Origin of the sequence: Pseudomonas sp. NPDC088414, from assembly GCF_044753325.1 — a bacterium.
In the GTDB taxonomy this organism is placed as follows: Bacteria; Pseudomonadota; Gammaproteobacteria; order Pseudomonadales; family Pseudomonadaceae; genus Aquipseudomonas.
In genome coordinates this window covers 1-50,072 of record NZ_JBIVMY010000039.1, presented here as the reverse complement: position 1 = coordinate 50,072, position 50,072 = coordinate 1, and the positions used below count along the sequence as shown (strand labels likewise).

The 50,072-nt window shown below is 61.4% G+C and carries 43 protein-coding genes, 6 tRNA genes and 2 pseudogenes; 16 read left to right on the top strand and 35 right to left on the bottom strand.

What is annotated here, in order from left to right:
* A partial coding sequence (locus ACIP8I_RS24150) for a ribonuclease E/G (protein ID WP_400764419.1) occupies nt 1-2,526 on the top strand: 2,526 nt, incomplete at its 5' end.
* Between the two features lie 189 nt (nt 2,527-2,715).
* Here ACIP8I_RS24150 and ACIP8I_RS24145 read toward each other — a convergent pair.
* The 10 genes from ACIP8I_RS24145 to ACIP8I_RS24100 form a co-directional block, all read right to left on the bottom strand.
* Nucleotides 2,716-3,312, bottom strand: a complete 597-nt coding sequence (locus ACIP8I_RS24145) for a nucleotidyltransferase family protein (RefSeq protein ID WP_400764418.1) — start codon at nt 3,310-3,312, stop codon at nt 2,716-2,718.
* The gene (locus tag ACIP8I_RS24140) at nt 3,309-4,289 is read right to left on the bottom strand and encodes an XdhC family protein (protein ID WP_400764417.1); all 981 of its coding nucleotides are present in this window, start codon (nt 4,287-4,289) and stop codon (nt 3,309-3,311) included. Before ACIP8I_RS24140 ends, ACIP8I_RS24145 begins: the two co-directional genes overlap by 4 nt.
* 172 nt (nt 4,290-4,461) lie before the next feature.
* Nucleotides 4,462-5,478, bottom strand: a complete 1,017-nt coding sequence (murB, locus tag ACIP8I_RS24135; protein WP_400764415.1) for a UDP-N-acetylmuramate dehydrogenase — start codon at nt 5,476-5,478, stop codon at nt 4,462-4,464.
* Nucleotides 5,475-5,939: a low molecular weight protein-tyrosine-phosphatase gene (locus ACIP8I_RS24130; protein WP_400764413.1), complete on the bottom strand. Its 465-nt coding sequence runs from the start codon at nt 5,937-5,939 to the stop codon at nt 5,475-5,477. The genes murB and ACIP8I_RS24130 overlap by 4 nt, the downstream gene beginning before the upstream one ends.
* Nucleotides 5,939-6,703, bottom strand: coding sequence for a 3-deoxy-manno-octulosonate cytidylyltransferase (gene kdsB, locus ACIP8I_RS24125; RefSeq protein ID WP_400764411.1), 765 nt, complete (start codon nt 6,701-6,703; stop codon nt 5,939-5,941). The genes ACIP8I_RS24130 and kdsB overlap by 1 nt, the downstream gene beginning before the upstream one ends.
* On the bottom strand, nt 6,700-6,885 hold the full coding sequence (locus ACIP8I_RS24120; RefSeq protein WP_003174668.1) for a Trm112 family protein: 186 nt from the start codon (nt 6,883-6,885) through the stop codon (nt 6,700-6,702). The genes kdsB and ACIP8I_RS24120 overlap by 4 nt, the downstream gene beginning before the upstream one ends.
* 21 nt (nt 6,886-6,906) lie before the next feature.
* Entirely contained in the window at nt 6,907-7,917 is a 1,011-nt protein-coding gene (gene lpxK / locus ACIP8I_RS24115) for a tetraacyldisaccharide 4'-kinase (protein WP_400764409.1), read from the bottom strand.
* The gene (locus ACIP8I_RS24110; protein ID WP_027612340.1) at nt 7,917-8,345 is read right to left on the bottom strand and encodes a biopolymer transporter ExbD; all 429 of its coding nucleotides are present in this window, start codon (nt 8,343-8,345) and stop codon (nt 7,917-7,919) included. The genes lpxK and ACIP8I_RS24110 overlap by 1 nt, the downstream gene beginning before the upstream one ends.
* Entirely contained in the window at nt 8,342-8,977 is a 636-nt protein-coding gene (locus ACIP8I_RS24105) for a MotA/TolQ/ExbB proton channel family protein (protein WP_003227083.1), read from the bottom strand. The genes ACIP8I_RS24110 and ACIP8I_RS24105 overlap by 4 nt, the downstream gene beginning before the upstream one ends.
* A 111-nt stretch (nt 8,978-9,088) precedes the next feature.
* Nucleotides 9,089-11,302 carry a DNA internalization-related competence protein ComEC/Rec2 gene (locus ACIP8I_RS24100; protein WP_400764407.1) on the bottom strand — a complete coding sequence of 738 codons (2,214 nt, stop codon included), beginning with the start codon at nt 11,300-11,302 and terminating at the stop codon, nt 9,089-9,091.
* 136 nt (nt 11,303-11,438) lie between these two features.
* On the opposite strand from ACIP8I_RS24100, the gene ACIP8I_RS24095 reads away from it, so the two are divergent.
* Complete coding sequence (locus ACIP8I_RS24095) at nt 11,439-11,957, top strand: DUF2062 domain-containing protein (RefSeq protein WP_400764406.1); 519 nt, start codon at nt 11,439-11,441, stop codon at nt 11,955-11,957.
* Between the two features lie 142 nt (nt 11,958-12,099).
* Here ACIP8I_RS24095 and ACIP8I_RS24090 read toward each other — a convergent pair whose 3' ends face one another.
* The 4 genes from ACIP8I_RS24090 to ACIP8I_RS24075 all read right to left on the bottom strand — a co-directional run bounded on the left by ACIP8I_RS24090 (nt 12,100) and on the right by ACIP8I_RS24075 (nt 15,268).
* Entirely contained in the window at nt 12,100-12,879 is a 780-nt protein-coding gene (locus tag ACIP8I_RS24090; protein ID WP_027612336.1) for an ABC transporter permease, read from the bottom strand.
* Nucleotides 12,876-13,808, bottom strand: coding sequence for an ABC transporter ATP-binding protein (locus tag ACIP8I_RS24085; RefSeq protein ID WP_027612335.1), 933 nt, complete (start codon nt 13,806-13,808; stop codon nt 12,876-12,878). The genes ACIP8I_RS24090 and ACIP8I_RS24085 overlap by 4 nt, the downstream gene beginning before the upstream one ends.
* A 133-nt stretch (nt 13,809-13,941) precedes the next feature.
* Nucleotides 13,942-14,565, bottom strand: a complete 624-nt coding sequence (locus ACIP8I_RS24080; RefSeq protein WP_123588805.1) for a glutathione S-transferase family protein — start codon at nt 14,563-14,565, stop codon at nt 13,942-13,944.
* Between the two features lie 43 nt (nt 14,566-14,608).
* Entirely contained in the window at nt 14,609-15,268 is a 660-nt protein-coding gene (locus ACIP8I_RS24075; RefSeq protein ID WP_400764404.1) for a transglutaminase family protein, read from the bottom strand.
* A 248-nt stretch (nt 15,269-15,516) separates the two neighbouring features.
* Here ACIP8I_RS24075 and ACIP8I_RS24070 point away from each other — a divergent pair, with 248 nt between their 5' ends.
* Complete coding sequence (locus ACIP8I_RS24070) at nt 15,517-17,964, top strand: acyl-CoA dehydrogenase (protein ID WP_400764403.1); 2,448 nt, start codon at nt 15,517-15,519, stop codon at nt 17,962-17,964.
* A gap of 89 nt (nt 17,965-18,053) precedes the next feature.
* On the top strand, nt 18,054-18,461 hold the full coding sequence (locus tag ACIP8I_RS24065) for a PA2817 family protein (protein ID WP_007967565.1): 408 nt from the start codon (nt 18,054-18,056) through the stop codon (nt 18,459-18,461).
* Between the two features lie 114 nt (nt 18,462-18,575).
* Here the strand turns inward: ACIP8I_RS24065 and ACIP8I_RS24060 are convergent, their stop codons facing one another.
* On the bottom strand, nt 18,576-19,574 hold the full coding sequence (locus tag ACIP8I_RS24060) for a LysR substrate-binding domain-containing protein (RefSeq protein WP_400764401.1): 999 nt from the start codon (nt 19,572-19,574) through the stop codon (nt 18,576-18,578).
* A 90-nt stretch (nt 19,575-19,664) separates the two neighbouring features.
* Here ACIP8I_RS24060 and ACIP8I_RS24055 point away from each other — a divergent pair, with 90 nt between their 5' ends.
* From ACIP8I_RS24055 to ACIP8I_RS24040, 4 genes are all read left to right on the top strand, one after another.
* Nucleotides 19,665-20,291: a hypothetical protein gene (locus tag ACIP8I_RS24055; RefSeq protein ID WP_007967562.1), complete on the top strand. Its 627-nt coding sequence runs from the start codon at nt 19,665-19,667 to the stop codon at nt 20,289-20,291.
* An 89-nt stretch (nt 20,292-20,380) separates the two neighbouring features.
* Nucleotides 20,381-21,151: a 2OG-Fe(II) oxygenase gene (locus ACIP8I_RS24050; RefSeq protein WP_007967561.1), complete on the top strand. Its 771-nt coding sequence runs from the start codon at nt 20,381-20,383 to the stop codon at nt 21,149-21,151.
* Nucleotide 21,152: 1 nt separating this feature from the next.
* On the top strand, nt 21,153-21,791 hold the full coding sequence (locus ACIP8I_RS24045) for a LysE family translocator (RefSeq protein WP_096797798.1): 639 nt from the start codon (nt 21,153-21,155) through the stop codon (nt 21,789-21,791).
* 200 nt (nt 21,792-21,991) lie between these two features.
* Nucleotides 21,992-23,731, top strand: a complete 1,740-nt coding sequence (locus tag ACIP8I_RS24040; protein WP_400764398.1) for a dipeptidase — start codon at nt 21,992-21,994, stop codon at nt 23,729-23,731.
* Between the two features lie 131 nt (nt 23,732-23,862).
* Here ACIP8I_RS24040 and ACIP8I_RS24035 read toward each other — a convergent pair.
* The 6 genes from ACIP8I_RS24035 to ACIP8I_RS24010 all read right to left on the bottom strand — a co-directional run bounded on the left by ACIP8I_RS24035 (nt 23,863) and on the right by ACIP8I_RS24010 (nt 24,484).
* A tRNA-Gly gene (locus ACIP8I_RS24035) sits at nt 23,863-23,938 on the bottom strand.
* A gap of 2 nt (nt 23,939-23,940) precedes the next feature.
* A tRNA-Glu gene (locus ACIP8I_RS24030) sits at nt 23,941-24,016 on the bottom strand.
* A gap of 55 nt (nt 24,017-24,071) precedes the next feature.
* A tRNA-Gly gene (locus tag ACIP8I_RS24025) sits at nt 24,072-24,147 on the bottom strand.
* A 3-nt stretch (nt 24,148-24,150) separates the two neighbouring features.
* Nucleotides 24,151-24,226 (bottom strand) — tRNA-Glu (locus ACIP8I_RS24020).
* 104 nt (nt 24,227-24,330) lie between these two features.
* Nucleotides 24,331-24,406: transfer RNA gene (locus ACIP8I_RS24015), tRNA-Gly, on the bottom strand.
* Between the two features lie 2 nt (nt 24,407-24,408).
* Nucleotides 24,409-24,484 (bottom strand) — tRNA-Glu (locus ACIP8I_RS24010).
* Between the two features lie 384 nt (nt 24,485-24,868).
* On the opposite strand from ACIP8I_RS24010, the gene ACIP8I_RS24005 reads away from it, so the two are divergent.
* Nucleotides 24,869-25,627, top strand: a complete 759-nt coding sequence (locus tag ACIP8I_RS24005) for a hypothetical protein (protein WP_045122196.1) — start codon at nt 24,869-24,871, stop codon at nt 25,625-25,627.
* 626 nt (nt 25,628-26,253) lie between these two features.
* Here the strand turns inward: ACIP8I_RS24005 and ACIP8I_RS24000 are convergent.
* From ACIP8I_RS24000 to ACIP8I_RS23985, 4 genes and pseudogenes are all read right to left on the bottom strand, one after another.
* Nucleotides 26,254-26,847, bottom strand: a pseudogene (locus tag ACIP8I_RS24000) (methyl-accepting chemotaxis protein); the annotation flags it as partial.
* A gap of 315 nt (nt 26,848-27,162) precedes the next feature.
* Nucleotides 27,163-28,065 (bottom strand): annotated as a pseudogene (locus ACIP8I_RS23995) (HAMP domain-containing protein); the annotation flags it as partial.
* A gap of 264 nt (nt 28,066-28,329) precedes the next feature.
* Entirely contained in the window at nt 28,330-29,682 is a 1,353-nt protein-coding gene (locus ACIP8I_RS23990) for a PLP-dependent aminotransferase family protein (protein ID WP_400764396.1), read from the bottom strand.
* A 193-nt stretch (nt 29,683-29,875) separates the two neighbouring features.
* Nucleotides 29,876-30,637, bottom strand: a complete 762-nt coding sequence (locus ACIP8I_RS23985) for an SDR family oxidoreductase (protein ID WP_400764395.1) — start codon at nt 30,635-30,637, stop codon at nt 29,876-29,878.
* 239 nt (nt 30,638-30,876) lie between these two features.
* Between ACIP8I_RS23985 and ACIP8I_RS23980 the strand changes: the two genes are divergently transcribed.
* Entirely contained in the window at nt 30,877-31,881 is a 1,005-nt protein-coding gene (locus tag ACIP8I_RS23980) for an NADP-dependent oxidoreductase (protein WP_400764394.1), read from the top strand.
* Between the two features lie 124 nt (nt 31,882-32,005).
* Here the strand turns inward: ACIP8I_RS23980 and pyrF are convergent, their stop codons facing one another.
* Nucleotides 32,006-32,704, bottom strand: coding sequence for an orotidine-5'-phosphate decarboxylase (gene pyrF / locus ACIP8I_RS23975; RefSeq protein WP_262141620.1), 699 nt, complete (start codon nt 32,702-32,704; stop codon nt 32,006-32,008).
* Nucleotides 32,705-32,987: 283 nt separating this feature from the next.
* On the opposite strand from pyrF, the gene ACIP8I_RS23970 reads away from it, so the two are divergent.
* The 3 genes from ACIP8I_RS23970 to xopAW all read left to right on the top strand — a co-directional run bounded on the left by ACIP8I_RS23970 (nt 32,988) and on the right by xopAW (nt 35,886).
* Nucleotides 32,988-33,749 carry a response regulator gene (locus ACIP8I_RS23970; protein WP_371260451.1) on the top strand — a complete coding sequence of 254 codons (762 nt, stop codon included), beginning with the start codon at nt 32,988-32,990 and terminating at the stop codon, nt 33,747-33,749.
* Nucleotides 33,749-34,798: an ATP-binding protein gene (locus ACIP8I_RS23965; RefSeq protein ID WP_367085386.1), complete on the top strand. Its 1,050-nt coding sequence runs from the start codon at nt 33,749-33,751 to the stop codon at nt 34,796-34,798. Before ACIP8I_RS23970 ends, ACIP8I_RS23965 begins: the two co-directional genes overlap by 1 nt.
* A 233-nt stretch (nt 34,799-35,031) precedes the next feature.
* Nucleotides 35,032-35,886: a XopAW family type III secretion system calcium-binding effector gene (gene xopAW, locus ACIP8I_RS23960; protein WP_400764393.1), complete on the top strand. Its 855-nt coding sequence runs from the start codon at nt 35,032-35,034 to the stop codon at nt 35,884-35,886.
* A gap of 711 nt (nt 35,887-36,597) precedes the next feature.
* On the opposite strand, the gene ACIP8I_RS23955 is transcribed toward xopAW, so the two are convergent.
* The 9 genes from ACIP8I_RS23955 to ACIP8I_RS23915 all read right to left on the bottom strand — a co-directional run bounded on the left by ACIP8I_RS23955 (nt 36,598) and on the right by ACIP8I_RS23915 (nt 44,657).
* Nucleotides 36,598-37,638: an AI-2E family transporter gene (locus ACIP8I_RS23955; protein WP_400764392.1), complete on the bottom strand. Its 1,041-nt coding sequence runs from the start codon at nt 37,636-37,638 to the stop codon at nt 36,598-36,600.
* A gap of 69 nt (nt 37,639-37,707) precedes the next feature.
* On the bottom strand, nt 37,708-38,514 hold the full coding sequence (locus ACIP8I_RS23950; RefSeq protein ID WP_400764391.1) for a DUF4892 domain-containing protein: 807 nt from the start codon (nt 38,512-38,514) through the stop codon (nt 37,708-37,710).
* A gap of 115 nt (nt 38,515-38,629) precedes the next feature.
* On the bottom strand, nt 38,630-39,484 hold the full coding sequence (locus ACIP8I_RS23945) for an alpha/beta hydrolase (protein WP_400764390.1): 855 nt from the start codon (nt 39,482-39,484) through the stop codon (nt 38,630-38,632).
* Nucleotides 39,481-40,287 carry an alpha/beta fold hydrolase gene (locus ACIP8I_RS23940; RefSeq protein ID WP_400764389.1) on the bottom strand — a complete coding sequence of 269 codons (807 nt, stop codon included), beginning with the start codon at nt 40,285-40,287 and terminating at the stop codon, nt 39,481-39,483. The genes ACIP8I_RS23945 and ACIP8I_RS23940 overlap by 4 nt, the downstream gene beginning before the upstream one ends.
* 197 nt (nt 40,288-40,484) lie before the next feature.
* Entirely contained in the window at nt 40,485-40,928 is a 444-nt protein-coding gene (locus tag ACIP8I_RS23935; protein WP_400764388.1) for a hotdog fold thioesterase, read from the bottom strand.
* A gap of 31 nt (nt 40,929-40,959) precedes the next feature.
* Nucleotides 40,960-42,615 carry an AMP-binding protein gene (locus tag ACIP8I_RS23930; RefSeq protein WP_400764387.1) on the bottom strand — a complete coding sequence of 552 codons (1,656 nt, stop codon included), beginning with the start codon at nt 42,613-42,615 and terminating at the stop codon, nt 40,960-40,962.
* A gap of 201 nt (nt 42,616-42,816) precedes the next feature.
* Complete coding sequence (gene sixA / locus ACIP8I_RS23925) at nt 42,817-43,269, bottom strand: phosphohistidine phosphatase SixA (protein ID WP_400764385.1); 453 nt, start codon at nt 43,267-43,269, stop codon at nt 42,817-42,819.
* Nucleotides 43,266-43,613, bottom strand: a complete 348-nt coding sequence (locus ACIP8I_RS23920) for a DUF4389 domain-containing protein (RefSeq protein ID WP_007968953.1) — start codon at nt 43,611-43,613, stop codon at nt 43,266-43,268. The genes sixA and ACIP8I_RS23920 overlap by 4 nt, the downstream gene beginning before the upstream one ends.
* Nucleotides 43,614-43,631: 18 nt before the next feature.
* Nucleotides 43,632-44,657: an NAD(P)H-dependent glycerol-3-phosphate dehydrogenase gene (locus tag ACIP8I_RS23915; protein ID WP_007968955.1), complete on the bottom strand. Its 1,026-nt coding sequence runs from the start codon at nt 44,655-44,657 to the stop codon at nt 43,632-43,634.
* A 196-nt stretch (nt 44,658-44,853) separates the two neighbouring features.
* Here ACIP8I_RS23915 and ACIP8I_RS23910 point away from each other — a divergent pair, with 196 nt between their 5' ends.
* Genes ACIP8I_RS23910 through ACIP8I_RS23900 form a run of 3 tightly spaced genes read left to right on the top strand, consistent with a single transcriptional unit; the run spans nt 44,854 to nt 49,812 of the window.
* Nucleotides 44,854-46,977, top strand: coding sequence for a TonB-dependent receptor plug domain-containing protein (locus ACIP8I_RS23910; RefSeq protein ID WP_400764384.1), 2,124 nt, complete (start codon nt 44,854-44,856; stop codon nt 46,975-46,977).
* Between the two features lies 1 nt (nt 46,978).
* Nucleotides 46,979-47,911, top strand: a complete 933-nt coding sequence (locus tag ACIP8I_RS23905) for an ABC transporter substrate-binding protein (RefSeq protein ID WP_400764382.1) — start codon at nt 46,979-46,981, stop codon at nt 47,909-47,911.
* Nucleotides 47,908-49,812 (top strand): ATP-binding protein, encoded by a 1,905-nt coding sequence (locus ACIP8I_RS23900; protein ID WP_400764381.1) that lies wholly within the window; start codon nt 47,908-47,910, stop codon nt 49,810-49,812. Before ACIP8I_RS23905 ends, ACIP8I_RS23900 begins: the two co-directional genes overlap by 4 nt.
* The last annotated feature ends 260 nt before the right edge of the window (nt 49,813-50,072 follow it).

The window sequence follows — 50,072 nt, the reverse complement described above, 5'->3', positions numbered from 1 at the left end:
ACCTTCATCCGCCAGGTGATGCCGCAGTACGCCAGCAAGATCAAGCTGTACGAAGACAGCGTGCCGCTGTTCAACCGTTTCCAGATCGAAAGCCAGATCGAGACCGCTTTCCAGCGCGTCGTCGAACTGCCTTCCGGTGGTTCCATCGTCATCGATCCGACCGAAGCCCTGGTGTCCATCGACATCAACTCGGCGCGCGCCACCAAAGGCAGCGACATCGAAGAAACCGCCCTGCAGACCAACCTCGAAGCCGCCGAAGAAATCGCCCGTCAGTTGCGCCTGCGCGACATCGGCGGCCTGATCGTCATCGACTTCATCGACATGACCCCGGCCAAGAACCAACGCGCCGTGGAAGAGAAAGTCCGCGAATGCCTGGAAGCCGACCGCGCTCGCGTGCAGATCGGCCGCATTTCGCGCTTCGGCCTGCTGGAAATGTCCCGTCAACGCCTGCGTCCATCGCTGGGCGAAAGCAGCGGCATCGTCTGCCCACGCTGCAACGGCACCGGCATCATCCGTGACGTCGAATCGCTGTCGTTGGCAATCCTGCGCCTGATCGAAGAAGAAGCCCTGAAAGACCGCACTGCCGAAGTGCGCGCTCAGGTGCCGATCCCGGTCGCCGCGTTCCTGCTCAACGAAAAACGCAACTCGATCACCAAGATCGAACTGCGCACCCGTGCCCGTATCGTCATTCTGCCGAACGATCACCTCGAAACCCCGCACTTCGAAGTTCAGCGTCTGCGTGACGACAGCCCGGAAGCTGCGACCAACCAGTCCAGCTACGAAATCGCTGCGGCCGCTGCCGAAGTCGAAGAAGTCCAGCCAGCCGCTGCGACCCGCACCCTGGTTCGCCAGGAAGCTGCGGTCAAGACTGCGCCGGCCCGTGCCAATGCGCCGGTGCCGACCGAAGTCGCCGCGCCTGCCGCCGCTGCACCGGCTCCGGTTGCCGCGCCAGAGCCAAGCCTGTTCAAGGGCCTGGTGAAATCGCTGGTCAGCCTGTTCGCGACCAAAGAAGAGCCAGCCGCTCCGGTCGTCGTTGAAAAACCGGCCACCGAGCGTCCGGCCCGCAACGAAGAGCGTCGCAACGGTCGTCAGCAGAGCCGCAACCGTAACGGTCGCCGCGATGAAGAGCGCAAGCCGCGCGAAGAACGTGCACCGCGTGAAGAACGCGCGCCACGCGAGCCGCGTGAAGAGCGTCAGCCACGCGAAGCCCGTGAAGTCCGCGAGCCGCGTGAAGCCCGTACCGAGGCGCCAGTCGCCCGCGAAGAACGCGCACCCCGCGCTCCGCGTGAGGAACGTGCACCACGTGCTCCACGTGAAGACCGCAAGCCACGTGGCGAGCGTGAAGAACGTGTGCGTGAACTGCGCGAGCCACTGGACGCCGCTCCGGCTGCACCAGTCGCTGCTGCCGCTGCCGCTGTGGTCGCAGAAGAGCGTCCAGCCCGTCAGCCACGCGAAGAGCGCGCACCGCGCCCACCGCGTGAAGAGCGTCAACCGCGTGCCGAGCAGGCCGCTGCTGCCGTCGCCGAAGAAGAAGTCAACAGCAACGAAGAGCAACTGCCGGAAGACGGTCAGGACAACGCCGAAGGCGATCGTCCACGTCGTCGCTCCCGTGGTCAGCGTCGTCGCAGTAACCGTCGCGAGCGTCAGCGTGATGCCAACGGCAACGTGATCGAAGGTTCGGAAGAGTCCGAGTCCGGCGAAAACGCTGAAACAGCACCAAGCGCTGCCGATCTGGCTGCCGGCCTGGCCGTGACCGCCGCTGTTGCCAGCAGCGTGATCAGCGCTCCAGCCGAAGCACAGGCTCACGAGCAAGCCGAACGCGCCACCGCCGCAGTTCAGGAAACCGCTCCAGTGGAAGCGCCGGTTGTTGAGGCCACTACCCCAGTGGAAGTGGTTGCTGCTCCGGAAGTGGAGGTGGCACCGGTTCAAGAAACGCTGCCTCAGGTTGAAGCTGCTGCAGAACCTGCCATTGAAGCGCCCGTCGTGGCCGCAGAGCCGGTGGCTGAAACCGTCGCTGAAACCGTGACCGAAACCGTGCGTGAAGTTCGCGAAGAACAGACCGCGTTCAACTGGGTTGCCGAGCCTGCCGTCGCTGAAACGCCAGCGCCAGTCGTTGAAGCCCCAGCGGTTGAAGAAGCCAAGGCTGCCACACCAGTGGTCGAAGCCGCCGAACCTGCTCCAGCGCCAGTGGTTGAAACACCGGTGGTCGAAGCGCCAGTGGTTGCCGAAGCCCCTGCTCCAGTGGTTGAAGCCACTCCGGTCAGCGCCCTGACGCCAAACGGCCGTGCGCCAAACGACCCACGTGAAGTGCGTCGCCGCAAGCGTGAAGCCGAGCGCCTGCAGAAGGAAGCCGAACTGGCTGCCGCTGCTGCTCCGGCTGCTGAAGTGGTCGAGGTTGCTGCTTCCGTGACTGAAGAAGCGGTGGTTGAGTCGGTCATCGCCGAAGCACCACGCTCCGTTCAGGACGCGGTCGAGCATCACCAAGCGGCCGAGGAAAAAGAGCACGAGCCTAAACCGCTCGTCTGATTCCGCAAGCCAATAAAAAGCCCCGCCTGAGCAATCAGGCGGGGCTTTTTTATCTCTCCAATTCAAGCATCACCCCGATCCCTTGTAGGAGTGAGCCTGCTCGCGATAGCGGGGTATCAGCCACCACAAATGAAGCTGACCCACCGCTATCGCGAGCAGGCTCACTCCTACAGAGGATTTATGCAGGGCTCAGGATTGGGGGAATACAAGAGAATCGGGCACATCGATATCCCACAACACCCCAGGATCATCCACTGACACTTCAACCACCCGCCCCTGCTTGAACAACGACCTGGCGCCGCGATCACCACTCAACGCCTGCAACCCCGCCCCGAACGAACGCCCGAACCCCACCGGATGGCCGAACTCGCCCTCCTGCACCGGCACACTCACCGCATCCTCGGCAATCGCCGCCGCCACCCGCTCAATACTCGACGGCAGGATAAAAGGCATATCGCCCAATACGATCAGCCAGCCATCCGCCTCGGGGCAGGCGGCAACGCCCGCCGCAATACTGTCACCCATTCCGGTCGATTCAATCGAGACCACATCGCAGCCATAAGCCTGCGCCATGCGCATGGCCTGCGGTCGCGCTTCTGTGGTCACCAGCACCCGTTTGTCGAGACCGGCCGGCAGATTCAGCAACACCTGCTCGATCACCGAACGCACCGCACCGTCGCGCCCGGTGCAATCGGCCAGCAGCTTGTCCTTGTCGGCACCGGCAACCTCACGAAAGCGACTGCCCTCGCCCGCTGCCAATACGATCACTGCAATGGATCGACTCATGAACCCTCCACGACTTTCTTCTGTTTCAACTCGACGCCGTTCTTGATCGCCACAATCTCCGCCAACAACGACAGGGCAATCTCCGCCGGTGAATGGCTGCCGATGTGCAGACCGATCGGCCCGTGCAATCGCGCAATGGCTGATTCTGACAAGCCTAGCTGAGCCAGATTGTCCCGGCGCTTCTGGCTGTTGACCCGCGAACCCAGTGCGCCGACATAGAACGCCGGCGAATCGAGCGCGGTGAGCAACGCCATATCATCCAGACGGGGATCGTGGGTCAGCGCGACGATGGCCGTGCGTTCGTCCGTCTGAATGCTCAGCACCGCATCGTCCGGCATGCCCGAAACGAAACGCCCATGGTGTTCCTCCCAGCCGTAGGCGAACTCGGTGCGCGGATCGCAGATCAGCACTTCGAAATCCAGCAGCCGGGCCATATCAGCCACATACCGTGACAGCTGTCCGGCGCCGATCAACAGCAGACGCCAGCGCGGGCCATAAATGGCGCGCAGGATCTTGCCATCGAATGCCAGCGCATCGGACTTGCTCGCCGCCGACAACACCACCTCACCGGTTTCGATGTTCAGCTCGCGAGCGACAATCTCATGGGCTTCACAGCGGGCGAGCAATTCGGCGACCCACGCCGGATCAGCGACCCGCTCTTCGGTCAGGCGCAGCGTGCCGCCACAGGGCAAGCCGAACCGCGCCGCCTCCTCGCGGGTGACGCCATAGGTAATCAGCTGCACCGGCGGGCTGTCGCTGGTGATGCGCCCGTCGTGCAGGCGGGCGATCAAGTCATCCTCGACACAACCGCCCGACACCGAGCCGATCACCACGCCATCCTCGCGCAACGCGAGCATCGCTCCCGGCGCCCGGGGCGCGGTGCCCCAGGTCTGCACCACACTGAACAGCACCACCCGCTGCCCGGCGCGGCGCCATTCGAGCACGCTGCGCAGGACGTTGAGATCGGCGCTGTCCATCAGGCGAATATCCGCTGTTGAGAGTGCCAGACCTGAAATTTCAGGGTAATCATGGGTTCATCCGCAGAGGGTTTCGGCTATGGCCGGCAGTTTACGTCAACCCTGCGACCAACAAAAAAGCCCTGCACTTTCCATTCGTGCAGGGCTCTGGGTGCTGCTTGAAAGCGTAGCCTCAATAGCGATTGGGCTCCATTTCCAGTTCGACATTGAAACGTTCGGCAATGTCTTTCTGGATGCGTTGCGCCAGATCCAGCAATTGCAGGCCGGTGGCCGCGCCGTAGTTGACCAGCACCAGCGCCTGCAACTTGTGCACGCCCGCATCGGCCTCGCGAAAACCTTTCCAGCCAGCGCGCTCGATCAGCCAGCCGGCAGCCAGTTTCATCTGCCCGTCCGGCTGCGCATAGGCCACCAGATCCGGGTGTTGCGCCTTGATCTGCTCGACCAACGCCGCTGATACCAGAGGATTCTTGAAGAAACTGCCGGCATTGCCGAGCACTGCCGGATCAGGCAGTTTTTCGCTGCGGATACTGCAGATCGCGCGGCTGACGTCGCTGGGCGTCGGTTGCTCGATGCCCTGCTCGGTCAGGCGTTGACGCACCGGACCGTATTCCAGATGCAGATGCGCGACACGATCAAGCTCGAAGCGCACCCGCAGGATCAGCCAACGCCCCGGCTGCTGCTTGAACAGGCTGTCGCGGTAGGCGAAGTTGCATTCTTCCAGGCTGAAGTCGCGCAGCTCGCCGGTCTGGCGATCCAGCGCGGTCAGCCCGGCGAACACATCCTTGATCTCGACGCCGTAGGCGCCGATGTTCTGCATCGGCGCCGCGCCAACAGTACCGGGGATCAGGCTGAGGTTTTCCAGACCGGAAAAACCCTGCGCCAGCGTGTGCTGCACGAACGGATGCCACGGCTCGCCGGCTTCGGCTTCGATCACCACGCGGTCGCCGTCGTCGATCAGCCGAATGCCTCGGCTGGCCATGCGCAGCACCAGCGCTGGAATGTCAGCAGTCAGCAGCAAGTTGCTGCCGCCGCCGATCACCAGTAACGGCAGATCATGGGCAGTCGCATAGGCCAGGGCTTCGCGCACGTCGGCGTCGCTGTGGGCCTCGGCGAACAACTGCGCGCGCACATCCACGCCAAAACTGTTGAACGGTTTCAGCGAAACCTGTGATTGAAGCTGCAAACTCATAACCGGCCCTTCACTTCGATCAACAGTTGGTCACACGCTGCCTCGATCAGGTCCAGTACCTGCTCGAAACCCTGATCGCCGTCGTAGTACGGATCCGGCACTTCATCGACCACACCGGCATAACGGCGCAGGAACAGGTCCAGCTCGGCCTTGCCAGTGGACGGCTGCAGAGCCTTGAGGTTACGCAGGTTGCTGTTGTCCATGGCCAGAATCAGGTCGTAACTGGCGAAATCGGCACGGCTGACCTGCTGCGCGCGTTGCGCCGACAGGTCATAACCACGCAGTTTGGCTGCGGCCTGGCTGCGCTTGTCCGGCGGGTTGCCGACGTGCCAGTCACCGGTGCCGGCGGAGGCCACTTCGACCTGATCCGCCAGCCCGGCTGCACGCAGTTTGTGACGCAACACGCCTTCAGCGGTGGGCGAACGGCAGATGTTGCCCAGGCACACGAACAGAACGCGCATCAGGCCTCCAGCAGGCGACGAACGCGCTCGAGGTCTTCAACGGTGTCGACGCCGGTTGGCGGCGCGATCAACGCATCGGCGACATGAATCCGCACGCCGTGCCACAGGGCACGCAGTTGTTCGAGGGATTCCGTGTTTTCCAGCCAGCACGGGCCCCAGCTCACGAAGTCCTGGAGGAACCCGGCACGGTAGGCATAAATGCCGATGTGGCGACGATACGGCACGCCTTCCGGCAACTGCTCGCGGCTCTTGGCGAAGGCATCGCGGGCCCACGGCAAGGTCGCGCGACTGAAGGTCAGCGCCAGACCATTGAGGTCGCTGACGACCTTGACCACGTTCGGGTTGAACAGGGTCTCCACGTCTTCGATCGGCTCAGCCAGGGTGGCCATGCGCGCTTCGGTATGGGCCGCGAGATTGGCCGCGACCTGATCGATCACGCTTGGCGGAATCAGCGGCTCGTCACCCTGCACGTTGACTACAATCGCGTCCGGTGCGAGGCCCAGTTTGGCGGCGACTTCCGCCAGACGGTCGGTGCCGGAATTGTGGTCTTCACGGGTCAGCACCACTTCCGCGCCGAACGCCTTGCACGCCTCTACGATGCGCACATCGTCGGTCGCCACCACCACACGGCTGGCGCTGCTTTTGCTCGCCTGTTCCCAGACGTGCTGGATCATCGATTTGCCAGCGATGTCCAGCAGCGGTTTGCCCGGCAGGCGGGTCGAGGCGTAACGCGATGGGATGACAACGGTGAAGGCAGTGGTCATTTATCCAGACGCTCGTCGGTGGTCAGGGTACGTGCTTCGCTTTCGAGCATCACCGGGATGCCGTCGCGGATCGGATAGGCCAGGCCGGCGCCCTTGCTGATCAGTTCGGTCTTGTCGGCGCTGAGCTTAAGCGGGCCTTTGCAGATCGGGCACGCGAGGATATCGAGCAATTTGGTGTCCATGAACATTCCCTGGATAAAGAGTTAAGGCAAAAGACGATCGGGCAACAGGCGCATCAACTGGGTGTCGAACCAGGCCACGAAGGCCGGTGACGGCACGGCATCGACCGCCAGATACCACCAGTCGTCTGCGGCGAAGGCACGGCACTTCACCGCGTCCTTTTCGGTCATCACCAACGGCAATGACGGTGTGAAATTCAAGGCCTGCACGCTGTATTCGGCGTGGTCGGCAAACGCATGGGGGATTGCCCGCCAGTCTAGCGCTTCGAGGGTATTGAAGAAACGTTGCGGATTGCCGATCCCGGCCACCGCGTGCACCGCTTGACCGGGCGCAAAATGCGCCAGCGGCTGGCGCTCGCCGCTGCGCAGATTGACCAGCGCCGTCGGTTGCAGGCGAAAGGCGAAACCGTCTTCGCGATCCGCCGTGGCACCGTTGAACAGCACGCCATCGACGCTTTGCAAGCGCTCGATCGGCTCGCGCAACGGACCGGCCGGCAGGCAACGCTTGTTGCCCAGGCCTCGGGCGGCGTCGATCAGCACCAGCTCCAGATCCCGGGCCAAGCGATAATGCTGCATGCCGTCGTCGGAGAGGATCAGGTCCAGAGGTTCACTGGCGAGCAGCGCTTTGACCGCCGCGCTGCGATCAGGATCGATCATCAGCGGCACGCCGGTGCGCTGCACGATCAGCAGCGGTTCGTCGCCGGCGATATCGGCGCCTTGATCGGCCTCGACCCGCCACGGCAGTTGCGGCGGCTTGGCGCCATAGCCACGGCTGACCACGCCGACGCGCAGACCGGCGCGTCGGCAATGCTCGATCAGCCACAAAATCATTGGCGTCTTGCCAGTGCCGCCCACCGTGATGTTGCCGACCACGATCAACGGCACCGGTGACTGGTAGATCTGGCCTTCGCCGTCGAGAAAGCGCTGACGCTTGTTGACCACCACGCGGCGGTAGAGCATTTCCAGCGGCCGCAGCAGCGTCAGGGCCGGGTGCCCCTGATACCACGCGGCGAGCAAACGATCGGACAGGCTCATCAGGATTTGGGCGCCGCCTCGACCGTGGTCATACGCAGATGGCTGAAACCGAGCTTGCCGGCCGCGTCCATGGCGGTGATCACTGATTGGTGTTGGGTCTTGCCGTCAGCGCTGATCGACAACGGCATATTGGTGTCACCGTTGGCTTCTTTCTGCATGGCTTCCATCAGCGTCGCCAGGTCGTTTTTCGGCAGAATCTTGTTGTTCACCGAAAACACGCCTTCGGCGCTGATCGCGACGTCCAGTTGCTTGAGCTGCTGGTCTTCGGCCGGCGATCCGCTGACCGACTCCGGCAGATCGACACGCAGCTGGGTTTCGCGGGTGAAGGTGGTGGTCACGACGAAAAACAGCAACAGGATGAACACCACGTCGATCAGCGACGCGAGGTTGATGTCGATCGTTTCCCGGGGTTTGCGACGGAATTTCACGCTTTGTCCCCGGCCAGATCGACGTCACGGTCGCCCTGCACCACTTCGACCAGTTTGATCGCTTCCTGCTCCATGCCCACCACCAGCTCATCGATGCGGCGTTGCAGGAAACGGTGGAAGAACACCGACGGAATACCGACCATCAGGCCCGCCGCGGTGGTGATCAGTGCCTTTGAAATACCGCCGGCCAGGACCGAGGCATTGGTGGTCATGCCGGAACCGGTGAAGGCGCTGAAAATGTCGATCATGCCCAGTACCGTGCCCAACAGGCCCAGCAACGGCGACATGGCGGCAATCGTGCCCAGCGCGTTGACGTAGCGTTCGAGCTCGTGAATCACCCGCGCGGCGGCTTCTTCGATGCATTCCTTCATGATCTCGCGACCATGTTTGGAGTTGGCCAGACCCGCGGCGAGGATTTCACCCAGCGGCGAATTGGCGCGCAATTCCTTGAGCTTTTCTTTATTGAGCTGTTTGTCCTTGATCCAGACCCAGACCTGGCCCAGCAGATGCTCGGGGGTGACGCGGCTGGCGCGCAGGGTCCACAGGCGCTCGGCGACAATCGCCATGGCCGCGATGGAACTCAGAATGATCGGCAACATCATCCAGCCGCCGGATTTGACCAATTCCCACACAGTGACAGTCCCCTCGAAAAAGTGCGCCACTTTACCATACCGGTTCGCGATTAAGACCCGCCGCCCCGACGACCTGATGCCGCATTCGGCGATCCCGCGATCAATGGTGTTTCAACGCCAGAAACGCCGCTGTTGACGCATCAGCCACGGCGCCTGAAAGCTGCCCAGGCGCAGATGAATGGCGCCGTGCTGCGCGCTGTCGTAGATGCGCAGCCCTTGCTGGCGATAACGCGCCAGCACCAGTGGATGCGGATGGCCGAACGAATTGCCCTGTCCCCGGGAGATCAGCACCGAATGCGGCTTCAAGTCCCTGAGCAAAGCCGTCGACGAGGAACTGCGGCTGCCGTGGTGCGGTGCCTGCAGCCAGTGCGTCGGCACCGCCAACGGACTCTCCAGCAAAACCCGTTCGGCAGCCGTGTCGATATCGCCGGTCAGCAGCAGCCGCTCGCCATTGGCCTCGATCTGCAACACGCAGGAGCGCTGATTGCTGTCATTGGCCGCCGACCATTGCCACAGCTGAAAACTGACGCCGTCCCACTGCCATTGGCGCCCGCTTTCACAGGCTTCGGCCCGCAGTATGGCGGGCAGCCCCGGCGGATCGCCGCTGATCACCCGCGTCACTTTCAGCCCCCGCGATACCGCCAGCGCACCACCGGCATGGTCGGCGTCGGCATGACTGAGCAGCATCAAATCAATGCGCTCGACCCCCAGTTTGTGCAGCGCCGGCAGCACCACCCGCTCCCCCAGATCGAAATCGCCAAAGCGTGGACCGGCGTCGTAGAGCAACGTGTGATGACGCGTGCGGATCAGGATCGCCAGACCCTGACCGACATCGAGCTGCCAGATATCGGCCAGGCCCTCGGCCACTCGCTCGCGAGGCGGCGCCAGCAGAATCAACAGCAACGGCCAGCCCAGTGGTCGCAATGGCACCCCGCGCGGCAACAGCAACAGCAAGGCGCCGAGACTGCCGAGCAGCAAAACCCACCACGGCAGCGACGGCGAGATCCACGCCGGCCAAGCCCCGGCGATCACCGACAAGCCACGAAACAGCCAGTCGATCAAACCACCGGCCAGCCACAACAAGCCTGCACCGACGTAAGGTACCGGCAACAACAGCGTGCCGAGCAGCGCTGGTGGCAGCACCAGCAGACTGACCCACGGCACCGCCAGCAGATTCGCCAGAGGTCCGCTAAGGCTGATCGGCAGGTTCAGCGCCAGCAACACCGGGCACAGCCCCAGCGCAATCAGCCATTGCGCGCGAGTCCAGGTCTGCCACCATTTCCACGCGCCGAGCCGCCCGCCGAAGGTGAAAATCAAAATCCCCACTGCGGCGAACGACAGCCACAAACCCGGACGCAAACTGGCCAACGGATCGAACAACAGCAGCGCATCGAATGCCAGCAACAGCGGCCACCACGCGCCGAGATGGCGAAAGCGCAGGCGCCACAGCAACACCAACCCGACCATCACGCAGGCCCGTTGCACCGGCACCTCGAACCCGGCAAGCAAGCCATAACCGAGCGCCGCGGCAAACGCCAGCCCGCAGGCCCATGGCAGCCATTGCCAGCGCAGCGGCCACCAGCCATAGCGCGCCAGCCCGGCGACAAGCAGATACATAACCGCCGCCAACATCCCGATGTGTTGACCGGAAATCACCAGCAGATGCACGGTGCCGGTGTCCTGCAGGATCTGCCAATCCTCGCGGCTGAGCCCCGAGCCGTCACCGAGTACCAGCGCCGCCAATGCACCGCCCCGGCCCTGCGCGTTCACTTCAAGCAAGCGCTGCCGAATGCTGTCGCGCCATGCCCAACTCGCCTCGGCAAGGCGCTGACCGTCCTTGATCGTGCCCGTCGCGCCAATGCGTTGCGCCAACAGCCAGGCCTCGTAATCGAAGGCATCGGGATTGAGCAAACCAACCGGGCGCTTAAGCTTTACCGCCAGCCGCCAGCGCTCGCCGCTGTTAAGCGGCGGCCCGGCGTACCACGCCAGGCGCATCAACGAAGGCAGCTTCTCGTGACGCGAGCGGGCATCGGCCAACTCGAAACGCACCACGCCCTCGCTGTTTTGCGGCAAGCCGACCACCCGTCCTTCGACCCAACGGGTTTCGCCGTCAAGCGCTGCGGGCAGACGATCATTCAACGCCCATTGCGCACTGACGCACGCCCAGGTGAAACCGAACAACAGAAGCGCCACGGGATAGCTGCGAAACGGCAGCAACATCAGTCCCACCAACGGCAACAACATCATCAACCCGACCGGCGGTAAAACCGGCAAAAAAACCGCAACCAGCAGACCGACTGCCAGCGCCATCATCCCTGTGCGCATAAGCCCGTCCTTGAGAGTTCCTGCATTAGGCGTAGCGGGTACGAAGCTGGGTCGTCGTCAACAATTGTCACAAAGTCTGAATGGGCGCTTCGTAGAATCCAGACATACTTGCCGCCTTAACCGACCGAGAAGCCTTATGCCCCGGCGCTTATTCAAACGTTACATGCCCGACCCGACGAGCATCAGGGAACACAAATCCTTACGCTTTCTCGGCAAGTTGCTGCATGACCCGAACCTCTGGCACCTCAATCGGCACTCGGTGGCCCGGGCGATGGCCGTCGGCCTGTTCGCCGCGTTCCTGCCGATTCCGGCGCAGATGCTGGTGGCGGCGGCACTGGCGATCACCGTGCGCGGCAACATGCCGATTGCCGTCAGCCTGGTCTGGCTGACCAACCCGATCACCATGCCGGCGGTGTTTTTCTGCACTTACCAGACCGGGGCCTGGTTGATGAATGTACCCGCCCGCACCCTGCCCGATTCGTTGACCTGGGAATGGATGAGCGGAGAGTTGTCGACCATGTGGCAACCGTTTTTGCTGGGGTCGGTAGTGTGCGGATTGCTACTCGGCATCCTCGCCTACTTCACGGTGATGCTGTACTGGCGCTGGTGGGTGGCACGGCAATGGGCGCGCCGCAAGAAAAACCGCATGCGCTGAATGCAAAACGGCCTCCGCAGTGGGAGGCCGTTTTTTTTGTAGCGTCTGAATAGGCCCCATCGCGAGCAGGCTCACTCCTACATAGGAACACGCCCTTCTGTAGGAGTGAGCCTGCTCGCGATGGCAGCGACGCGGTTGCGGATCAGGTGCGCATCCCGCGCCCACTCACCAGCAGCCGCGCGCAACCGAGGTACAACACCACTGTCGCCACCAGCATGAAGGTGATCGCGATGCCGATGCGGATATCCGACACCCCAAGAATGCCGTAACGGAAGGCGTTGACCATGTGCAACACCGGGTTGGCCAGCGACACGGTTTGCCAGAACGGCGGCAGCAAGGTAATCGAGTAGAACACCCCACCCAGGTAGGTCAGCGGCGTCAGCACAAACGTCGGGATGATCGAGATGTCATCGAAGTTGCGCGCAAACACCGCGTTGATGAAGCCCAGCAGCGAAAAGATGGTCGCGGTCAGCACCACCACAAGGATGGTCACGCCGAGGTGATGCACCTGCAGATGGGTGAAGAACAGCGACAGAATGGTCACGATGACCCCGACCATCAAACCGCGCAGCACGCCGCCAATGGTGAAGCCGATCAGAATCGTGTGCGGCGACACTGGCGAGACCATCAGTTCCTCGATGGAGCGCTGGAACTTGCTGCCGAAGAAACTCGAGACCACGTTGCCGTAGGAGTTGGTGATCACCGACATCATGATCAGCCCCGGCACGATGTACTCCATGTAACTGAAGCCACCCATGCCGCCAATCTGCTTGCCGATCAGGTTACCGAAGATCACGAAGTACAGAACCATGGTGATCGCCGGCGGCAGCAGGGTCTGCGGCCAGATCCGCGTGAAGCGTTTGACCTCGCGATAAACGATGGTCTGGAGGGCGACGAGGTTGGGGCGGAACTCGGAACTCATACCGCCACCTTCGACAGATTTTTCTCCACCAGGGACACGAACAGCTCCTCGAGGCGATTGGTTTTATTACGCAGGCTCAACACTTCGATGTTCTGTTGCGCCAACTGGGTGAACAGCGCGGTGATGCCCATGGATTTGTCGACCTGGACTTCCAGGGTATGGCCGTCGAGCAACCGGGCGGGATAGCCAATCAATTGCGGCGCGGCGTGCAAGTCGTTTTTCAGGTCGAGCAGGAAGGTCTCGACGTGCAACTGGCCCAGCAACTGTTTCATGCTGGTGTTCTCGACGATGGTGCCGTGGTCGATGATGCCGATGTTGCGGCACAACTGCTCGGCCTCTTCCAGGTAGTGCGTGGTGAGGATGATGGTGATGCCTTTCTGGTTCAGCTCGGTGAGGAACGTCCACATCGAGCGACGCAGTTCGATGTCGACGCCAGCGGTCGGCTCATCGAGGATCAGCAGGCGCGGTTCATGCACCAGGGCGCGGGCAATCATCAGACGCCGTTTCATGCCGCCGGACAGCGAGCGCGATGGTACATCGCGCTTGTCCCACAGGCCGAGCTGGGTCAGGTACTGTTCGGCGCGTTCCTTGGCGATCTTCGCCGGAATGCCGTAGTAACCGGCCTGGGTCACGACGATGTCGAAAGTCTTTTCGAACTGGTTGAAGTTGAATTCCTGGGGCACCACGCCGATCGAGCGCTTGAGCGCGGCGGGGTTCTTGTCCAGGTCATGACCGAAGATATTCACCGTGCCGCTGGTCTTGTTGACCAGGGTCGAGAGAATGCCGATGGTCGTGGATTTGCCGGCGCCGTTGGGGCCGAGCAAGGCGAAAAAGTCACCTTCGGCGACGTCCAGATCGATACCACTCAAGGCCTGGAACCCGTTGCCGTAGGTTTTGGTTAGCTGCCGGATGGACAGAGCGGAACTCATATCGGATTTACGCACCAAGAAGGGAAGAAAAGGAAAGATTGGGCCGGGCGGCGAACAAAACAACCACGGCGCATGAGCGCAATGGTGCTTGCCGCCGCTACACAAGTACAGTCAAGAGTGTCGATAGTTATTATCAAGTCAACGCGGTCATGACCGCTTTCTGATAAGCCGGACGCTGCTTCAACCGTGCATACCACGCTTCCAGATGCGGCTGCGCGGCGCGTTCGATCGGCATCTCGAACCAGGCATAAATGAAACTGCCCAGCGGAATATCGCCCATGCCGATTTCGCTGCCGGACAGGTATGGCTGGCTGGCGAGGGCCTGATCGGCCATGGCCAGCAGCGCGGTGCACTCCTTGATTGCGGCGTTGATTGCGGGCCAGTCCTGCTGGTCCGCTGGGGTACGCAACACGCCCCAGAACACGGTGCGAAAGGGTCCGGCAAAACTCGAGGTGGTCCAATCCATCCACTTGTCCGCGATGGCCCGGGCTTGCAGGTCTGCCGGATACCAGGCGCTGTTCGGTGCATGCCTGGCCAGCAGGTAACGCACGATGGCATTCGATTCCCACAGCACGAAGCCGTCATCTTCGATCACCGGTACCCGGCCGTTCGGGTTCATCGCCCGGTATTCAGGTGTGTCGACCACACCGAAAGCACCACCGGCGTCAATCGCCTCGTAGGCCAGGCCCAGCTCCTCGGCGGCCCACAGTGGTTTCCTGACATTCGATGAGTTTTTCCGTCCCCAGATCTTCAGCATGACCGCCTCTTTTCAAGTGAGTGGGCAGGCAGCATACGCCGGATCAGACCCGACTCAAATCACTCTGCATATCGCCTAGCACCTTCGCCTGATGCTCGCCAAACAGATGCGGGTAGCATTTTTCCAGGTGTTCGAAGAAGAACTGCTCCGGCACATCGGTGAACTGGCCGTGATCGACCAGATACTCCATCAACAGCGCGCCGTCACGGTTATACGGATGGAAAACGCTGTCATTGATCCCGTCAAAGTCCAACGGTGCGACATTGAACAATTCGCAGAGTTGCTGATTGAAGGCCGGCGTGGCTTTGACCCAGCGCTCGTTGAGGAACATTTCGGTGTAACCGTGCATGGCGAACACATCGCTGCGCAACAACTCCAGCAAACGCGGGGTCGACAGGTGATTCTTGACGTCGGCCAGTCCGATGCGTGCGGGAATGCCGCAATGCCGTGCGCACCCGGCCAGCAATGTGGCCTTGGGCACGCAATAACTTTCCCCGGCCGCCAGCGCATGACTGCCGCACAGGGTCTGCGGGTCGAGGCTGAAGGTATACGGGTTGTAGCGCACCACTTCGCGCACGGCGTAATAGAGACTGATCGCCTGCGCGAGCGGGTCGCGGCTGGCACCGCGGTGTTGTTCGGCGAACTCCACCACCGCCGGGTGGTCACTATCGATGAAGCGGCCGGGGCTCAGATACTCGCGCATGACGATGTTCTCCTGGGTGAGCCCCGAGTCTAGCGACAGCTCAAGCACAGAGATAACGACGTTTCGGCCAAACATGCACGCGAAGACGCGGGAACGGCGAACGATTTCCCACGGGTGTTGCCCACCGAACCTACGAAAACCATCCGGGGTTTCCCACGAGTTCAATCACCAGGTTCTGACCACCCCGTTTTACAGATGCCGTCTAAGCTCTGGAGGGTCGGTTTGCCTTGGTTCACGGAGGATTACATATGCTGTTGTTGTGGATACTGGTTCTGATCGTCGGTGTGGCGTATCTCGCCCACCGCCGCATCGCCCCCCTGCCCGCGTTGGGTATCGTCGCCGTATACCTGCTGGCGATGGGCATTTTCAGCCATGCCCCGGGCTGGTTGCTGCTGGTGTTCTGGGTCGTGCTTGCGGCGGTTGCCGCACCGTTGCTGCTGCCTGACCTGCGCCGCAAACACTTCACCGCGCCGCTGTTCAACTGGTTCCAGAAAACCCTGCCGCCGATGTCGCAGACCGAACGCGACGCCATTGATGCCGGCACCGTATGGTGGGATGGCGAGCTGTTCAGCGGCCGCCCCGACTGGGACAAACTGCTGTCCTATCCCAAGGCGCAACTGAGCGAAGAGGAACAGGCGTTCATCGACGGCCCGACCGAAGAGCTCTGCGCGATGGTCACTGACTGGCAGATCGGCCAGTCGATGGACCTGCCGCCCGAAGCCTGGAGCCACATCAAGGAACACGGCTTCTTCGCCCTGATCATTCCCAAGGAATTCGGCGGCAAGGGCTTTTCCGCCTACGCCCACTCGCAAGTGGCAATGAAACTCGCCACCCGCAGCGGCGACCTCGCTTCCACCGTGATGGTGCCCAACTCCCTCGGCCCGGCCGAACTGCTGTTGCATTACGGCACGGACGAACAACGCAATCACTACCTGCCGCGACTGGCCCGTGGTGATGACATTCCGTGCTTCGCCCTCACCGGCCCGCTGGCCGGGTCCGACGCCGGCGCCATGCCGGACACCGGGATCATCTGCAAGGGCCAGTGGGAAGGCGAGGAAGTCATCGGCTTGCGCCTGAACTGGGAAAAACGCTACATCACCCTCGGTCCGGTCGCGACCCTGCTCGGTCTGGCCTTCAAAGCCTATGACCCGGAGCATCTGCTGGGCGACAAGGAAGATCTCGGCATCAGTCTGGCGCTGATTCCCACCGATACACCGGGTGTGGAAATCGGCCGTCGTCACCTGCCACTGGGTGCCGCATTCATGAACGGCCCGAACTCCGGCAAAGACGTGTTCATCCCGCTGGACTACCTCATCGGCGGCCAGGACATGCTCGGCAAGGGCTGGATGATGCTGATGAACTGCCTGTCGGTCGGGCGTTCGATTTCGCTGCCGGCAGTCGGCACCGGCGCGGCCAAGTTCACCAGTCTGGTGACCGGTCAATACGCGCAGATTCGTGAACAGTTCAACGTGCCGCTGTCGGCCTTCGAAGGCATTCAGGAAGCCATGGCGCGCATCGGCGGCAACGCCTGGATGATGGACGCCGCGCGCATGCTCACCGCCAACGCGGTGGATCTGGGCGAGAAACCGTCGGTGCTGTCGGCGATCCTCAAGTATCACCTGACCGAACGCGGCCGCGAGTGCATCACCCACGCCATGGACGTGCACGGCGGCAAGGCGATCATCATGGGGCCGAACAACTACCTGGGGCGCAGCTGGAACGGCGCGCCAATCTTCATCACCGTGGAAGGCGCGAACATCCTCTCGCGCAACCTGATGATCTTCGGTCAGGGCGCCATTCGCTGCCATCCGTTCGTCCTCAAGGAAATGGCCCTCGCCGGCCGTGAAGACAAGGAACAGGCACTGAAAGAATTCGATGGCCTGCTGCTCAAGCACATCGGTTTTGCCGTCAGCAATGCCGCCAGCACCCTGGTGCTGAACCTGGGCCTGGGACACTTCGAACATGCGCCCGGAGACAGGATCAGTCAGGGCTACTTCCGTGCCCTCAATCGGCAGGCAGCGGCTTTCGCCATGCTCGCCGACTTCAGCATGATGTTGCTGGGTGGCGAACTGAAGCGCCGGGAACGCCTCTCGGCCCGCCTCGGTGATGTGCTGAGCAACCTGTATCTGGCCTCCGCTGCGCTCAAGCGTTATCACGACCTGGATTCGCCGGCGCATATGGAGCCGCTGTTCCGCTGGGCCATGGAAGAAAGCCTCGGCCAGTCGGAACGGGCGCTGGATGAGCTGCTGAGCAACTTCCCGAACAAAGTGTTTGGCTGCCTGCTGCGAGTGATCGTGTTCCCGTTCGGCCGTCGCCACAAAGGCCCATCGGACAAGCTCGGTGCCGAAGTCGCCGCAGTGATCGGCCGGGCCAAAGGCGATCCGACCCTCGAAGAACTGCTCGCCGGCTGCTATCGCCCGCAGTCCGCCGACGATGCCGTTGGTGCTCTGCAACACGCCAGCGATCTGCTGAATGCCGCACAACCGCTGCACAAGAAACTGCACACGGCGCTGAAAAGCGGTCAGGTCAAACCGGTCGCCGGCGAACACGCCATCGACGCCGCACTGGAGGCCGGGGTGTTGCAAGCGGCGGAAGCGCAGACCCTGCGCGACGCCGAAGCGGCACGCCGCAAAGTGATCGACGTCGATGATTTCGACAAGGAAGAACTGAAGCAGGCTGAGGGCAAAGTCCGCTGATGCTGACGACCGTGTAGCTGTTTATTTGTGAAAAACGGGCGCGAGAGCTTTATACTCCCGCGCCCGTTTTGCTCTTGAGGACTTATCTCGTGTCCAACGTCGTTGCCGATCATCTGGTTTTGCTCGACCACCTGCGCAGTATCCTGGTCGCCGTAGGTGAGGCCGAACAGGTTCCCGAAGAAAGCCATGCCTTGTTCCTGGAGCGCTTTGACGAACTGCTGGCGTCCCTGCCGATCGATCCGATCGAAAGCCAGTACCTGGGCCAGGACATCCTGACCCAAGTAATTACCCGTTATCCGCAAATTGCCCACCTGATTCCGCGGGATCTGCTGTGGTTCTTCGCTGGCGACTGCCTGCATTACCTGTCCGATGAAGAAATCGACCTGTATCAGGCACTGGAAGAACGTCGCTACGAAGCCGAACAGAACGATGAACCGTTCGACTGGAATCAGGAAAAACAGCTGCTGGCGATGTCTGCCCAGGACAGCAAGCACTGATTTAATGGTTTGAAGATCAAAAGATCGCAGCCTGCGGCAGCTCCTACAGGGAATCCACCTAATCCCTGTAGGAGCTGCCGAAGGCTCGGGCCGCGTTCGGACGATCTTTTGCTTTTAAAGTAGCCCCTCGCTCTCCGGCAATTCATACGCCAGCGCCAGATTATTCGGCGCCCCCGCCTTCCCCGGCTTGCTCAACGTCGGCTCTTTCTCCAGACATTCCACCAAATAATCGATGAACACCCGCAGCTTCGGCGGCAGATAACGCGTCGGTGAATGCAGCAGCCACAGGCCGCCATGGTAGGAAGCGAGAAACGTCCACTCCGGCAACACCTGCACAATCAACTTCTGCTCCAGCGCATAACGCGCAGTGAAGTACGGCAAGCTGCCAATACCAATGTGCTGCAACACTGCCCCGAGCCGCACGCCGGTATGGTTGGCGGCATAGCGGCCACGCACGCCGACGGTCACCGCTTTGCTGCCCTTCTTGAATTTCCAGCGTGCATCGCTCGGGGTTTCCCCCAGATAGATGCAACTGTGATTGAGCAGATCGTGAGGGTGAGTCGGCGTGCCGTGTTCCGCCAGGTATTGCGGGGTGGCGCAGAGCAAATGGTCGATGGTCAGCAACTGCCGTCCGACCAGCCCGGCCGGCGGACGGTCAGTGATACGAATCGCCAGGTCGACATGATCGTCAATCAAATCAACCTGGCGGTCTTCCAGCAGCAACTCGACATCGACTTTCGGATAACGCCGCAGAAACTCAGGCATGTGCGGATGAATCACGAAACGCCCGACCGCTTTCGGCACACTGACCCGCACCCGCCCTTCCGCTTCGTGGGTGAACTGCCCGCTGATCTCCATCACCGATTTGGCGGCGCTGACCATCTCCTGACAGCGCTTGAACACTTCCTCGCCCCCGTCACTCAGGCGCAGTTTGCGCGTAGTGCGCTGCAGCAAACGCGTGGCCAAGGCCTTTTCCAGGCGGGAAATGCTGCGACTGATCGCCGACGGCGACGAGCCCAGTTGGCGGGCCGCCTCGGAAAAACTGCCGGTCTCCACGACCTTGACGAAGATCGCCATTTCACCAAGCAGTGGCAGCGGAAGATTGATGCTCACAGCGCACAAGTCCTTTGATGTTTGAACGGATTATCACGTTATTGCACGATTCATATAATAAAAACAGACACTTTAATAAGGGCATGGAATATGACGCTTCGCCTCTTTTTCCATAGTGATGACCTCAAGGCTAATGTGGAAGTCCTCGACTGCACGCCCCACGAGAACGAATTTGCCGTGGTGCTGCGCGCCACGCTGTTTCATCCGCAAGGCGGTGGTCAGCCTTGTGACACCGGCATGATTGGCGAAAGCCAGGTGCTGCGCGTGGTGCAGGAACCTGACCGGATCGTGCATTACGTCGATCGCCCGGTAAAACCGGGCATGACCTGCATTCATGTGGATGAACAACGGCGCCGCTACAACACTCGCATGCATTCGGCCGGGCACCTGATCGGGCATTTCCTGCAGGCCATGGGCTGGACGCCGATCAAAGCGCACCACTGGCCGGACGAGGGCCGGGTGCAATTCAAGCCGGGCGACGCCGCTCAGGAAGTCGACGCGCCAACCGTTCAACACGGTATCAGTCAGTGGATCGAACACGATCTGCCGCGCCTGACCTCGCTGCGCGAAGGCGCACGGGAAATCGGCTTCGGCGAGCTGCCGGCCTATGGCTGCGGTGGCACCCATGTACGCAGCCTGAAGGATTTGGGCACAGTCACGATCGCCTCGCTTTCGCAGAAGAAAGGCACGTTATCCGTCCACTACAGCGTGGATTAAGCATCTCGGACGCTGCTCCGCGCAGCGTTCGACGCCGGGGAACCGCACTCGCCGGTTCCGTTGACTATCGATAGATGGACCTAAAAACAATGATGCTAGACGTCGAGCGTCTCGATGAGACGTGCATAAAAAAACTGGCCAACGAAGAAGTCCTCGCCATCCGCGTCAAAGGCTTCTTGCCCGAGCCGCTGGCGATCGAGATTGGCGACAAGATTCTTGCTCCGGGCTTCGAGGGCTACATCAACGCGCCGAGCATCGGCCGCATCGGCATGGCGTTTTACGAGGCGGAAAATCAGCCGCTGCTGATCGAGGACTACTTCGAACGCGCCACCCGCAACATCGCCGAACTGCGCGAGCGCTGTGCGCCCTACTCCTCGCCGGTCGACACTCTGCGCTGCATGCTCGACGAATCATGGCCGGCCGGCGCACATCTGGAAAACCTCTATGGGCGCAAGATGTATGTCGGCCTGTCGCGGGTGGTCAAACCCGGCGTGTGCTTCCTCGCCCACCACGACATTTTCGCCAAGGACGCCCCGGACAGCTTTCAGGCCCGCAGCCTGGAAGCGCAATTCGCCTGCAACGTGTACCTGAACATGCCGACCGAGGGCGGCGCACTGCAGATGTGGGACGACGACATCACCCCGGATCAGTTCGACCAGATGCGTGGCGACAGTTACGGCATCGACCCGGCGCTGCTCGGCCCACCGACCCTGGAAGTGCGGCCGCAGCCGGGAGATTTCATCATGTTCAATTCGCGCTGCATGCACTCGGTGACCCCGGGCGTAACGGATCCGCGACTGAGCCTTTCGTTCTTTGTCGGCTATCGCGGCAATGCTTCACCCCTGACCTTCTGGAGCTGAGATGTTATCGAACTACCTGGGCGAGTTTCTGGCGCTGGCCACCATTCACTTTCTGGCCGTGGTCGCTCCCGGCCCGGACTTCGCCGTGACCATTCGCCAGAGCGTGCGCTTCGGCCGACTGGTAGGCATCTGCACCGCACTGGGCATCGGCGCCGGCATTTCCGTGCACGTTCTCTACACTTTGCTCGGGGTTGGCGCCCTGATGCACACCACGCCGTGGTTGCTGACGGTGGCCAAGGTGATCGGTGGCGCATACATCTTTTACCTCGGCATCAGCCTGATCCGCAGTAAACCGAAGACCACGCTCGAGGGCGAAAAAAGCGCTGACGAACCGCTGGTCGAGCAGTCGCTGTTCAAGGCGTTCAGCACCGGTTTTCTGACCAACGCCACTAACCCCAAGGCCACGCTGTTCTTCCTGGCGATCTTCACCACGATCATCAGCGCCAGCACCCCACTGAATATCCAGGCGCTGTACGGTGTCTGGATGTGCTTCGTCAATGCGCTGTGGTTCGTGATCGTCGCGCTGTTTTTTTCCAGCAGCAGGGTGCGGACCCTGTTCATGCGCATGGGCCATTGGTTCGAGCGCAGCATGGGTGTGATCCTGATTCTGTTCGCCGGCAGGCTGGTGTTGTCGATGTAAAAGCCGCGTTCAAAGCAAAGGCCCGATCGGTTGAACGCCGATCGGGCCTTTTTCGTTTGTGCGCCGCTTTTGCATTTCTGTGCGACGGATCCCACTTCAGGGACTCCCCTTCAACACCTTCGTGGTGTTAGTTTGGAAAAGATTTGTTTCAACTTTCAAACACTTCCCTCTCAACTGCCTGCAAAGGAATGCCCACCGCAATGAATTTTTCTCTCAAGCGCCTGGCCGCTGCCAGCCTGGCTCTGGCCAGTCTTTCGTCGTTCACCCTGCCTGCCCAGGCCAACATCACCCCTGAGCAAAGTGCTGCGATCCTCAAGACCTTCAGCGATACGACGGTCAGCGATTTTCGTCAGTTTCTCGGTGCCGTCGCGAAAAGCGATCTGAGCAAGACCGACAACCTCGCCCCGGCGATCAATGGTTTTCTCGACAACAAGACCCTGACCGCCGAGCAGCAGAACGAGATCAATCGCCTGCTGGGCATCTACACCCGCGCCAAGTACGGCAAAGCCGCGCTCGAAACCCTGCGCGAACTGGTGGAAATCCCGACCTTCCAGAAAGAAGGTGTGGCCCAGCACGACAATCCGGAATTCATCAAGATCGCCGAAAAGATCAAGAATCTGGCCGAATCGTTCAACCTGAAGTTCCGCAACGTCGACAACCGCGTCTATGAAATCTCCCTCGACGGCAGCGGCGACGAAGTCGTGGGCATCCACGCGCATGCCGACGTGGTGCCGGTCACCCCGGAAAACTGGGTGCTGAAAGACGGCACCAAACTCGATCCGTTCAAAGTCACGCTGATCGGCAACCGCATGTACGGCCGCGGCACCGAGGACGACAAGAACGGCATCGTCGTCGCCCTGTACGCGATGAAAGTGATCAAGGAAGAAAAGCTGCCATTGGCACGCAATTTCAAACTGCTGGTGGACACTACCGAAGAAACCACCGGCGACGCGATCCCGTATTACTTCGAACACAACCCGACGCCGAACTACAACATGGCGCTGGACGGTGGCTACCCGGTGGTCATCGCCGAGAAAGGCTACGGCACGGTCATGGCCAACTTCCCGCTGCGCAAGGCTGAAGGCAGCGGCGCAGAAATCATCTCGATGACCGGCGGCCTGGCAACCAACCAGATTCCATCGGTTTCGGTCGCGACCCTCGTCAGCGACCAGCCCGAGCAACTGGCGGCGAGCCTGCAAAAGGCCGGCAACGAATACGCGAAAAAACACGGTGGTGACTTCGAAGTCGCGGCCAAGGTTGATGGCAAAGACGTCAAGCTGAGCGTCACCGGTGTGTCCGCGCACTCCTCCGAGCCCGAGTCCGGCGTCAACCCGGTCGCACGGATGCTCGACTTCATCAACAGCCTCGACGGCAAGGTGGCGCTCAAGCACAACCAGATCACCGACGCTGCACGCTATGCGTCCAACAACTGGGGCCTGGATTACCTCGGGAAAAAACTCGGCGTGGGCTTCTCCGATTCGTTCATGGGCCCGCTGACCACCTCGCTGACCTACGTTGGCGTGGACGACAAAGCCTTCAAACTGGCAGTCAACCTGCGCGTGCCGAAGGGCAAATCGCCAGAAGTGCTGAAGAAAGAAATCGCTGACAAGCTGGCGGCCTGGAGCAAGAAAACCCGCGTTGCCGTGAACTTCACCTACTCGATCGCCGAGCCGATGTACCGCAATCCGGAAGGCGAATGGGTCAAAGCCCTGCTGGCAGTGTCCACCGAAAATCTGGGCATGAAGCACGAGTTCGGCACGTCTGCCGGCGCAACCTCGGTACATGAACTGCCGAATGGCGTGCAATTCGGCCTGGCGCGACCTGAGGTGAAATACACCGGGCATACCGATGGCGAGTTCAAGACGGTTGACCAGTTCCTGCTCGACCTGCAGATCGTCACGGAAATGATGGGGCGTGTCGGCCAGCTACCGAAGCTCTGATAAGGCACAGGCCCGTGCTTCAGCGGGCCTGACGTGAAAACAAAAAAGGACCCGAAGGTCCTTTTTTGTTGCGTGCTGAATGCTGCACAAACAAAAACGCCGATCATCACTGATCGGCGTTTTTGTGAAATTGGAGCGGGAAACGAGACTCGAACTCGCGACCCCGACCTTGGCAAGGTCGTGCTCTACCAACTGAGCTATTCCCGCAATGGCGTCCCCTAGGGGACTCGAACCCCTGTTACCGCCGTGAAAGGGCGGTGTCCTAGGCCACTAGACGAAGGGGACAGGCTACAACTTTCACTAATAAAAACGCCGCTCACTGAGCGGCGCTTTTAGAATTTGGAGCGGGAAACGAGACTCGAACTCGCGACCCCGACCTTGGCAAGGTCGTGCTCTACCAACTGAGCTATTCCCGCAAATGGCGTCCCCTAGGGGACTCGAACCCCTGTTACCGCCGTGAAAGGGCGGTGTCCTAGGCCACTAGACGAAGGGGACACGCTACCCGGAACACATGGTGTGTGTTTCGGTGTCCAGACCCGCATCCGAAGACTTGGTTCTGGTTTCACTCAGCCCCGCCCTAGAGCAGTGCTGTTTAAAATTGGAGCGGGAAACGAGACTCGAACTCGCGACCCCGACCTTGGCAAGGTCGTGCTCTACCAACTGAGCTATTCCCGCATTGGCGTCCCCTAGGGGACTCGAACCCCTGTTACCGCCGTGAAAGGGCGGTGTCCTAGGCCACTAGACGAAGGGGACACGCTACAACATTCACTCCCTGCCGCGTTTCGCTGTGTGCTTTACGCTGCAAGTGGCGCGCATTCTATGGATGGTTTGAGAGGTCGTCAACCCCCGAATATAAATTTATTTAAATCAATGACTTCGACCTGCTTTACGGGAGCATTCGGGCTTTTCCGTCGCCCGACGATTGACGCCTATATTCCGCCACCCGCCAAGGCGTTATAGTCCGCAACACAATGATGGCAATCTGCGCACCTTGCGCCAGCATTCATATAAGCAGTGTGCAGCCGATATACACAGAAGCTGCTGAATCAACTCGTCGAGCGGCGCTGGGCGCCTGAATGTCCAGCCACTACACTCGCATGCGAACCCTATAAAGAGGTCTTACCGGTGACACCACTCATGATCACCCTGCTAGTCATAGCCGGGATCGCAATTCTGATCGCCATTGGCTACATGAACCATGTGGTGGAAAACAACAAACTGGAGAAGGCCCGCACCAAAGTCGAACTCAACGACCGCCTGCGCCGCTGCGGCGAACTGACCGAAACCTTCCCCGGCCAGTTCATGACCCCGGCACTCAAGCTGCTGCTGACCCGACTGGAGCTGAACGTCTGCCAGCGCCTGCTGAACCTGGAAAAAACCAGCGCTACCCTGAAAGCGCGGATCACCGAACTCAGCGCACTGGTGGCCCAGGGCGAATCGATCCCGGTCAACAACCCGCCGGCCCCGATCCTGACCGAGGCCAAAGCCAAAGACGTCCGCTTCCTGCTCGAAGCCCTGCACGGCCAGATCACCCGCGCCGCCCACGACGGCTTCCTGCCACCAAACGAAGCCAAACACTGGATCAAGGAAGTCCGCCACATCCTGGTCCTGCTGCACATCGAATTCTTCAACAACCTCGGCCAACAGTCCCTGCAACAAAACCAACCCGGCCAGGCCCGCCTCGCCTTCGAACGCGGCGTGCAATACCTGCGCAAACAGCAAGACCCGCAGATGTACGCGGAACAACTGCAATACCTGGAAAAACTCCTGGCCCGCGCCAATGCCCAGGTCATGGACAAGATTGCTCCGGTTGAGGGCGAAGTGAACCAGTTGACCGAAGGCCTCAAAGAAGTCGAAGCCGATGCGGACTGGAAGAAGAAAGTGATTTACGACTGATGGTCGAGAGTTGAGAGAAGCCACCGAGAGGTGGCTTTTTTGTGGGTGGTGGCTGGCTGCCATTGAAAATATTCAGTTAGAGAATGGTCGGCTCTCAGGGCGCCATCGCGAGCAGGCTCACTCCTACAGTTGGAATGGGTGTGGTCATTTGGAGACTGGTCGGCTGTCAGGCCGCCATCGCTGGCAAGCCAACTCCCACAAGATCAAGATCAAGATCAAGATCAAAAGATCGTCCGAACGCGGCCCGAGCCTTCGGCAGCTCCTACACAGGATGAGCGTTAGCTCGGCTGCAGCTCTTGATCTTGCCGTGCCGGCCCCTTCGGCAGGCTGAGTGGAGGGATTTATCCGGGGGTGGGAGCGCAGCGACCGTTTGGCGAAGCCAAACACATCGAGAGGAGGTGCAGCGAAGCAAACCGGAGGCGATGCGCCCGGATGAATCCCGCAACGAAGGAACCCGAGCCTAGGCGAGGGCCGAACGCCGGGGCCCAGACCTTTGCTTCCTTTGGGGCGTTTGCCAAAGGGAGTCGCCGTAAGGGCGAAACCGCCAGCCGCAATACCCGAAGCAACGGATATACACCCAAAACCCCAAGAACCTGGTCGGCCCAGAGGCCGCCAAGTCAAAAGCGTCAAAGCCGAAAATGCCCAACCATCCCCCTGAGCTCCCCCCCCAACCGCGCCAGCTCAACACTCGAAACCGCATTCCCCCGCATCGCCATCGAAGACTGATCCGCACTCGCACGAATACTCGTCACACTGCGATTGATCTCCTCGGCCACCGAACTCTGCTCCTCGGCCGCCGCCGCAATCTGCTGATTCATCTGTTGAATCAACGAAACCGCCGCCGCAATACTGCCCAGCGCACTCTCGGTCTGCAGCGCATCACTGACCGCCAGCTTCACCAATTCACCACTGCTCTGAATCTGCTGCACCGACGAATGCGCCGCCGAACGCAACGCACTGACCAGCCGCTCGATCTCCTCGGTCGATTGCTGGGTACGCCGCGCCAATGCACGAACCTCATCGGCCACCACCGCAAAGCCCCTGCCCTGTTCCCCGGCCCGCGCCGCCTCGATTGCGGCGTTGAGCGCCAGCAGATTGGTCTGCTCGGCAACGCTCTTGATCACATCCAGCACCGTTCCGATGTTCTGGATCTGCGCACTGAGACTTTCGATGCTCGAACTGGCCGACGTCGCCGAGTCCGCCAGTTGCTCGATCCGCGCCATGCTCTGGCGCACCACCTGCTGACCGCTTTCGACCTTGCCATCCGCCGTTTGCGCAGCCAGTGCCGCCTCCTCGGCATTGCGCGCCACGTCATGCACGGTAGCGGTCATCTGGTTCATGGCCGTGGCCACCTGCTCGGTCTCTTCCTTCTGACTATTGACCTCGAGGTTGGTCTGCTCGGTGACCGCCGACAGCGACTGCGCGGAACTGGCCAACTGCTCGATCCCCGCCTGCAAACCGCTGACGATCGTGCTCAGCCCGGTGCCCATCTGCTGCATCGCCAGCATCAGTTGCCCGATCTCATCACGCCGGGTGACCTCTATCCTCGCACTCAAGTCCCCGGCCGCAATCTGCTGTGCCACCCGCATCACGCTGCGCAATGGCGCGACGATCAATCGAGTGATGACCCACGCAGCAATCAGCCCGACCAACAATGCCAGCGCCGAAGAACCGATGATCAACACCGAGTTCTTCTTCAATTCCGCCTGCATCGCGCCATCCTCGGCGCCATACGCCTGATCCACGCGCTCCATCACCTGCGCCGCACGCTGGTGCAACTGTTCGTAGACGGTTTTTTCCTGGGCCAGCAGGCCGGTGTACTCGGCCAGTTTGTCGTTGAATCCGGCGATGTGCCCGGACACCTCATTGAGAACCGTCAGGTAGCCCTCATCCTTGACCGTAGTCTTCAACTGCTCGGCCTGAGCCTGCGCCTGAGCGGCCTGCTCGATGTTGCCCTTGCCGGCGCTGTCGGCATCGCCCTTGCGGCTCTGGTCCAGACGAATCCGTGCCTCGTTCATCGCCTGCAGCATCAGCCGCGACACCTGACTGACCTGACTGGCCTGCTCGATGAATTGCGCGCCGTCCTTGCCTTCGGTGTCCTTCAAGGTATACGCGCCGTCATCGGCCAGCCCGGCTTGCAGCACATCCAGGTTGTTGGCCACGCTGGACACCGACCAACTGGCCATTTCCAGCGCCAGATCCTTGGCCTGGGTCAGCGAGACGAACTCATCGAAAGCCTTGCGATAGGCGCCCAATGCCTGCTCGACATCGCCCATCACTGCCACGTTGGCCGGGGATTGCGCCTTGAGCTGCGCCGCCTGAGCCAGCAAAGCGTCTACGCCTTCGTGCAAGGCATCGACGGTTTTCGGGTTGCTGTGCAGCGCATAATCCTGCTCCAACAGCCGCACCTTGAGCAGTGCACTGTTGAGCGCCGACATCTGCTTCAGCCCATCGAATCGTTGACTGATGGTCTGCAGGGACCAGACCCCCATGGCGGCCACCAGCGCGGTCAACAGCAGCACCAGCACGAACCCGATACCCAGTTTCTTCGCCATACCGAGGTTGGCAAAACGTCCTTGCACGGCGGAAATCATTGCGCGTAGTCCCCTGCCAAAGTCTGTTGCCGAAGATTCGCAACGGCCATGGAGCAGCACAAGTCTCTGGCGTCGGAATAATGGCAAAAAGCTACGCACGCGTCGTTTTCAGAACGCTTGAGGTCGATTCACGCGAGTGCTGCGAAAAAACTGCCGGGCGCGCGGATCACAGGCATAGGCGACATTGATCCGCTGCCACTCACCGACTTCGCCACTGGGGCTGAAAGCCCCCGGCGCGCACAGGCGCACGCCACTGCATTGCGCCTGCCCATGCAAACGGGCGGGATCGCTCAGCGGTGCCCGGGCCCAGATGAACAGGCCGCCACACGGCTTGCCGAAAACCTCCCATTCGGCATCTTCCAACGCCTGCAACGCGGCAATCCGATCAGTGTTCAGGCGCTGACGCTGACGCTGGACCATTTTGCGATACGCACCATTGGCCAGAAGACTGGCCAGCACTGCCTCATTGAAACTCGAGGTGCCCATGCTGCTGATCATCTTGACCCGCGCCAGACGCGCTATCAGCGGCGGCTCGGCATACACGAACCCGACACGTAGCGAGCTGCTCAGGGTCTTGGAAAAACTGCCGATGTAGATCACTCGCTCATCGAGTGCCGCCAGGCGTGTGCCATTACCATTGTGCAGGTCAGCGTAGACATCATCTTCGATAACGCGCACATCGTGGGCGTTGCACAATTGCAGGATCTGTTGTGCAACGCCCAGGGTCAGGCAGGAGCCGGTGGGATTGTGGTGGTGGCTGTTGATGAACATCGCCACCGGCCGGAACTGTCGCAACAGCGCTTCGAGGCCCTGGGGGTCCGGCCCGCTCGGGGTGCGACGCACTTCCAGCATCTGCACCCCGTGCAGGCGCAACAAATCAAACAGTTGCGCGTACCCGGGGGTTTCGACCACCACGCAATCCCCGGACTTGAACAGCGTGCGCACGAGCAGATCAAGCGCGTGGCTGGCACCGGAGGTCGTCAGCACCTGCTCATTTCGGGACTGGACGCCGATCAGCCTCAAGCGTTTGACGATCTGTTCGCGCAGGGCCGGCAGACCCAGCGGGCTGCTGTAATTGAACAGACTGGCCATGTCGATACGGGCCACCTGACGGATCGCGTAACTCAAGTCATCGGACTCCCGCCAGCTTTGCGGCAAGCCACCCTCGCCGAGTTTCAAGCCGTCCTCCACTTGCTCGCAGTCAATCCCGACCAACCCGCCGCCGTGGGCGGCCACCATGAACCCGGCGCCCTGACGGGGAGCCAGAATGCCTTGCGCCACCAACCGCTCGCAGGCCTCGGCCACACACGACTGACTGAGCAGATTGGCGCGCGCAATCTGCCTGACGGAGGGCAGCCGCGTGCTCGGCGCCACACCACTTCGGGAGATCCACTCGGTCATGCCATCAACAATCTGCTGTACGACCGGCACCATTGCCAGTCGGTCAATTCTCAATTCCATGAGCACGCAAACTCCTGTCCGTTTTGCTGGCGGCAGTAAATCACAGCCACGGCCTGCAGGCTGTGCGACAAAGCCGTCAAAAGCGACAGTTCTAACTATTTGATACACATTGTTTAACGGATTCGCGGAATTGACGGGCGACAACAAGAAAACCCGCAGCAAGGCGGGCTTTCTCAAGTCTTGCGGCAACCCATCAGAAGGCGGTGACGCCACCATCCACCGCCAGCGAATGGCCAGTGGTAAACGCCGCGCCATCGCTGCACAGATACAGCACGGCGCTGGCAATTTCCTCGACCTTGCCGATGCGCCCGACCGGGTGCATCGCGTTGGCGAATTCGCCTTTCTTCGGATCGGCCTCGTAGGCGCGGCGGAACATGTCGGTGTCGATCACCGCCGGGCACACGGCGTTGACGCGGATTTTCTTCTTCGCGTATTCGATCGCCGCCGACTTGGTCAGGCCGATCACCGCGTGTTTCGACGCCGCATAAATGCTCATCTTCGGCGCCGCACCAAGGCCCGCCACCGACGCGGTGTTGACGATCGCCCCGCCGCCCTGAGCGAGCAACAGCGGCAACTGATATTTCATGCACAACCACACGCCTTTGACGTTGACGCCCATGATCGCGTCGAACTCGTCCATCGAGCCGTCGGCCAGCTTGCCTTGCTCGATTTCGATCCCGGCATTGTTGAAGGCGTAGTCCAGGCGCCCGTAAGTATTGATCACCTCGTCCATCAGATTCTTCACTTCGTTTTCGACAGTAACGTTGCAGCGCACGAAGGTCGCTTCGCCACCGGCTGTACGAATCAGCGCCACCGTGCCTTCGCCCCCTGCCGCGTCCAGATCGGCCACCACCACTTTCAAACCTTCGGCAGCGAATGCCTGGGCGGTCGCCCGGCCGATACCATTGGCCGCTCCGGTGACTACGACCACTTGGCCGGAAAACGTCATTCTCATTGTTATGTCCTCGAAGGGAGAGATGCAGGAGGGATTTGCAGAATGGCAGCATAGCCAACGACGCGCGCCCCACGGCAGCACTATCAGAAGGCTGTTTATGCCTTCATGCATCGCAGTGATAAAAGCTGCCGGGGGACTATCACTGCACTGGATCATCGCGCATTCGCCGTATCAGCCAACCTTGCGGCATTGGCCTCGAGGGTCTATCAACAAGGCTTCATTCAGTTCGAGTGCCTGCCATGACCAGCCAGACCAATCGCCAGTTTCTGCTCGCCAAACGCCCGGTGGGGGCAGCGACCCGTGAGACCTTCACTTATCAGGAAGTCCCGGTCGGCGAACCGGGCGCAGGCCAGATCCTGGTGAAAAACCAATACCTGTCCCTCGACCCGGCCATGCGCGGCTGGATGAACGAGGGCAAGTCCTACATCCCGCCGGTAGAAATCGGTGAAGTCATGCGCGCCCTGGGCGTCGGCCAGGTCATCGCTTCGAACAACCCGGGCTTTGCCGTCGGCGACTACGTCAACGGCGCCCTTGGCGTGCAGGATTATTTCCTCGGTGAGCCCAGAGGTTTCTACAAGGTCGATCCGAAACTGGCATCGCTGCCGGTGTATTTGTCCGCCCTGGGCATGACCGGCATGACCGCTTACTTCGCGCTGCTCGACGTCGGCACACCGAAGGCTGGCGACACCGTGGTGCTGTCCGGGGCTGCCGGGGCGGTGGGCAGCATTGCCGGGCAAATCGCCAAGATCAAAGGCTGCCGGGTCGTCGGCATCGCCGGTGGTGCCGACAAGTGCAAATACCTGATCGATGAACTGGGCTTCGACGGCGCCATCGACTACAAGCACGAAGATGTACTGGCCGGACTCAAGCGCGAGTGCCCGAAAGGCGTCGACGTGTACTTCGATAACGTCGGCGGCGAGATTCTCGACGCTGTGCTCAGCCGTCTGGCACCGAAAGCCCGGGTGGTGATCTGCGGCGCCATCAGCCAGTACAACAACAAGGAAGCGGTCAAAGGCCCGGCCAACTACCTGTCGCTGCTGGTCAACCGTGCGCGCATGGAAGGTTTTGTGGTGATGGACTATGCCGCGCAATACGCCAGTGCCGCGCAGGAAATGGCCGGCTGGATGGCCAAGGGGCAGCTCAAGAGCAAGGAAGACATCGTCGAAGGTCTGCAGACCTTTCCGGAAACGCTGATGAAACTGTTCAGCGGGGAGAACTTCGGCAAGTTGGTGCTGAAGGTGTAAAGCCACCACGAAACAATTGTAGGAGTGAGCCTGCTCGCGATCGCGGTGTGTCAGTAACAGTCAATGTCACTGATACACCGCGATCGCGAGCAGGCTCACTCCTACAGGGCTTGGCGGTGTTTGCTTAAGCCAGTTCGGCCACGACCGAAGCCAGTGCCTTGGCCGGATCCGCCGCCTGGCTGATCGGACGGCCGATCACCAGGTAATCGGAACCGGCATCCAGCGCCTGACGCGGCGTCAGGATACGGCGCTGGTCATCTTGCGCGCTGCCCGCCGGGCGAATCCCCGGGGTCACCAGTTGCAGCGACGGGTGGGCCGACTTCAGTGCAGTGGCTTCCAGTGCCGAGCACACCAGACCGTCCATCCCGGCCTTTTCGGCCAGCGCAGCCAGGCGCAGGACCTGCTCCTGCGGCTCGATGTCCAGACCGATACCGGCCAGATCCTCGCGTTCCATGCTGGTCAGCACGGTCACGCCAATCAGCAACGGCTGCGGGCCGCTGCGCTTGTCCAGCTCTTCACGGCAAGCGGCCATCATGCGCAGACCACCGGAGCAATGCACGTTGACCATCCACACGCCCATCTCGGCGGCGGCTTTCACCGCCATCGCGGTGGTGTTGGGAATGTCATGGAATTTCAGGTCGAGGAACACCTCGAAGCCCTTGTCACGCAGGGTGCCGACGATTTCCGCGGCGCAACTGGTGAACAGTTCCTTGCCCACTTTGACCCGGCACAGTTTCGGGTCCAACTGGTCGGCCAGCTTCAGTGCGGCGTCACGGGTGGGGAAATCCAGGGCGACGATGATAGGAGTCTGGCAGGCGGACATGGATGGGCTCTCAGGCAAGTCGAAATCGGCGCGCATTGTAGCGGAAGCGGCGCCAGCGCGGCACCCGATGATCGGTAAATCGTCGCCGCAAACGTGATCAGCATAGCGCTCGTTGCTATTGTGTCGAAGCCGATACACAACCGACACGCCGCCAACAAGCGCCCGCGCTAGCCTCGCCAGCCGCAACACGTCCTTACATCAGCACTTCCCGCCTCACGGCAGGACGCCTATGCTGAAACCACCACCTCGCAGCCCATCTTTGTGGTTGGCGGCCTACTGGCAGATGAACAGCCCCATGCACAACACCCAGACCACCGTGACTGATGAGCAGAAAGACGACAAGCGCTGGAGCATCCGTGCGCTGATCGTCGATGACGATGTGCCGATTCGCGAGCTGATGATCGACTACCTCGCGCGCTTCAACATCCACGCCAGCGGTGTCACCGACGGCGCAGCCATGCGTCAGGCGATGCAAGCCGAGCATTTCGACGTGGTGGTGCTCGACCTGATGCTGCCCGGCGAAGACGGCCTGTCGCTGTGCCGCTGGCTGCGCGCCGAATCGGACATCCCGATCCTGATGCTCACCGCCCGCTGCGAACCCACCGACCGTATTATCGGTCTGGAGCTGGGCGCCGACGACTACATGGCCAAACCGTTCGAACCCCGGGAACTGGTGGCGCGGATCCAGACCATACTGCGCCGGGTTCGCGATGACCGCACCGAACAGCGCGCCAACATCCGCTTCGACAACTGGCGCCTGAACAGTGTGCTGCGCCAATTGATTGCCGACGATGGCCTGGTGGTGCCGCTGTCCAACGCCGAATTCCGCCTGCTCTGGGTCTTCATCGAACGCCCGCGCCGCGTACTCAGCCGCGAACAACTGCTGGATGCCGCCCGTGGCCGTTCGATCGAGGCGTTCGACCGCAGCATCGATTTGCTGGTGTCGCGCCTGCGGCAAAAACTCGGCGACGACCCGAAAGCCCCGCAGTTGATCAAAACCGTGCGCGGTGAAGGTTACCTGTTCGACGCGCGAGACATCGGCTGATGCGAGGGCGCTTCGACACGCTGTTCGGCCGCCTGTTTGGCATGCTGTTCGTGGCGATCGTCCTGGCGCACCTGCTGGCCTTTGCCTGGTTTCACCACTACGGCCCGCCCCCACCGCCACCCCCGCCGGAGTTTACCGAGGGCGTCGACGGCCAGCGGCCGCCGCCGGACCCACGTTTCGCCCATCGCCCGCCGCGTCCGTGGTTCGGCGGGCCGCTGGTACCGCTGACCTTCCAGTTCATCTCGCTGATGATTGCTGCGTGGTACGGCGCCAAACTGCTCAGCCGGCCGATCCAGCGCCTGAGCGACGCCGCCGAACGCCTCAGCGAAAACCTCGACAGCCCGCCGCTGGACGAGTCCGGCCCGCGCGAGGCACGACAAGCGGCGCACACCTTCAACCTGATGCAACAACGCATTCGCGAACAGGTGCAGCAACGGGCACGCATGCTCGGCGCCGTCTCCCACGACCTGCGCACCCCACTGTCGCGGTTGAAGCTGCGCCTGGAACAGATCGCCGATGAAAAACTGCAAGGCCAGATGCGCCAGGACCTCAACGACATGATCGGCATGCTCGACGCCACCCTCACCTATTTGCACGAACAACGCACCAGCGAAGCCCTGCAGTTGATGGATGTGCAGGCGCTGGTCGAATCGTTGTGCGAGAACGCTCAGGATCAAGGTGCGGACGTTGAAGTCAGCGGCCATTGCGCACCGCTGCAGGTGCAGCCGATGGCGCTGCGCTCGTGCATCAACAACCTGATGGACAACGCCCTGCGCTACGCCGGACAGGCGCGCATCGAACTGCAGGATCAACGCGAGCAACTGTTGATTCGCGTGATCGACCACGGCCCGGGCATCGCCGAAGACAAACGCGAAGCGGTATTCGAACCGTTCTTTCGCCTGGAAGGCTCACGCAACCGCAACTCCGGCGGCGTCGGCCTGGGCATGACCATCGCCCGCGAAGCCGCGCAGCGTCTGGGCGGGCAATTGAACCTGGAAGAAACCCCCGGTGGCGGCCTGACCGCCATCATCCGCCTGCCGCGCACCTGAGAAACATCAAAGCCATTTGCAGGAGCTGTCGAGTGCAACGAGGCTGCGATCATTTGATTCTGCTGGGTGATGGATAGGGCAACGGCAAAAGATCGTAGCCTTCGGCAGCTCCTACAGGGGATCGGGGCATCTGTGTACCACCCGGTACAAAGCCAAAATACCCAGGACAACTTGCCCCTTGAGTCTGCACAAGCCGGTACACCCACCGGTTTTACAGTCCAAGGAGTGAGCCCATGATCAGTAGCGTCAGCAACTACACGAGCTATACCAGCACCAGCAGCACCTCCACCCAGAACGCCCGCAGCCAGCAGCTGCAAAAGCAGCTGTTCGCCAAACTCGACAACAACGGCGACGGCGCGGTGGACCAGGACGAACTGAACAGTGCCCTGTCGCAGAAGTCCGACGACGGCCTGCTGGTCAACCTGAGCAAACAATTCGGCGACCTGGACAGCGATGCCAGCGGCGGCCTCAGCGCCGAAGAAATGAGCGCCATGGCGCCCCCACCGCCACTGCAGGATCAAGCGCCCAACACCGACCTCGCCGACGCCCTGATCAGCGCCCTCGACACCGATGGCGACGGCGTCATCAGCAGCGAAGAACTGAGCAACGGCCTGACCAGCGCCGGCAGCAGTGCCGACAGCAACCAAATCTTCTCGACGCTGGACAAGAACAAGGACGGCACCGTCAGCCAGGACGAACTCACCGCCAGCCTGACCCCGCCACCGCCTCCACCGCCACAACACGCCTCCAGCGACGAACTGTTCAGCCAACTGGACGCTGATGGCGATGGCAGCATCAGCACGACTGAACTGAGCAGCGCCCTGCAGACCAGCGACAACACCTCGACAACCAGCACCGACACCAGCGCCGCACTGCTCAAGGTTCTGGACAGCGACAGCAGTGGCGGCGTGAGCAGCGACGAACTGAAAGCGGCGCTACAAGCAGGTCGGGAGTATCCCCCCGAACAACAGACCGCCAGCACCCAGACCACCAGCGAAGCGCTGAACCGGATGATTGCCAACCTGAGCAAACAGTACTCGCTGGACAATGCTGCGCCGGTGGGCAAGTACCTGAATGTGGCGACTTGAGTTGATGTCGTGATGAGTGATCGTTTCCATGCAGTGGTGTGGGAACGGTCATCTGGGTGTGGCCGTGAGAGGCTGTTTGCCTGATAGGCCTCTTCGCGAGCAGGCTCACTCCTACAATTGGATCGAGTACAGGCAGTTAGAGATTGGTTGGCTGTAAGGCCGCCATCGCTGGCAAGCCAGCTCCCACAGGGATTGAAGGCATTCAGTTGGAAATTGGTCGGCTGTAAGACCGTCATCGCTGGCAAGCCAGCTCCCACAGGGATTGAAGGCATTCAGTTGGAAATTGGTCGGCTGTAAGACCGCCATCGCCAGCAGGCTGGCTCCCACAATTTTGAACTGTATGCACCGTACGCGGCGAAGCCGCCCCACTCAATGGCCGAGTGTCAGCTCGCCGAAAGCTCTTGATCTTGACCTACGGGCGACATCGGAAGGCTGAGAGGAGGGATTGATCCGGGGGTGGGAGCGCAGCGACCGTTTGGCGAAGCCAAACACAGCGAGAGGAGGTGCAGCGAAGCAAACCGGAGGCGCTGCGCCCGGATCAATCCCGGAGCGAAGGGACCCCGAGCCCCAGCGAGCGGGCCGAACGTAGGAGCAAGCGTTTTGGGTTACTTTTTAGGCGTTTGTAAAAAGTGACTCGCCGTAAGGGCGAAACCGCCAGCCGCAGCACCCGAAGCAACGGATATGCCCACAACCCCAAAAAAGCCGCGACGCCTAAACCCGAGCCTGACTCTTACTCCAGTCCGTCAACAAACTATAAGCCACCGCCAACAACGTAGGCCCGATAAACAACCCGATAAACCCAAACGCAATCAACCCGCCAAACACCCCAAGCAACACAATCACCAACGGCAGATTCCCCCCGCGGCTGATCAGATAAGGCTTCAACACGTTATCCACGCCACTGATGATGAACGTCCCCCAAATCCCGAGAAACACCGCCATCCCGTACTCGCCCTTCCACGCCAGCCAGGCCGTGGCCGGAATCCACACCAACGGTGGCCCCATCGGAATCAGACTCAACAGAAAGGTCACGATCCCCAACACCAGCGCCCCCGGAACCCCGGCAATCAGGAACCCGATCAACGCCAGAACCGCCTGCGCCGCCGCCGTACCGATCACCCCGTTGACCACCCGCTGCACCGTACCGGCCACCAGTTCGATGTAATACCCGGCGCGCTCACCGATCAGGCGCTGCAGCAGACCGTGCACAAACGCCGCCAAGCGCGGCCCGTCGCGATAGAAAAAGAACACGAAGACAATGCTCAAGGTCAGCTCGAGAATCCCGCCGCCAATCTGCGCACTGCGCGCCAGCAGCCAGTTACCGACTTGCCCCAGATACGGCTTGATCGACACCATCAGCGCTGCGCCCTGCTGATCGATGCTGTTCCAGACCCCGACCAGCCGCTCGCCCACCAATGGCACGCTGCCGAGCCAGGCCGGCGCCTCCGGCAGACCATCGACCTGCACATCCTTGATGAACGCCGTGGCATCGCGCACGTGATCGGCCAGGTTGAACCCCAGCCACACCAGCGGCGCCGCCACCAGCAACATCCAGCCCAGGGTCAAAATAGCCGCGGCGAGTGATTCGCGGCCATTGAGCCAACGGGTCAGCAGACGCATCAGCGGCCAACTGGCGAACGCCAGCACCGCGCCCCAGAACAGCGCCGACCAGAACGGCGCCATCACCCACAGGCTGGCACCGAACAGCACCAGCAGGAGGATTTGCACCAACAGCCGATCGTTATTGAGCATGTAAAGTCTCGAAGAAGTCAGTCGGTCAAAGAGTAGGCGAACACGCCACGCGTGCACGCCCGATGCAGCCTACCGCAACAGATCGATGCGCAGGCCAGGGCCGTCGGCACTGCCCGCCTCCATCCGCGCCGCCCGCACACCCTGACCGATCAGCGCCTGACGCCAGGCCTCGGCCTTGGGTCCGGCAATCGTCACGCGCTGCGTGGTGTCGAGGTTCAAGCCACGGGAAATCAGTCGTAGCCAGGTGTCATCCGGATCCCCGGTCAGCTTGGGAAAGTCCAGTTCACCGGTGCTTTTGAGCTGTCGCAACAGCGTGGCCGAGGTCGGCAGCAACTCGCCCAGCGGCGCGCCCGCTTCGAACTGTTCGACATGCAGGTAGGCTTTGCGATTGCCGCGGGTGATGCTGTAGAGCGCCACCAAGGTGTTGTCCTTTGGTGCGGCCAGACGCAACAGCAGATAGGCCTGTTGCTCGTCGGCACCGTACAGCTTGGAGTTGCCGAACACTTCATTGGCCCACAGGCTGCTTTCGCCACAATCGCGGGCCTGGCACCAGAACAGCAACTCGGCGTCCTGCTTTTGCAGGGCTTCGCGGGCGGCGGTGAAGGCTTCGGTGGCGGAATGCTCAGGCGGCAACTCGTAGGTGACCGAAGTGGTCTGGCCGCGCGCCGTGACCTGGCCGTCAAAGCGCAACTGGCCGCTGATCTTGCGGATCGAGCCCAGCGGGTAGATCCGTTCAAGCTCCACAGGAGGGCGATAATCGACGATCTGCGCATCGGCCAGACGCGGCACGATCTGCAGATCCTGGCTGCCGGGCACGTCGGCGGCGAACGAAACGGAACTGAAACAGCACAGCGCCAACAGACTGAGTGACCGCATAGTCAGGCTCATCGGATCGGCATGGCTTGGCGGGTCGGGGGCGCAGCGGTATAGAAATCCATCGTGTTTGTCTCCCATTTCAACCCGCCCAGCCTCGACAGTTGCCCGGTGCAAGTCAAGGAATGGCGAAGAAGCGATTGAAACAGTCTGCGACAAGGTCGGCACCGGACTCCTCGTTCAGGTGCAAATGATGCCCGCCCGCCAGCTGTTCCTGGCTAAAGGGTAGACGCTCCAGCAACTCCGGATGTTTGGCCAGCATGCCGTCGACGGCCACTACCAATTGCGCCGGGCAGGTGACACGCTGAACGAAGGCCATCGCCTGCTCCTGGGTCAGGCGCAACGGCGACGGCAGTGTCAGGCGATTGTCGGTGCGCCAGGTATAACCGCCGGGCACCGGCATCAGGCCGCGCTGCGCCAGCAGTTCCGCGGCTTCGCGACTGACCGCCACCAGCCCCTTCATCCGCGCTTCGATGGCACGATCAAGGGTGTTGTAGACCGGCTTGCGCTTCTCGCGCAAATCCAGCTGCGCTTGCAGGGCCATGCCCATACGCTCGGCGGCATTTTCGCCTTTGTCTGTAGGAGGAATCACCCCGTCGATCAACGCCAGGTGGCTGATGCGCTCCGGCAACGACCCGGCCAGCACCAGCGAAACGATCGCGCCCATCGAATGCCCGAGCAGGCCGAAGCGCTTCCAGCCCAATTGCTCGGCGACCTGCAACACGTCGTGCGCGTAGTCCCACAGCGCATAACCGGCGCCGTTGGGCCGATGCCCGGAATGCCCATGCCCGGCCATGTCCAGCGCGATAATGCGCAAGCCTTTGAGCTTGGGCGCCAGGCGCGCAAAGCTGTTGGCGTTGTCGAGCCAGCCATGCAGGGCGATCACCGGCTGACCGTCCTCGGGCCCGAACAAATGCGCGGCCAGTTCGATATGCGGCAGGCTCAGGCGCACTTCTTCGAAGATCGGGCTCATGCGCAGTCCTTCTGTTGGCGGCGCTCCCAGCGCGTAAACAGCTCTTTGAGCAGGCGCGCCGTGTCTTGCGGACGTTCCAGCGGAAACATGTGCCCGCCAGGCATGCTCAGGGCTTCACCCTGCGGCAGGCGCCCGACGAATCGGCTGTGATGACGCATGACCACCCGGCTCTTGTGGCCACGCACCACGGCCAGCGGCACCTGCAATTGGCGTGTGCGGCCCGGACTGGTGTGCGGCACGCCGCGGTAGATACTGATTTCGGTGGCCGGATCGAAACGCAGACGCAACTTGTCGCCGACCGTATGCAGCCCGTGCTGCAGATAGGCATCGAAGCATTCCGGATCGAAACCGCGGAACAGGGTCTTGCCGGCAAAATAGCTGCGCGCCGTGTCGAGATCGGCGAACTCTTCGCGTCGCCCCAACGTACGTCCGGCCGGGGTCAGTCTGTCGATGAACCCGAAGCGCTTCGCCGCGCGGATCACCCACTGGTCAGTGCGAGTCAGCACCGGCGAATCGAGCATCACCACGCCGCGATACAGCTCAGGGCAACGCAACGCCGCGTGCAGGTGCAACACGCCACCAAACGAATGGCCGACGCCCCAGACCGGTTGATCCTGCTGCTGCAAATGGTGGATCAGTTCGTCGACCAGGTTGTACCAATTGTCGTCCGCCGGGAAACGCGGGTCATGGGCATGCTGATCCAGATGCGCAACCCGGTACTCGGGCGCCAGCGCCGCGAACAACTTGCCATAGGTGCCCGAGGGAAACCCGTTGGCGTGGGCGAAAAAGATCGGTTGCGACATGCGGGCTTATCCATGAACGGGAAACGTGATGTTGATTGTCCGTAAGACCACGATCGGCAGCAATGACCATAACTGCCAGAAAGGGTGGTGGAGATGTCGCGAAAAGCAAAAGATCGCCGCCTGCGCCAGCTCCTGCATTGAAATACGATTCCATGTAGGAGCTGGCGCAGCCTGCGATCTTTTGCTCTTATGGATCATCACCGCGCCGGCGGCTGCTCGCCCAATGGCACCACTGCCATGGTCAAACGCGACACACAACTGGCCTTGCCTTCATCGCTGATCAGACGGATGTCCCAGACATGCGTGGTGCGACCGATGTGAATCGGTTTGGCCACTGCGCTCACCCGCCCGCTGCGCAAACCGCGCAAATGGTTGGCATTGATCTCCAGCCCAACGCAGTAGAACTTGCTGGCATCGATGCACAGGTAACTGGCCATCGAACCGACGGTTTCCGCCAGCACCACCGAGGCGCCGCCGTGCAGCAGACCGTAAGGCTGGTGGGTGCGGTGGTCGATGACCATGCTCGCCGTCAGCGATTCCTCGTCAAAAGACTCGAAACGGATATCCAGCACTTCGCCGATGGTGTTTTTCTGGATTGCGTTCAACTGCTCGATGTTTGGAGTGGTGCGCCACAATGTCATCGCAGGCTTCCTTTGTTGTTTTGATCGTCAGTCAATCCTGCCACAGCACCGCCTCGCTGCGCGCGCTCCATTCCTCAAAACGCGCGCCATAGGTGTCTTCGATGACATTACGCTTGATCTTCAAGGTCGGCGTGAGAAAGCCGTTTTCCACCGCCCAGCTGTCCTTGACCACCACCAGCCGCCGCAGCCGTTCATGCTTGTCGAGCACGGCGTTGACCTCTTCCAGCAGTTTTTCCAGGCTCGAATGCAGACTGGCCCGCTCCTCGTCCTGATTGACGGTGGAGAGCACGCACAAGCCCAGCGGCGCACTCAAACCATCGCCGACCACACAGACCTGCTCGATCCGCGAATGCACTGCCAGACGGTTTTCAATCGGCGCCGGGGCCACGTATTTGCCTTTGCTGGTCTTGAAGATTTCCTTGAGCCGCCCGGTCAGGCGCAAGCGCCCCTCGGCGTCCTGTTCGCCCTTGTCGCCGGTACGCAGAAAACCGTCCTCGGTGAGGGTTTCGGCGGTTTTCTGCGGTTCCTTGAAATAGCCGAGCATGTTCGCCTGACTGCGCACCAGCACCTCGCCGGACTCATCGATGCGCACCTCGACCTCCGGGCACGGCTTGCCGATCCAGCCCTGTTTGTACTGGCCTGGTAGACAGATGTGCGAGTAACCACAACTCTCGGTCATGCCATACACCTCCAGCACATCGAGGCCAAGCTTCTGATACCAACTGAGCAAGGTCTGCGGCACCGGCGCCGCACCGGACAGGGCAACGCGCAAGGCATCAAGGCCCAGTCCGGCCAGCACCTTGTGCCCGACCCGTTTGCCAATGAATGGCAGGCCGAGCAGGAAATCCAGGCGCTTGGCGGGGATCTTGCCGTACACGCCCATCTGGAATTTGGTCCAGATCCGCGGCACGCCGAACATCGCGGTGGGTCGTGCCCGTTGCAGGTCGGTGATGAAGGTGTCGAGGCTTTCGGCAAAAAACACGGTTTGCCCGGTGTAGATCGAGGCCAGCTCAACGAACATCCGTTCAGCGACATGGCACAGAGGCAGGTACGACAGCAGCCGGTCTTGCTCGTTAAGCCCGAACAGTTGCGTGCCGCGAGTCGTGGCGAACCCCAGATTGGCAAAGCTGTGCATCACGCCTTTGGGCGACCCGGTGGTGCCGGAGGTGTAGATGATGGTTGCCAGTTGTTCGCCTGCCGGGCGCGGATCGTCCCGGATCGGCGAGCTTTTCTGCAAGTCGTCCCAGCTGAAATCAAACTCGCCGGGCGGATGCAGCGGCAGGCTGATGGTGGGCATGTCCGCCGGTATCCCGGCGGACATGCCCGGCCAGTCATCGAGTTTGCCGATGAACGCCAGCACACTTTCCGAATGCGTCAGCACCTGATTCACCGAGTCGGCGGTGAGGTTGGGATACAGCGGCACCGAGACGTGCCCGGCCATCCAGATCGCCAGATCGGCAATGATCCAGTGCGCGCAGTTTTTCGAGATCAGCGCGATGTGGCTGCCTTGCGGCAATTCCCGGGCGCGCAGCCAATGCGCGGCGCAACGGGCCTGATGACCGGCATCGGCCCAGGTCAGGGTCTCGACCTGTCCGCCACCAATGGGTTGCACCAGAAAGCGTTGGCGCGGGTGCCGGGCCTCACGTTCGTAGAACACGTCCAGCGGCAAACGGAATGCGGCAGACATGCGACTCGCTCCTGTTTTTTGGGTCTGGAGCAAGCGTAGTCAACCAAGCAAGTGCTTGGTTGGAAAATTCGAACAAATAATTTCGGCCGCACGAAGAACCTGTAGGAGTGAGCCTGCTCGCGATAGCGGTGTATCAGTCAACCTCCATTTCGGCTGACAGGGCCTCATCGCGAGCAGGCTCACTCCTACAAAGGAATGGTGTTACGGGTGCTTGAGGCTGTTGAGGGTCATCGAGCCAATCAGCAATTCAGGGCTTTCCAGCTCGGCAAGGCCAGCGGTACTGACCTTCTCCGGCGGATACCCGGCACCATGCTGCAGATAACTCAACAGATTGCCCACCAACGGGTTATGGCTGACCAGCAGCACATTGCTCACCGACACCAGTTGATCGGTGACCTTGTCCGGATCGGTTTCAGGGGTCAGCCACTCGACGGTACGAATCCCCGGCTCGAACCCCAGCGCCTCGCGAACAATCTGCGCAGTCTGTTGCGCACGCAGATAAGGGCTGGCGTAGATCGCCGTCAGCGGCTGGCCGATCAGCCGGGCCGCACTCTTCAAGGCTTCTTGACGACCGTGCTCGGTCAACGCCCGCTCGGAGTCGGGGCACGAGCCGTAAGGCACGGCCTCGCCGTGACGCAACACCCAGAGTTTCATAGCTTGGGCTCCTCATCGCGGGCCGGATGCGGCGCTGGCGGCACGGCGTGCGGTGCTTCACCTTCCGGGGCGCGCGGGGTTGGCCAGTCGGCGAACGGCCAGGGTTTCTGGTCGCTGTGAAAGCTGCCGAAGCGGCCGATCTGCGCGAGGAACTGGCTCAGACTGTCGCCGAAGTTCATCAGGCTGGCGCTCGGCGCGCCGTAAATCAAACGATAGATCAGTTGCACCAGCACCACCGCGCCGAGGATGAACTGCGCCACTTGCCAGACCAGCACATAGACGATCATCCACAGCACCCGCAGGAGGATGGATTCGTACTTGGCTTCGGTTTTCGGATCGTTCATGGCTCGCTTCCTGTTGAATCAGTTGAAACCGCTGGTGGAAATAAAGTCGACGTCGGTTTTCGGCTCGGCCCGCATCAGTAGACCGATCACCTGCTCCAGCGTGCGCCCTTCAAACAGGATCGCATGCAGCCCGGCGACCAGCGGCATGTACACGCCAACCTCCTGGGACTTGGCCTTGAGCACCTTCAGGGTGTTGACCCCTTCGGCCACTTCGCCCAGGCGCGACACCGCTTCATCGAGGCTCAGGCCCTGACCCAAGGCAAACCCGACCTGATAGTTGCGGCTCTTCGGCGACGAACACGTCACGATCAAATCGCCGACCCCGGCCAGACCGAGGAAGGTCATCGGGTTGGCGCCCTGATTCACCGCAAAACGGGTCATCTCGGCCAGGGCGCGCGTGATCAGCATGCTCTTGGTGTTCTCGCCCATCTCCAGCGCCACCGCCATGCCGGCGATGATCGCGTAGACGTTTTTCAACGCCCCGCCCAGCTCGACACCGAAGCGGTCGGCACTGGCGTAAACGCGGAAGGTGCGACCATGCAGCGCAGCCTGCACTTGTTTGCACAACTCTTCGTCTTCGCTGGCGACCACGGTGGCGGTCAGCGCGTGCTCGGCGATCTCCCGCGCCAGGTTCGGCCCGGACAGCACGCCAATGCGCGCTTGCGGAGCGATCTCTTCGAGGATCTGGCTCATCAGTTTGAAGGTGTGGGCTTCGATGCCCTTGGTCAGGCTGACCAGCATCTTGCCGCTCAGGCGCTCGGCGTGGGCAGCCAGCACCGTGCGCAACGCGCTCGACGGCAGCGCGACGAAGCACAGCTCGCAGGCATCGAGGGTGGCCTGCAGGTCAGTGACCGCAGTCACTCCCGGCAGAATCTTGATGCCTTTGAGGTAACGCGGGTTCTCGCGGTTGACCCGGATGGCCTCGGCCTGCTCGGGGTCACGCATCCACTGCCGGACTTGATGGCCGTTCTCGGCCAATAGATTGGCCACGGCGGTACCAAAACTTCCGCCTCCCAGGACCGCAATCGGGCGCTGTTCAGTCATATGCAATCCGTTAATCCATACCAGTGGCGATGCCGGCATTATACGGGGCGACCGGAGCGCGGCCAGCCCCCGCGTCAATTACCGACACTTGTAGGAAGAAGACCAATAAAGCCGAGGAAAATGCCAGCATCGTGACTGGAAAAGTCACTGTCCTCGGTTAACATGCGCGCCAATTCTCTGTGATCAAGGCTGTGTCGTGTCTCTTGGCTCTCCCCCTTCGCGTTCGTCGTTGCTGCTGGCGCTGTTGTTCAGCCCGGTGTTGCAGGCGGACGACCTGTTCGTCGACAGCGAAGCACTGCCGCAGGTGCTGACGGCTACGCGCCTGAAGCAGACGCCGGCGGAAGTGCCGGGGAGCATGACCGTACTCGACAGCGAATTGATCAACGCCAGCGGTGCCCGCGACATCAGCGAACTGCTGCGCCTGGTGCCGGGGATGATGGTCGGCAACATCAGCGGCAATCAGGCGGCGGTCAATTACCACGGGACCAATGCCAGCGAAGCGCGGCGCATGCAGGTGCTGATCGATGGCCGCTCGGTGTACCGCGCAGGCCTGGCCACGGTGGACTGGAGCGATATTCCGGTGGCCATGGAAGACATCGAGCGCATCGAGGTTTTCCGTGGGCCGAACACCGTCAGCTACGGCGCCAACGCACTGATGGCGGTGGTCAACATCATCACCCGCAACCCGGCAGACAGCCACGGCACGCGCCTGAAGTACACCCGTGGCCAGCGCGGCATCAACGACTTCTATGCCAGCCAGGGCACCGGCTGGAACGGCGGTGATCTGCGCCTGTCGCTGTCCGGCCAGGAGGACGACGGCTTCGACAGCGACCGCACCGGCGCCGATTATCGCGACAGCCGTCGCTTGAACCGCTTCAGTCTCGCCGTCAGCCAGACCCTGAGCGACAACCAGAGCCTCGACTGGCAGGTCAACGCCAAGGACGGCAGCAACCAGCGGCCCTACACCTACCGTCCGGTGTTCTCGGGGATTACCGCTGCCGGGAACAATTCCGACGTGGTCGCCAAGGATTACGCCGGCTCGGTGCGCTGGAATCTCGACATCAACCCCGAACACAGCCTTTATATACAAGGCTCGGCCCAGCATTGGGATCGCCAGCAGGTGTGGCGCGCCTGCGATGCCGAAGTGTCGTTCAGCCCGCAACTGACCCAGCTGTGGCAACTCAACCCGAACTACACCGAACGCCTGGCGCGCAACATCAACCGCTTCACCGGCCCCGGTCCGGAAGCCGGAACGCCGCAGGAAATGGCCCTGGCCAATCAGGTGCTGGATCAATGGCGCAACGGTGCCAGCCAGACCCTGTGCGGCGACATCGATCAAAGCGCCCGCGAGTCGCGCTACGACCTCGAATTGCAGGACACCCTCAGTCTGTCCGACAGCCTGCGACTGGTCAGCGGCATGAACTATCGTTACGACCGGGCCGACTCCGAGACCTACTTCAACGGCACGCTGGACGACACCACCTGGCGCGCGTTCGGCCAACTGGAGTGGCGCGCCAGTGAACATTGGCTGCTACAGGGCGGCGCGATGTTCGAAAACACTCAACTGATCGGCAGCTCGCTGACGCCAAGATTCGCCGTCAACTATCTGATCAACCCGCGCCATGGCCTGCGCGCCGTGTACTCGGAGGCGATCCGTTCGCCGGACATGTTCGAGAACAACGTCAACTGGAGCTATCAGGTGAGCAACCTGCGCCCCTCGGCCTACGGTCAGTCTTCGGCGCGCTACTTCGTCAAGACCCGTGGCCCGGGTGATCTCGATCAGGAACACATGCGCTCGCGCGAACTGGGCTACAACGGCTATTTCGCCGAGCTGGGGCTGGCTGTGGACGTGAAGCTGTTCTACGACGAAATCACCGGGATGATCAGCGAGCCGCTGCGCAACAACCAGTACATCGCCAGCAACGCCAACAGCTCGCGTTTTCGCGGCACAGAAACCCAGCTCGACTGGCGCCTGAGCCTGATCGATCGCTTGCGCCTGACCTATGCCTACGTCGATGCCGAGGCGAGCAATCCGCTGGATCAGCAATTCACCTCGCGCAACAGCGGTTCTGCCGGCTGGCTGCGCGATTGGGGCCACGGCTGGAACAGCGCCCTGTTCTATTACGGCGACAACGCGCTCAACGGCTACCGCTTCGAACGGGTCGACACGCGCATCGCCAAACGCATCCCGCTGGGCAAGGCGCAACTGCAATTGGCCGGCGTGCTGCAACAGCGGCTCGACAACGAACCGACCACTTTCGTCGACAACAATTACGACGAACGCCGGGTGCTGTACTTCAGCGCCGAGTTGGAGTTCTAGGGTGCGCTACGGCACGCTGAACAAGACGCCAACCCTTGGCCACTGGCTGGCCGGTGTCTGTCTGTTTTTGACCGCGTGGCTGCACGGCGTGGCGGTGCAAGCGGCCGACATTCTGTTGACCGGCGCCGAAGAAAGCCCTGGCGTGCAGGCCTTCGTCCAGGCATTAAGCGAGCTACGCCCCACTGACAACGTGCGGTTCCAGCCGTTGGCCAGCCTGCCGACGCCGGGCAAGTTGCCGAGCAACCTGCGGATGATTCTGCTCGACCTGCCCAGCCTCGACTGGCGTCTGCAGGAATCCCAGGGGCCGGCGACGCTGGTGTTGCGCATCAGCCGATTGCAAGCGCGGCAACGCCTGGGTGGCGCACAACCGCCGCACTTGAGTCTGCTGTGGAGCGACCCGCCGTTGGGGCGGCAACTGCAACTGATTCGGCGGATTCTGCCGCAGGTGCGGCGGGTCGGCGTGCTGTTCGATCAGCACAGCGAATTTCTGCTCAAGGAGCTGCACCACGCCGCAGAACCGCTGAATCTGCAAATCGTCAGCCAGCGTTGGGACAACACCCAGGACAGTCGCCCGTTGCAAAGCGTGCTGAGAAACAGTGATGTGTTGCTGGGCCTCGACGATCCCGATCTGTACAACCCGAAAACCGCAAAAAACCTGCTGCTGAGCAGTTACTCCCGGCAGGTGGCGCTGGTCGGGCCGAACGCGGCGTTCGTGCGCGCAGGGAGCCTCGCCAGCACTTACAGCGATCAGCCTGACTGGCTGGCGATCCTCGACCAATTGCTGGATCGCCCGCCGGCAACGTGGCCGCGCACGCTCTACCCCGATCGTTTCAAAGTTTCAAGTAATGCGCAGGTCGCTCGTTCACTGGGTATCGAGCCAATCGATGAAGTGTCTGTTGCCCGCCAGTTGGCTGAAGGAGAAAGCCACCCATGAATCTGCGTCGCCGCTGGGACATCAACACCCGCACGCAATTGATCAGCCTCGGCCCGGCCTTGCTGCTCACGCTGCTGCTGATCAGTTTCTTTACCTTCGTACGAATTCAGGATTTACGGCAGGAGCTCAATCACACCGGGCAACTGATCGCCAACCAACTGGCGCCCGCCACCGAATACGGAGTGATTTCCGGCAACAACGAAGTGCTGGAAAGCCTGCTCAAAGCGACCCTGGCCACACCGAACGTGCGCTTTCTGGAAGTGCAGGACAGCGCCAACCGGATTCTCGCCTACGTTGAGCAAGCCGCCGACGCGCACAACCGCCCGCATCAGGTCGAGGTGTTCCAGGCCCCGGTGCGCCTGCAACGGATCGCCCTCAACAGCGATTTTTTCCACGACGCCAAAGCCAGCAACAACGTGACCAGCGAGGACTATCTGGGCCGGGTGATCGTCGGTCTGTCCAACGATGCCTTCAGTCAGCGCCAACAGGAAATTCTGCTCAAGGCCGGGATCCTGGCGTTGTTCGCCCTGCTCTTCACGTTTGTTCTGGCGCGGCGCCTGGCCGGCAGCCTGTCGGCGCCGATCCGCGATATCGGCAACGCGGTCAAGGCGATTCAGCAAGGCGACTACAAGACCCCGCTGCCGATCGTCGATGACACCGAACTGGGCGCGCTGTCGCAACACATCAACAACCTCGCCCAGGCACTGGAGCAGGCCAGCCGCGAACAGCACCAGGCGATGGCGCAACTGATCCAGACCCGCGAGGAAGCGGAAAAGGCCAACAACGCCAAATCCGATTTTCTGGCGATGATGAGCCACGAACTGCGCACCCCCATGAACGGTGTGCTGGGCATGTTGCAGTTGCTCGAAACCACGGACATGACCGAGGAGCAGATCGAGTACGCGGCGCTCGCTTCCGAGTCCACCGAACACCTGCTGAAAGTCATCAATGACATTCTCGACTTCTCGCGGATCGAACGCTCGGAGCTGGAGCTTGAGCACATTCCATTCAACCTCGCCGACCTGATCGGCGCGTGTGCCCAGTCGTTCCAGCACAGCGCGGTGCAGCGTGGCCTGGACCTGAACCTGCGGATCCCCGAGGACATGCGCGACTTGCAGGTGCAGGGCGATCCGACGCGGATCCGGCAGATTCTGGTCAATCTGGTGGGCAATGCCTTGAAGTTCACCGAGCGTGGCCGGGTCAGCATCGAGGCGCAGTGGCAGTCGCTGGACCACGAGTTGCTGTGGTTCACCTGCTCGGTGCGCGACAGCGGCATCGGCATCTCCCCGGAAAGTCTGGAGTTGATGTTCAATGCGTTCCAGCAGGCCGACAGTTCGATTTCCCGACGCTATGGCGGCACCGGTCTCGGTTTACCGATCGCCCGCACCCTGGCCGAACGCATGGGCGGGACGTTGCGCGCGCAAAGCGAAGAAGGCCTGGGGTCGGTGTTCACCCTGGAAATCCCGCTGGCCTTATATAAACAGACGCTGCCGCAGCTGGCGCCCCCGCGCGCGGGCAACGGCAATGGGCATGGTGAAGGGCGCAATGTGTTGCTGGTGGAGGACAATCCGGTCAACCAGACGGTCATCGAAGCGATGCTGCGCAGCCTTGGGTTTACCGTCAACGTCGCCACCGATGGCGCGCAAGCGGTGCGCAGTGCTGAAGGCAATGCTTTCGAAGTGATTCTGATGGACTGCCGGCTGCCGATCATCGACGGTTACGAGGCGACCCGGCAGATCCGCCAACTGCCCGGACGCGGCGAGGTGCCGATCATCGCGCTGACCGCCAATGCTTTGCAGGGCGACCGTGAAACCTGTCTTGCGGCGGGCATGAACGATTACCTGGCGAAGCCGTTCAAACGCAATGACCTACAACAGATTCTGCAGCGCTGGGTCCAGTAGTGACGGTTTTTCGACCATCTGCGACTGGCGTGAAAAGCGAAAGTGCGGCAGTCTTAGGCACCCGAACAAGCCTCAAAAGAGGCTTGAATAAAAATTTCAGTGCACAAGTGTACATTCATGTCCTTGGTGCTGTGACTTTCACCACAACGCAATAGTCTATGAGTAGGCTGCCGGTACGAGGCATGAACGCGTCGATCGGCCGGGAAGTTTTGCCCCACCTGCCGCATGGGATTATTTAGGAGCTCGCATGACCTAACAAA

Bases quoted from the DNA above. Each gene is read 5' to 3' on its own strand.
- ACIP8I_RS23985 (WP_400764395.1), bottom strand. From the start codon at position 30,637: ATGAGAATGACGTTTTCCGGCCAAGTGGTCGTAGTCACCGGAGCGGCC.
- ACIP8I_RS23945 (WP_400764390.1), bottom strand. From the start codon at position 39,484: ATGAGCCCGATCTTCGAAGAAGTGCGCCTGAGCCTGCCGCATATCGAA.
- ACIP8I_RS23940 (WP_400764389.1), bottom strand. From the start codon at position 40,287: ATGTCGCAACCGATCTTTTTCGCCCACGCCAACGGGTTTCCCTCGGGC.
- ACIP8I_RS24130 (WP_400764413.1), bottom strand. From the start codon at position 5,939: ATGCGCGTTCTGTTCGTGTGCCTGGGCAACATCTGCCGTTCGCCCACC.
- ACIP8I_RS24045 (WP_096797798.1), top strand. From the start codon at position 21,153: ATGTTATCGAACTACCTGGGCGAGTTTCTGGCGCTGGCCACCATTCAC.
- ACIP8I_RS23900 (WP_400764381.1), top strand. From the start codon at position 47,908: ATGAATCTGCGTCGCCGCTGGGACATCAACACCCGCACGCAATTGATC.
- murB (WP_400764415.1), bottom strand. From the start codon at position 5,478: ATGAGTTTGCAGCTTCAATCACAGGTTTCGCTGAAACCGTTCAACAGT.
- ACIP8I_RS23935 (WP_400764388.1), bottom strand. From the start codon at position 40,928: ATGACATTGTGGCGCACCACTCCAAACATCGAGCAGTTGAACGCAATC.
- ACIP8I_RS23915 (WP_007968955.1), bottom strand. From the start codon at position 44,657: ATGACTGAACAGCGCCCGATTGCGGTCCTGGGAGGCGGAAGTTTTGGT.
- ACIP8I_RS24090 (WP_027612336.1), bottom strand. From the start codon at position 12,879: ATGAGTTCCGAGTTCCGCCCCAACCTCGTCGCCCTCCAGACCATCGTT.
- ACIP8I_RS24070 (WP_400764403.1), top strand. From the start codon at position 15,517: ATGCTGTTGTTGTGGATACTGGTTCTGATCGTCGGTGTGGCGTATCTC.
- sixA (WP_400764385.1), bottom strand. From the start codon at position 43,269: ATGAAACTCTGGGTGTTGCGTCACGGCGAGGCCGTGCCTTACGGCTCG.
- kdsB (WP_400764411.1), bottom strand. From the start codon at position 6,703: ATGACCACTGCCTTCACCGTTGTCATCCCATCGCGTTACGCCTCGACC.
- ACIP8I_RS24005 (WP_045122196.1), top strand. From the start codon at position 24,869: ATGATCACCCTGCTAGTCATAGCCGGGATCGCAATTCTGATCGCCATT.
- ACIP8I_RS24100 (WP_400764407.1), bottom strand. From the start codon at position 11,302: ATGCGCACAGGGATGATGGCGCTGGCAGTCGGTCTGCTGGTTGCGGTT.
- ACIP8I_RS24055 (WP_007967562.1), top strand. From the start codon at position 19,665: ATGACGCTTCGCCTCTTTTTCCATAGTGATGACCTCAAGGCTAATGTG.
- ACIP8I_RS24040 (WP_400764398.1), top strand. From the start codon at position 21,992: ATGAATTTTTCTCTCAAGCGCCTGGCCGCTGCCAGCCTGGCTCTGGCC.
- ACIP8I_RS24140 (WP_400764417.1), bottom strand. From the start codon at position 4,289: ATGGACAGCGCCGATCTCAACGTCCTGCGCAGCGTGCTCGAATGGCGC.
- ACIP8I_RS23970 (WP_371260451.1), top strand. From the start codon at position 32,988: ATGAACAGCCCCATGCACAACACCCAGACCACCGTGACTGATGAGCAG.
- ACIP8I_RS24120 (WP_003174668.1), bottom strand. From the start codon at position 6,885: ATGGACACCAAATTGCTCGATATCCTCGCGTGCCCGATCTGCAAAGGC.
- ACIP8I_RS23950 (WP_400764391.1), bottom strand. From the start codon at position 38,514: ATGCGGTCACTCAGTCTGTTGGCGCTGTGCTGTTTCAGTTCCGTTTCG.
- ACIP8I_RS24050 (WP_007967561.1), top strand. From the start codon at position 20,381: ATGATGCTAGACGTCGAGCGTCTCGATGAGACGTGCATAAAAAAACTG.
- ACIP8I_RS23930 (WP_400764387.1), bottom strand. From the start codon at position 42,615: ATGTCTGCCGCATTCCGTTTGCCGCTGGACGTGTTCTACGAACGTGAG.
- ACIP8I_RS24085 (WP_027612335.1), bottom strand. From the start codon at position 13,808: ATGAGTTCCGCTCTGTCCATCCGGCAGCTAACCAAAACCTACGGCAAC.
- ACIP8I_RS23980 (WP_400764394.1), top strand. From the start codon at position 30,877: ATGACCAGCCAGACCAATCGCCAGTTTCTGCTCGCCAAACGCCCGGTG.
- ACIP8I_RS23965 (WP_367085386.1), top strand. From the start codon at position 33,749: ATGCGAGGGCGCTTCGACACGCTGTTCGGCCGCCTGTTTGGCATGCTG.
- ACIP8I_RS23990 (WP_400764396.1), bottom strand. From the start codon at position 29,682: ATGGAATTGAGAATTGACCGACTGGCAATGGTGCCGGTCGTACAGCAG.
- ACIP8I_RS24075 (WP_400764404.1), bottom strand. From the start codon at position 15,268: ATGCGCGAGTATCTGAGCCCCGGCCGCTTCATCGATAGTGACCACCCG.
- ACIP8I_RS23920 (WP_007968953.1), bottom strand. From the start codon at position 43,613: ATGAACGATCCGAAAACCGAAGCCAAGTACGAATCCATCCTCCTGCGG.
- pyrF (WP_262141620.1), bottom strand. From the start codon at position 32,704: ATGTCCGCCTGCCAGACTCCTATCATCGTCGCCCTGGATTTCCCCACC.
- ACIP8I_RS23955 (WP_400764392.1), bottom strand. From the start codon at position 37,638: ATGCTCAATAACGATCGGCTGTTGGTGCAAATCCTCCTGCTGGTGCTG.
- ACIP8I_RS24080 (WP_123588805.1), bottom strand. From the start codon at position 14,565: ATGCTGAAGATCTGGGGACGGAAAAACTCATCGAATGTCAGGAAACCA.
- ACIP8I_RS24145 (WP_400764418.1), bottom strand. From the start codon at position 3,312: ATGAGTCGATCCATTGCAGTGATCGTATTGGCAGCGGGCGAGGGCAGT.
- ACIP8I_RS24095 (WP_400764406.1), top strand. From the start codon at position 11,439: ATGCCCCGGCGCTTATTCAAACGTTACATGCCCGACCCGACGAGCATC.
- xopAW (WP_400764393.1), top strand. From the start codon at position 35,032: ATGATCAGTAGCGTCAGCAACTACACGAGCTATACCAGCACCAGCAGC.
- lpxK (WP_400764409.1), bottom strand. From the start codon at position 7,917: ATGAGCCTGTCCGATCGTTTGCTCGCCGCGTGGTATCAGGGGCACCCG.